The organism is Marichromatium sp. PS1 (assembly GCF_041155115.1).
In the GTDB taxonomy this organism is placed as follows: domain Bacteria; phylum Pseudomonadota; class Gammaproteobacteria; order Chromatiales; family Chromatiaceae; genus Marichromatium; species Marichromatium gracile.
In genome coordinates this window covers 56,897-114,567 of record NZ_BAAFHB010000007.1, presented here as the reverse complement: position 1 = coordinate 114,567, position 57,671 = coordinate 56,897, and the positions used below count along the sequence as shown (strand labels likewise).

Sequence of the window (57,671 nt, the reverse complement as noted above, 5' to 3'; positions counted from 1 at the left end):
GATGGCATCGCCGGCGTGCAGCACCAGCACCTCGGGGTCGGCGGCGCGGGCGCGGGCGATCAGCGCCGCGACCCGCGCGAGCCCGCCGATCTCGACCTCGACGTCGTCGAGTCCGGCGAGATCCAGCGCGCCCGGCTCGGGATCGAGATGGGAGTGGTGGTCGTTGATGTGGAGGATGCGGAGCCGGTCGTCCGCGACCGCCGCCCCGCCCCACAGGCACAGGGCCAGCACCAGCAGATGAATACGCATGTCCAGCTCCCGCCGCGTCGGCGGCTCAGTGATCGTCGAGACAACGCCAGGGGATCAGATAGGGCTCGCCATGGTGACTGCCGCCCAGCACCTCGATGCCATAGGCCGTGCGCAGGTTGGCCGCGTCGAGCACCTCTCCGGGCCGCCCCTGCGCCAGCGCCCGCCCCTGGTGGAGCAGCAGCAGGCGATCGCAGAAGCGGCTGGCCAGGGTGAGGTCGTGGAGCACCAGCACCACCCCGGCGCCGCGCGCGCAGTGTGCGCGCAACAGCTCCATGATGCGGAGCTGATGACGCGGGTCGGCGGCGGCGATCGGCTCGTCGGCGAGCAGCAGCGGGGCCTCGACGGCGAGCGCGCGCGCCAGCTTGGCGCGCGCGCGCTCGCCGCCGGAGAGGGTGTCGAGCCGTCGCGCGCGCAGCGCCTCCACCTCGGCGGCGACGAGCGCGCGCTCGACGGCCTCGCGATCGCGCGCGGCGCGCGCCGCCGAGGCGCCGCCCCAGCCGCCGGACTGCCAGGGATGGCGCCCGAGCGCGACCAGATCGGCCACCGAGATCGGCCAGCGCACGCCGTCGTCCTGACCGAGATAGGCCAGACGCCGCGCCCGCTGGCGCGCCGGCAGCCGCGCCAGCGGCTCGCCGGCGAGCCGCACCTCGCCGCGATGGGGCAGCAGTTGGGCGATCGCCTTGACCAGGGTGCTCTTGCCCGAACCGTTGGGACCGACCACCCCGAGCAGCTCGCCGGCCTCGAGGGCGAGCGCGACCTCGCGCAACAGCGTCCGCGCGCCGATCCGGACCTCCAGCCCATCGACCGTCAGCAGGCTCATCCCGGCGCCCCGCGCGAGCGCAGCACCAGCGCCAGGAAGAAGGGCGCGCCGACCAGCGCGGTGACCACCCCGAGCATCAGCTCGCGCGGGGTGTCGAGCAGACGTAGCGCGATGTCGGCGACCAGCACCAGCAGCGCGCCGCCGAGTGCGCTCGGCACCAGCAAGGCGCCGGGACGGTGGTGTACCAGCCGACGCAGCAGATGCGGCACCACCAGACCGACGAAACCGATGGTGCCGCTCACCGCCACGGTCGAGCCCACCGCCAGCGCCGCGCCGAGCACGATCAGCCCGCGCAGCCGCGCCAGATCGACCCCCAGGCTCGCCGCCTCGGCCTCGCCGAGTGCGAGCACCTCCAGCGCCGGCGCGGTGGCCAGCAGCAGCATGAGCCCCAGCACCACGAAGGGCAGTGCCAGCAGCACGTCGTCGAAGCTGCGATCGCTGATCGAGCCGAGCAGCCAGAGCACGATGTCCTGCACGCTCGCCGGATTGGGCGCGAGGTTGAGCGCCAGCGAGGTCAGCGCCCCGGCGAGCGCCGAGAGCGCCACCCCGGCGAGGATCAGCGTCAGGTTGCTGGCGCCGCGCCGGGTGAGCAGATAGAGCGCCAGGGTGGCGAGCAGCGCGAACAGCATCGCCGCCCCCGGCAACAGCCACAGGCTGATGGCGGTGAGACCGAAATGCAGGGTGAGCACGGCGCCGAGTCCGGCGCTCGCCGAGATCCCCAGCAGCCCGGGTTCGGCCAGGGGATTGCGCAGCAACCCTTGCAACGCGGCACCGCTGGCCCCCAACGCGGCGCCGACCAGCCAGGCCAGCACCACCCGCGGCAGCCGGATCTGCTGCACGATCAGCCGTTGCTCGGTGCTGCCGGTACCGAGCAACCCGGCGAGCACCTCGCCCGGCGTGAGCGGCGCGGCACCGAGACCGAGCGAGAGCAGGCTGGCGAGCGCGAGCGCCACGAGCAGCGCGAGGTTCAGCGACCAGGGCGCGAACAACCGGCGCATCACCGCCCTCCCCCGACGCTCGACGGCGGCAGCGCCTCGACCGCGGCGACGATGGCCTCGGCCGCCGCGACCAGCTCCAGCCCGCCGCAGCCCCAGGCATCGCCCGGCACCCGCACCGCGGGGATGCGCGCGAGCTGGTCGCGAAACAGCGGGTGACGGGCGTAGGTCGAGGCGCTCGGCGGCTGGCGGCGATCGAAATAGCCGAGCAGGAAGAGATCCGGCGGATCGCTCACCAGCCGCTCCAGCGGGAAGCGGCCCCAGCCGCGATGCCCGGCCTCGGCGGCGAGGTTGACCAGCCCGAGATGACGCATCAGCCCATCGACATAGGTGCCGGCCCCGGCGCTGCCGCCACTCGGGCGCAGGTAGAGCGCTCGCCGACCGGCAAGCCGCCCGGCGAGCGCGCGCATCCGCCCGCGCGCCTCGGCGGCCAGCGCGGCCCCGGCCTCGGCGCGCCCGATCGTGGCGGCCACCGTGCGCGCCGTCTCCAGGCTGTCGTCCCAGTCATGCGGATAGGGCAACTCGATCAACCGCACCCCGCGCTCGGCGAGCAGCCCGGCGTGGCGTCGCCCGCCCCAGCCGCTGTAGACCAGGGCGATATCGGGCTTGAGATGGAGCAACTCCTCGACGCGCCCCCGATTCCCGGGATAACGCTCGGCGAACGCCGAGCGCGGCGAACCGGGCCGCTGGCTCTGTCGCGAGACCGAGCGGATCTGTCGGGGATCGGCGACGGCCAGCAACAGCAGGTCGGCGCAGAGATTGGTGCTGGCCACGCTCGGCGCGGGCGCGGCGGCCAACGGCGGGTGCCAGCACAGCACGACCAGCGGCAGGCACCAGACCCAGATGTGGCGCATGCGAGAAGCGAACCTGGACATCGGCGGATCAGTCGATGGGGATACCGAGTCGGGAGAGATCGACGGCATGTCCGGCGCTGACCAGATAGCTCGCCGCGCAGCGCGGCCCCAGCCGTCGGGTCAGGGCGCCGAGCCGATCGCGAAACAGCCGACCCTGCGGGTGCGCCGGGATCACGCCCCAGCCGGTCTCCTCGGCGACCAGGATCACCGGCGCGCGGGTACGCCCGAGCTGCTCGAGCAGACGCTCGACCTCGATCGCCCATTCGGCCTCGGCGGCCTCCAGCCAGTTGGCCACCCAGGTGCCGAGCGAGTCGACCAGCAGACAGTGACCGGTGCGGTCGTGCTCGGCCAGCGCCGCGACCAGCGCGGTCGGCGCCTCGCAGGTCAGCCACTCGGGCGGGCGGCGCACGCGGTGCGCCTCGATGCGCGCGCACCACTCGGCGTCCTCGGGGTCGAGCGCGGCGGTGGCGACATAGACCACCGTCAACCCGGAGTCACGCGCCAGACGCTCGGCCCACTCGCTCTTGCCGCTGCGCGCCGGACCGGTCACCAGGATGGCGCCGGTACGCGGCTCGATGCGATGATCGGGACGCATCTCAGGCATCGTAGCCCAGCACCGGCGAGAGCCAGCGCTCGGCCTCCGCGAGCGTCATGCCCTTGCGCACGGCATAGTCCTCGACCTGATCCTTCTGCACCCGGCCGATGCCGAAATAGCGCGACTCGGGGTGCGAGAAGTACCACCCCGAGACCGCCGCCGTCGGCCACATCGCATAGTTCTCGGTGAGGCTGAGATCGATGCGTCGCTCGGGTTCGAGCAGCTGCCACAGGGTGCCCTTCTCGGTGTGATCGGGGCAGGCGGCATAGCCCGGCGCCGGGCGGATACCGCGATAGCGCTCGGCGATCAGCGCGTCGTTGTCGAGGTCCTCATCCGGGGCATAGCCCCAGAAGCGGGTGCGCACCAACTGGTGCAGCCGCTCGGCGAAGGCCTCGGCGAGGCGGTCGGCCAACGCCTTGAGCATGATCGCGCTGTAGTCGTCGTGATCGGCCTCGAAGCGTTCGAGATGTGCATCGATGCCGTGCCCGGTGGAGACTGCGAAGGCGCCGAGATAGTCGGCTCGGCCCGAGTCGTGCGGGGCCAGATAGTCGCTCAGACAGAGATTCGGCTGGGTGCCATCCTGGGCGCGCAACATCTGCTGGCGCAGGTGATGGAGCACCACCTGCGGCTCGGCGCGCGCCTCGTCGGCGTAGAGCGCGATGTCGTCCTCGCCCCAGGCGTTGGCCGGGAAGAAGCCAAAGACGCAGCGCGCGCGCAACCAACGTTCGCGCACCAGCTGATCGAGGAAGGGCAACGCCTCGGCATAGAGCTCGCTCGCCTCCTTGCCGACGATCTCGTCCTCGAGGATCGCCGGGAACTTGCCGGCCAGCTCCCAGGCCTTGAAGAAGGGCGTCCAGTCGATGCAGCCGACCAGGTCGTCGAGCGGATAGTCCTCGATCACCGCGATCACCCCGTCGCCAACGCGCTCCAGACGCAGGTCGAGCCCCTCGGGGGCGGTGAACGCGGGATCGAGCAGCGCCGGGCGCGGCGGCTGGTAGTCCGCCCAGTCGAATCCCGCCCGGTTGGCGCGCGCCGCATCGATCGGCATCGCCTTGCGCGCCGTGCGCTTACCCTCGCGATCGGCACGCACCTTGGCGTATTCCTCGCGGATGCCGGCGATATAGCCGGCGCGCTGCCCCTCGCTGAGCAGGTTGGAGGCGACACCGACGGCGCGCGAGGCATCGGGGACATAGATCACCGGGGCCTCGCGCTGGGGCGCGATCTTGATCGCGGTATGGAGCTTGGAGGTGGTCGCGCCGCCGATCAGCAGCGGCATCTCCATGCCCTGACGCTCCAGTTCCTTGGCCACGTGCACCATCTCGTCGAGCGAGGGGGTGATCAGCCCCGACAGCCCGATGATGTCGACCCGCTCCTCGCGGGCGCGCTGGAGGATGGTCTCGGCCGGGACCATGACGCCGATGTCGATCACCTCGTAATTGTTGCACTGCAGCACCACGCCGACGATGTTCTTGCCGATGTCGTGCACGTCGCCCTTGACGGTGGCCATCAGGATGCGACCGTTGTGCTGCTCCTCGGCGCCGGAGGCGGCGCGCTCGGCCTCGAGGAAGGGGAACAGATAGGCCACCGCCTTCTTCATCACCCGCGCCGACTTGACCACCTGCGGCAGGAACATCTTGCCGGCACCGAACAGGTCGCCGACATGGTTCATGCCCGCCATCAGCGGTCCCTCGATGACGTGCAGCGGACGCCCCAGGGCCTGACGCGCCGCCTCGGTGTCCTCGTCGATGTACTCGGTGATGCCCTTGACCAGGGCATGCTCCAGGCGCTTCTCCACCGGCCAGCTACGCCACTCCTGATCCTGCTGGCGCGACTCGCCGCCACCGCCGCCGGCCTGATACTCGGGGGCGATGTCGAGCAGCCGCTCGGTGCCGTCGGCGCGCCGGTTGAGGATGACATCTTCGACCGCCTCGCGCAGCGCCTCGGGCAGGTCGTCGTAGATCGCCAGCTGACCGGCGTTGACGATGCCCATGTCCATGCCGGCGCGGATGGCGTGATAGAGGAAGACGGCGTGGATCGCCTCGCGCACCGGGTTGTTGCCGCGGAAGGAGAAGGAGACGTTGGACACGCCCCCGGAGATCTTGGCGTGCGGCAGGGTGCGCTTGATCTCGGCCACCGCCTCGATGAAGTCGACGGCGTAGTTGTCGTGTTCCTCGATGCCGGTGGCGACGGCAAAGATGTTGGGGTCGAAGATGATGTCCTCGGGCGGGAAGCCGACCTGCTCGGTGAGCAGCCGATAGGCGCGGGTACAGATCTCGACCTTGCGCGCACGGGTATCGGCCTGGCCGACCTCGTCGAAGGCCATCACCACCACCGCCGCGCCGTAGCGTCGACACAGCCGCGCCTGATGGAGGAACTTCTCCTCGCCTTCCTTGAGCGAGATCGAGTTGACGATCGGCTTGCCCTGAACGCACTTCAGCCCGGTCTCGATCACCTCCCACTTGGAGGAGTCGACCATCACCGGCACCCGGGCGATCTCGGGCTCGGCGGCGACCAGGTTGAGGAAGCGACGCATCGCCGCAACCGCATCGAGCAGCCCCTCGTCCATGTTGACGTCGATCACCTGAGCGCCGTTCTCGACCTGCTCGAGCGCGACGCTGAGCGCGGTGTCGTAGTCCTCTTCCTTGATCAGCCGGCGAAAGCGCGCCGAGCCGGTGACGTTGGTGCGCTCGCCGACGTTGACGAACAGCCCATCGGCGCCGATGTTGAGCGGTTCGAGCCCGGAGAGCCGACAGGCCGGGGCGATCTCGGGACACTGTCGCGGCGAGACCTCGGCGACCGCCGCGGCGATCGCGCGGATGTGATCCGGGGTGGTGCCGCAGCAGCCGCCGACGATGTTGAGAAAGCCGCTGCGCGCCCACTCCGAGACCTGCCCGGCCATGGTCTCGGGGTCGAGGTCGTAGCCGCCGAGTTCGTTGGGCAGCCCGGCGTTGGGATGGGCCGAGACGTGGCAGTCGGCGATCCGCGACAGCTCCTCGACATAGGGACGCAGCTCGCTCGGACCGAGCGCGCAGTTGAGCCCGATCGAGAGCGGCTCGGCGTGACGCAGCGAGTTGTAGAAGGCCTCGGTGGTCTGGCCGGTGAGGGTGCGCCCGGACTGGTCGGTGATGGTGCCCGAGAGCATGATCGGGCGCTCCACCCCGTCCTCGTCGAACACCTGACGCACGGCGAACACCGCGGCCTTGGCGTTGAGGGTGTCGAAGATGGTCTCGATCAGGATCAGGTCCGCCCCGCCCTCGATCAACCCGCGGGTGGACTCGGCATAGGCCGCCACCAGGGTGTCGAAGTCGATGTTGCGCTTGCCCGGATCGTTGACGTCGGGCGAGATCGAGGCGGTGCGGTTGGTCGGGCCGAGCACGCCGGCGACGAAGCGCGGACGCTCCGGGGTCGAACAGGCATCGGCGGCGACGCGGGCCAGTCGCGCCGCCTCCACATTGATCTCGCGGGCGAGCGCCTCCATGCCGTAGTCGGCCATCGCCACCGAGGTGGCGTTGAAGGTGTTGGTCTCGATGATGTCGGCGCCGGCTTCGAGATAGTCGCGATGGATGCCGACGATGACCTCGGGCTGGGTGAGCACCAGCAGGTCGTTGTTACCCTTGAGGTCGCAGGACCAGTCGGCGAAGCGCTCGCCACGATAGTCGGCCTCGGTCAGACCATGACGCTGGATCATGGTGCCCATGGCGCCATCGAGGATCAGGATCGAGCGTTCGAGACGCTCACGGATGAGGGCATTGGAGTCAGTCATGGGTGCTCGCGGATGTTCAGTGGCAACGCGCGCCGGATCGTCGCGTGTCCCGGCGCTCACGGCAGACGCACCGAACCCGTACACGACGCCGCGCAGACGTCCGCTCTGTGGCTGTCCATCCCGGACCTGCGGACCGCTCCATCCGCATCCGGGATGAAGGCCCATTCGGTGCGGAGACCGTCGATGAGGAGACCGGCGCGCCGCACGGCACCGGGCGAGTCAGTGAAGACCCAAGGGGTCCGGGACACTCGTAGGTAAGTTTCGGACGATAACAGAAAACGGGATCGAGTTCCGCATCCAAGGGCCAAGCGCCGTCATCGCCCCGCGTTGGAATCACTCCAGCCGAAAAGACCCGCCCCTGCTCATCTGTCGTACGGTTGACGGTGAGCGTTGGGATAGCGTGCCCGCACGTTGTCGAACACATCTGCGTCGTCTTCGGCGAGCAGCGTCAGATGATGTGCATTGATGAAGGATTTCCCCATCTCGCCGCAACCGAAGGGGGCCGACTGGCCGCAATCATCGCAGACTCCAATAACCCACCGCGCTTGGCTGTTCGGGCAGCATCGGGACAGGCCGATAGCGCGCGGTCAATATCGAGACCTGCGTGTGTTCCGGCCGCGCATCATCGGCACACTGTCGATCAACCTTCATCCTGGCGCTGATCTACTCTGCCATCGAGCTGGCGCAACAACGCCTCGGCCTGCCCGCGCTCGGCGAAGTCCTCGGTCCCTCGCAGCAGCGACTGGAGCAACACCCGTGCCTTGGCGTCCTCGCCAGCGGCGTGGAGGATGCGCGCCTTGTGGAACTGCATGGTGACATTGCCCGGCGCGACGGCGAGCGCCTGGTCGATCAGGGTGCGTGCTTCCTCGATCTCACCGGCGCCGAGCAGCACCATCGCCAGGGTATCGGTGATGCTGGGCACGGACGGGGCGAGACCGTGGGCGCGCCGGGCGAGATCGATCGCACGCGCCGGATCGCGCTCACGCAGCAGCCAGGCGAGATTGTTGAGCGCGATCAGGTTCTCGGGCTGGGTCTCGAGCACCTGCTCGAACTGCTCGGTCGCCGCATCGGGCTGGTCGAGCTGATCGAGATAGAGCTGGGCGAGCGCGAAGCGGGTCTCGATATCCTCCGGGTTGCCGTCGAGCCATTGGGTCATCTCGGCTGCGGCGGTCTCGGGCTCGCCTGCGGCCAGCTGCGCCTGGGTCAGGCGTCGCAGATTGAGCCCCGAGGGCGCCTCCTCGAGCAGCGTACGAAAGCGTGACTGGGCCTCCTCGACCTCGCCCTGACGCAGCGCCAGACGACCCTCGAGGGCGAGCACATCGGGGTGCTCGGCACCGACGACCTCACGCAATGCGGCGATGCGCGCGACGGCCTCGTCGACCTCGCCCTGGACGATCGCGTACTGCGCCAGACCACTGAGCGCCGGCACCGACTCGGGGTCGAGCGCGAGCGCCGACTCGAACGCCCGCGCCATCCGTTGCGGGCGCTCCAGCCCGGCCTCGGCGAAGGCGAGCGCGACGAAGGACTTGGCCGTCGGCACCAGCTCGGTGAGACGCAGCAGGGTGTCGCGCGCGGCCTGATAGCGCTTGAGCGCAAGCTCGGCCTCGCCGCTCAGTGCGAGCAGGTTGAGGTCCTCGGGGTGATCCGCGCGCACCGGTTCGAGCACCGCGAGCACGCGGGCCGGATCACCGGCGCGCAGATGGAAGGCGGCGAGATAGAGCCGCGGCTGCAGCGCGCTCTGATTGAGCGCCACTGCGGCCTCGAGATAGGCCTCGGTGGCCACGCGATCGTCACGCTGCAGCGCCACCTGCGCCAGCCCGACCAGCGGCGCGATTGCCTCGGGGTGGGCCTGGTGCGCGGCCTCGTAGAGCCTCTGCGCCGCAGCCGGATCACCGGCCTCGAGCGCCAGCTCGGCCAGGCCGCTGCTCGCCGCGACATTGGCCGGATCGAGTTCGAGCGCGCGCCGCCAGGCGCTCGTCGCCTCGTCGTCACGCTCCATGCGTCGCAGCACCTGACCGACCAGCACATGACCTCGTGCCGCCTCGGGGCGACGCGCGCGCAGCGCTTCGGCCGCTTCCAGCGCAGCGTCGGGGTCGCCGGCGCGCAGCTGACCGAGCACCAGCTGCTCTGCGGCCCCCCACAGCGCACCGCCCGGCACGGGCGCAACATCGGCACTCTCGAGCAGGCGCTCGAAGGCCGCCGCCGCAGCGGCGCGATTGCCTTGCAGCTGCGCCAACCGGCCGGCGATCAGCAGCACCTCGGGGTGATCGTCGCCGAGACGCGACGCCAGGACCCGCAGCCAGCGCTGGGCCGTCTCCTGATCACGCTCGGCGAGCGCCAGCCGCGCCAACCCACGCAGCGCGGGGACGAAGCCCTCGTCGATCCGCTGCGCCCGCTCCAGCGCCTCGCCGGCGGCCTCGAGATCACCGAGACCGAGACGCGCCGAGGCCAGCGAGACCAGCACCCTGGGATCCTGCGGGGTCAGGCGGGCGAGTCGTGCGAGCGTCGAGGCGGCATCGCCATAGCGCTGCAACGCCAGCTCGGCATCGGCCACCAGGCCGAGCAGCAGGGCATTGTCCGGGAAGGCATCCAACGCCTCGGTGGCGGTACGCAGCGCCTGCTCGGGGGCATCGGTGCGCAGCTGATAGGCGGCGCGATAGAGCTGCGGCTCGAGTGCCTCGGGATCGGCCGCGCGGGCGCGGCGCAGATAAGCGTCGGCGCCAGCCAGGTCGTCCTGCGAGACGGCGATCCTGGCCAACGCGATCAGCAACGGCACGCTGTCGGGGTGATGTTCGAGCCCGCGTTCGAGTTCGGCGCGCGCACCATCCATGTCACCGCTACCGAGACGGATCACCGCCAATCCGCTGAGCGCGGCGAGACTGCCGGGATCGCGCTCCAACGCGGCGTTGAACACCTCGGCAGCGGCCTCGGGCTCCTGGCGGCGCAGATGCACCGCACCGAGCAGCGCCAGCGCACGCACCGAATCGGGTGCCCGGTCACGATAGGCGCGCGCGGCCTCGAGTGCACTGTCGAGGTCGCCGCTGCGCAGCTGCCCGATGATCAGTTGCTCGCTCGCGCCCTCGAAGTCCGGCGCCTGTTCGAGTGCATCCTGCAGCGCGCGCACGCCCTCCTCGGCATCGCCCTGATCGAGCAGCGCCGCACCGAGGCGTGCGCTGACGGTCGCCGACTCGGGAATCTCGGCCTTGACCCGGCGCAGATAGCCGATGCCCTCGTCGCGCTTGCCCTGACGCATCAGCGCCGAGGCCAGCAGATCCATGGTGGGCAGATCGTCGGGGGCCTGTTCGAGGATGCGCCGCGCCTGCCCCTCGGCCTCGGCGACATCGCCGGCCTGGAGCAGCGCAGTCGCCAGCAGGCGGCGTGCGGCAAGGTCATCGGGACGTTCGGAGACGGCGCGCTGGAGATGGATCAGCGCCAGCTCGGGCTCGCCCAGGGCGAGTCGGGTGGCGCCGGCGAGATAGAGCGCGGGGCCGAATTCGGGGCTGTCACCGAGGGCGGCATCGAGCGACTCGATCGCCGCGGAAAAGTCCTGCCGGCTGTAGTGCAGCATGCCCTGGGCATAGTCGACCAGGACGCTGTCCTTGATCACCCGGCGCAGGCGATCGATATCCTGCTGCGCCTCGTCGAACTTGCCGGCCTGGATGCGCACATAGGTCCGGCCGAGTTGCGCCCTGACCTGCTCGGTGGGCGACTTCATCGCCTTGCCATAAGCCGCCTCGGCGCCGGCAAGGTCGTCTTCAGTCCGCGCGATATCGGCCAGCAGCGCCCATGCGCCGCCGACAACCGCCTGATCGTCGGCCGCGACCGCCCGCTCGGCCAAGGCGCGGGCATCGGCCATCCTGGCGGAATTGAAATGGACTTTGGCCATCGCCAACTGTGCACGAAACGACGTATCATCGGCTTGCAGCGCAGCCACTGCCTCACGCTCGGCGCGCTCGCCGTCACCCTCTCGCAAGGCGGCTTCCGACTTGATGGCCAAGATTTCAGCACGCAGCGCATCGCTGGCTTGCTCAGGGACGGAAAGCGCATCGAGGCGCGCCAGCTCGCCCTGGATCAACCAGGCCCGCGCCAGCCAGGGCTGCAGCGCCAACGGCTCGGCACCGAGCCGCTGCGCGCGCTCGAACTCCTGCTCGGCGGCGACCGCGTCCCCCAGCCTCAGGAAGGCGCGCCCCAGCAACACCCGCGCCTCGGCGTTCTGCGGCTCGGCCTGCAACAGGTTCTTGAAGGCGATGACGGCGGCGCGCCACTCACCCTCGGCGAGCGCACTCTGGCCTTCGCTCATCAGCTCGCCGGGATCGCCGGTCGAGCGCCCGGCCTCGCAGCCGCTCCCCAACGGGGCCAGAACCACGGCAACCAGCCACCACTTGCGCAACACCGTCAAGCTCGTCATCGTTCTCCCCTCAACGACCGATTCAATGGATGGACAGCAGCCGTCCGCCCCGTCGTCCGTCTTTGCCGAGTGCGTGGACGGACGCAAGAACACGCGATGGATACCCCGCAAGGCCCGAGCGATCATGCCGGATCGTGGACGCAAACTCAACGCGCCCCCGTCTCCGCTGAGCAACGGCCACGACGACGGCCATCGCCGCACAGCTTCGGCCTTCCGGCAACACCCGGAAGCCAGGCGACGCGGTGAACCGTGGCGACCCCGGGTGATGGGAATGAACTCAGACGCCGCGCATTGCCAACACCGTGTGCATGTAACCTACTGCGCGCGCCCTGAGTCACCATATCCGAGATCGTCATGCCCTTACACAGATTCGACTTCGAGACCGCGTTCAGCCGCAACATCGGCTGGCTGACCCGACAGGAACAGCAGGACCTGCGCCAGCGGCGCGTAGCCATCGCCGGACTCGGCGGCGTCGGCGGCAGTCACCTGATGACCCTCACCCGGCTCGGGCTGGGCGCCTTCAGCATCTCCGACTTCGACACCTTCGGTCTGGTCAACTTCAATCGTCAGGCCGGCGCCTCGCTGCGCTCGATCGACCGCCCCAAGATCGAGGTGGTCTCGGAGATGGCGCGCGACGTCAACCCTGAACTGGAGATCCGGGCCTTCCCCGACGGGATCAAGGCCGCCAACGTCGACGCCTTTCTCGAGGACGTCGACATCTATGTCGACGGGCTCGACTACTTCGCCGTCGAGGCGCGCCGGCTGGTATTCGCCGCCTGCGCGCGCAAATCGATCCCGGCGGTCACCGCCGCGCCGCTCGGCATGGGCGCTGCGGTGCTGGTGTTCGTGCCGGGCGGGATGGGCTTCGAGGACTACTTCCAGCTCGAGGGCAGGAGCGAGGACGAGCAGCTGATCCGCTTCCTCCTCGGGCTGTCGCCGGCGATGCTCCAGCGCAGCTATCTGGTCGCACCCGAGGCGGTCGACTTCGACCAACACCTCGGCCCCTCGACGCCGATGGCCTGCGAGCTCTGCGCCGGGATCGCCGCGACCCAGGTCCTCAAGCTGCTCACCGGGCGTGGCCGGGTGATCGCCGCACCGCGGGCATTGCACTTCGACGCCTATCGCAACAAGCTCAGCGTCACCTGGCGTCCCGGCGGCAATCGCAACCCGCTGCAGCGCATCGGTCTGGCAATCGCCAGACACCAGCTCAAGCGCATGCGCGAGACGAGCTGAGCGCCGGACAATCACCCTCGACCAAGGACAAGGACCCTGGCATGACAGTCCCACGCCTCCCCGGGGCGCTCGCACTCGCGCTGCTGCTGTTGCTCGGCGCGCTCTCGGGCGCCCTGTTACCCAGACTCCATCTCGACAACGCCCCCGAGGCCTACTTCCCGGGTGACGCCCCGGCGGTACGCTTCGAGTCGGCGCTGCGCGCGGACTTCCCCCCGGATCAGGTGCTGATCGCACTGTTCGAGGGCGAGGACCTGTTCAGCGACGCCTTCCTCCAGCCCTTCTTCGGGCTGATCGAGGACATCGAGCGCAACCCCAGGGTCGAGCGGGTGCTGGCGGTGGCCGGTGTCGACCACATCAGCGGCACCGCCGAGGGCTTCGTCGTCGAGCCACTGCTCGATGCCGAGATCGCCGCCGCACTCACCCCCGCCGAGCGCCGCCAACGGGTGCTCGACGATCGCCTCGCCGCCTCCTACCTGGTCGCCGACGACGGCCGGGCCATGGCGCTGATCGTGCGCCCGCTCGAACTCAGCGACAGCCTGCAGCGTCTCGCGCTCGAACAGGACACCCGCGCGGCCATCGCCGCGGCCGGACTGGAGGGACGGCTGACGGCCATCGCCGGACAGGTGGCGCTCGACGTCGCGCAGCTGCGCGCGATGATCCACGACACCCTGATCTTCGTACCGGCAACCATGGGGTTCGGCCTGCTGATCATCTGGCTGATGTTCAGGCGGGTGCTGGCGGTGGCGGTCAGCGCCCTGGTGATCGCGGTGGTGGTCAACCTCACCGTCGCCCTGCTGGTGCTCGCCGGCAAGCCCTACACCCTGGTCTCGGCCCTCCTGCCGCCGCTGATGTCGGCGCTGACCATCGCCTCGCTGATCCATTGGCTCAACGCCCTGGCCCAGGCATCGCGTCACGGACTCTCCGGGCAGGCGCGCATCGACTGGGCGCGACGCCGGGTCGCCCGCCCCACCCTGTTCACCGCCTTGACCACCGCCGCCGGGCTGGCCTCGCTCGGTTTCAGCCCGATCCAGCCGATCGCCGCCTTCGGGCTGGTCGCAGCAGCGGGGATGCTCGCACAGTGCGCGATCGTGATCGGGTTGGTGCCGCCGATCTTCGCGCGCTGGGACCGTGGCGCGTGGCAAACCCGCCGGACACTGCGACCGCTCGACCACGCGGTCGGACGGCTGCGCCATCTCGGCATGCGTCACGCCGGTTGGGTGCTCGCCGTCACCGCCCTGGTACTGGCGTTGGGGGTACCGCAGATCTGGCGCATCCATACCGAGACCGACATGCTGCGCTTCTTCACCCCGGCGCACCCCATCACCCAGGCCAACACCCGCATCCAGGAGCGCCTGATCGGCACCACCACCCTGGAGCTGGTGTTCGACGCCGGCGCGCGCGACGCGCTCAAGCGCCCCGAGCGCCTGGCGCTGATCGACACCGTGCAGGGATGGCTCGAGGACCAGCCCGAGGTCGGCCATACCCTGTCGATGGTCGACCTGATCGAGGAGATGCACTGGGGCTTCCACGACGAACGGGCCGACTACCGCACCCTGCCCCGCGATCCCCGGCTGATCGCCCAGTATCTCTTCATCTACGACGGCACCGACCTCTACGAGCTGGTCGATCGCGAGTTCGCGCGCACCCGGCTGACGCTCAATCTCGACATCCGTGGCGCGCGCGCGATCAACGCCTTCATCGCGCGGGTCGAGACGCGGCTCGCGGAACTCGACCTGCAGGGCATGGAGGTGCAGGTGGCCGGGTTCGGCAGGCTGTTCGCCGATCAGGAGCGGCTGCTCATCGACGGCCAGATCCGCGGACTGGCCGCCGCCGTGGTGCTGATCTCGCTGTTCATGCTGGCGATGTGGCGCCGCCCCGGCGACGCCGCACTGTGCATGGTGCCGAACCTCGCGCCGATCCTGCTGATCTTCATCGCCATGGGGGTGCTCGGGATCTGGCTCGATATGGCCACCGCGATGATCGCCAGCGTTACCGCCGGCATCGCCATCGACGACACCATCCATCTCTTCCACGCCTACCGTCGCAACCTCGCCGCCCACGGCTCGCGGGTCTGGGCGCTGGCCCGCGCCTATCAGCACAGCGGTCGTGCGGTAGTCGCCACCACGCTGATCCTGTGCGGCCAGTTCCTGCTGCTCGGCAGCTCCGAGTTCGTGCCGACGCGCGAGTTCGGCCTGCTCACCGCCGTCGGTCTGCTCACCGCGCTGATCTTCGATCTGCTGCTCTTCCCGGCGTTGCTGATGGCCGTCGGACGAGCGCGCGCGCGGCGCGCGCGAGCGGACTGGACAGGTCGGTGAAATCGCACCAGACTTTGGCGCAATGTCAGTGGGGCGCGAACCGGATGCGCGAGCACCGCCAACGCGCCCCACTGACCCCCCCAAGCGCCGCGCCGGGCCTTGCGGACCGCCGCGCCACCGAGCCTGAAGCGAGGAAGCCCATGTCGAGTCCATCGCCCCGCCCCCAGCGGACATCACGACGGCTCACGCCGCCACGAACGCATCACTGGACAACGGCGCTCGCGCTGCTGCTCGCCTGCGCCCTGCTCACCCCGGTGCACGCCGATCCCAAGGGGGAGCGCCTCGCCCAGCAGGTCTACGACCGCCCCGACGGGCGCGACCTCACCACCCGCGGCACCATGGTGCTGCAGGAGCGCGGCCACGCCCCGCGCACCCGCGAGATGTTCATCTACCGTCGCGACCAGGGGGGCGGCGAGGTCTCCACCCTGATCCGCTTCACCGCGCCGGGCGACATCGCCGACACCGGGCTGCTGACCATCGACCATGCCGCCGGCGAGAGCGACCAGTGGGTCTATCTGCCCGCGCTCGGCAAGCCCAGACGCATCCCCGCCGCCCGCCAGGGCGGGCGCTTCGTCGGCTCGGACCTGTTCTACGAGGACCTGCGCGATCGCCGCGTCGCCCTCGACGAACACCGCTGGCTGCGCCAGGAGACCTACGAGGGGGTGCGCACCGAGGTGCTCGAGAGCACCCCGGTCGATCCGGGCAACTCGGTCTACGGCAAGCGGCTGAGCTGGATCCACCCCGAGGCGCTGGTGGCGCTGCGTATCGACTTCTTCCGTCCCGGCCAGAACCAGCCCTTCAAGCGCTTCACCGCCCGCCGACTCGAGCGCATCCAGGGCTACTGGACGGTGACCGACAGCCTCATGACCGATCTCGACAGCGGCCACCAGACGCGGATGACCAGCACCCTCACCCGCTATGACCGCGGACTCGACCCGGTGCTGTTCTCGCGCCGCGCGCTCGAGGACCCGGTATTCGAGTCCAGGTTCCGGCCATGAGCGCACGCGCCCTCGCACCGCTGCTGCTCGCACTCGCCGCAGCCCCCATCCAGGCGCAGGAGGTGCTGATCATCGGCACGCCCGAGACGCCGGCAGCGGTGCTGCCCGAGCCGACGGCGCCGATCGAGCGACACACGTTGGAACTCGGCATCGACCGACTGTGGACCGAGTTCGGCGCCTTCACCGAGGGCGAGGCGCGCGCGGCCACCAGCGCCCACTTCACCGGGGTGGTCGCCGCCGCGTGGCGCCCGGCGCCGGCCTGGGAGCTGCGCGCGGCACTACGCCTCGATGGCGACGCCCAGTCCGGCGCCGACCGCTTGCGCGCGCTCGCGCTCGACTACGACGAGAGCTATCTGCGCTACCGCAACCCGCAGCGACGCGTCACCCTCGGCGCCCAGACCGTGCTCTGGGGGCGGGTCGACGAGATCCCGCCGACCGACCGGCTCTCGGTGCAGGACATCAGCCGCTTTGCCATCGACGAACTCGACGACCGCCGCCGCGCCGTGCCGCTGCTGCGCTGGGAGGAGTTCGGCACCGATCACAAGCTCGACCTGGTGGTGATCCCGGCATTCCGTCCCGCCGAGCTGCCCGACGACGACAGCGTCTGGTACCCGGTCGACCGTGACCAGGGGCGGCTGCTGGGGATCCGCTCCGATCCACTGCTCGCGGCCCTGGTGCGCGGCGCCAGCACGGGCGACGATCGCCCCGGCGGCGCCGGCGCCGGTCTGCGCTTCAGCCACAGCCTCAGCGGTCTCGACTACGCACTCACCGTGCAGCACACCCGTCACTCACTGCCCTACTACGAACTCGACCCGGCGGTGCGGCGTGCGCTGCTCGACGGCGCCGATGTCGCCAGCGCGCTCGCCGCCGGCGGCGAGCGCCCGACCTTCCTCGGGCGTCACCCCTACACCACCATCCTCGGCGGAGACCTCGGGGTGGTGGTCGGCGGCGCCACGCTGCGGCTCGAGGCCGCCTGGCTCAGCGATGTCCCGGTGACCACCCGCGACCTGCGTCTCGACACCGTCGCCGGGCTCGACTGGGTGGCCGGCATCGAGTTCTATCCGGGCGACGCCGACACCCGCATCAACCTGCAGCTGGCCGGGCGGCACCTGCTCGACGCGCCGCCGGTGATCGACTGGGTCGACACCCTGAGCCTCAACGGCCAGCTCGAGAGCGAGTGGGGCCAGGGTCGCTGGCGCGGTCGGCTGCGTTTCGCCGCCGGACTCAACCGCCACGACCTCTATCTCAACCCCGAGATCGCCTATATCGCCCGCGAGCCCCACGAGTTCTATCTCGGGGCGCACTACTTCGACGGCGAGGACGGCACCTTCGGCGACTTCTATGCCGACGACACCCTCATCGCCACCGGCTGGCGGGTGCGTTACTGACCCCCGAAACGCCCTGCACAGGAGTGTCGGCAGACTTTACAACCCGCCCCTCACATGCCTGCATAAACCCAAGCAAAATTCTCAAGTAACTGAAAAATAATAACAAAAAAACCTGGCCCAACATCTGCATACAACTCCAGCGAGGGCCGCGTGACTCCGGCAAAGGAAGCTGCCGACGACGCCCCGACAGCGCGCATACAGCTCAACCTCGCAGGAGTGAAACCATGAAGACCTTGACGATCTCGCTGGCCGCAGCGACCGCACTGACCGCCAATGTCGCCAGCGCCGGCCTGATGTATCTCAATCTCCCGGACAACAGCTACGACACCACCCGCTTCATCGGCGCGCCGGACGCGAACACCATGACCGGGACCTTCGACGAGTTCGGCTACAACCAGCTGCTCGCGACCTCGATCTACGACTTCACCGACGGCTCGGTGGCCGGGTCCTTCTTCGACACCAACGACCCCGCCACGCTCGCCAGCTACGGCATCCCGACCTCCGGGACCGCGCTCGACGGCGTCTCCACCGTCGATCTGGTCATGCCGAACTGCCCGCTCGGCCAGTGCGACATCGACGCCCTGAGCCCGCTGGTACCGCCGCTCGCGACCGACAACGAAGGCTTCCTGCAGACCTGGGACCTGCAGGTCGAGTACACCTTCTACGGTGACCTCGGCGCCGGCGGTCCGACCTATACCAGCGGCACCTTCGACGTCTATTTCAACGACCTCAACGACGACACCAATGACCGTCTGGTGCTGACCGGCGAGCTCACCGGCTCGGTGCTCAGCGGTGCCAACCTCGACCTGTTCTTCGACATCACCTTCGTCGTGGATGACTTCCTGTTCATCCAGGACGACAACGGCGTCTTCGTCGATGCCTTCGACAAGCTCAGCGCTGGCGGCACCCCGACGCTGAAACTCGACACCAACGTCGATCCGCCGATCCCGGCCCCCAGCGAGCTGCTGCTCGTCGCCGGCCCCAGCGGTCCGGCCGCCGTCCGCCAGGCCAAGCTCGACGGCTCAGTCACCGGCAGCATCCCCGAGCCGGCCACCCTCGGCCTGCTCGGCGCCGGTCTGCTCGGCATCGGCTTCGCCGGCAGCCGCCGCCGCAAGCACGCCTGATCCGCTGACCTCTCGTCAGCTCGCATGATCCGACGGCGGCCTCCGGGCCGCCGTCGGCGTTTGGGGAAGGGCCGCCAGCCGCCAGCCGCCAGCCGCCAGCCGCCAGTGGGCGTCTATACTCGATGCCTGCGCCCAATGCCCCGCAACCGCAAAGCTGCCAGAGGCGCGAAGAACGCGACCCGTCTTCGGTGTCGGCCTGCCATCAGCTGCGCGACGACGAGACAAACCACCTCCCCTCACTGGTGGCTGATCGCTGGTCGCTGATGGCTGATCCCCCCTACATCCCGAGCAGCGCCAAGCCGCGCGGCAGCAACGGCAGCAGCAGCGCGGTGAGCACCGCCGAGAGTCCCATCGCCAGACCCGCCATCGCGCCCTCGCGATGACCGAGCTGGAAGGCCCGGGCGGTCCCGATGCCGTGCGCGGCGGTGCCCAGGGCCACCCCGATCACCGCCGGATCGCGGATCCCCAGACGGCGCAGCACCCCGACCCCGAACAGCGCCCCGACCAGGCCGGTGAGCACCACCAGGGCGGCGGTCAGCGCCGGGATGCCGCCGAGCTTCTCGGCGATCCCCATCGCCACCGGCGTGGTCACCGACTTGGGCGCGAGCGAGAGCAGCACCGCGCGATCCGCGCCGAGGGCCGCCGCCAGCCCCACCGCACTGACGACCGCCACCACCGCCCCGACCACCAGGGCAACCGTGATCGGCAGCGCCAGCACGTGTAGCTCGGCGCGCAGCCGATAGAGCGGGATGGCCAGCGCCACGGTCGCCGGACCGAGCAGGAAGTGGATGAACTGGGCACCGTCGAAGTACTGCGCATAAGGCGTGTCGGTGAGCACCAGCAGCCCGATCAGGGTCGCGATGCTCAGCACCACCGGATTGAGCAGCGCCAGCCCCCCGCACCAGGCCTGGAGCCTGCGCGCACCGAGCCACACCAGCAGGGTGAGGGTCAGCCAGAACAGCGGCCGCGCGGCGAGATAGACCCATAGCGTCTCGAGCGGCATCTCGGTCACGACCGCGCCCTCGCCGCCCGTACTCGGCGCACCACCCACAGCGTGCCCTGCATGGCCAGCGCCGTCGCCACCAGGGCGATCAGGGTACCGAACAACAGCGCCGCGCCCAGCGCCTGCCAGTGGGCATAGAGCAGCTCCCAGTGGACCATCACCCCGACTCCGGCGGGGATGAACAGCAGCGGCAGATGCGCGAGCAACCCGTCGGCGGTCTCGGCAACGCGCGCGGCGAGCCCGCCGCGCACCACCAGCAGCAGGAACAGCAACAGCATCCCCAGCACCGGCCCGGGAAGCGGCCACCCGAACAGCAGGACGAGACTCTCGCCCAGCAGCTGACAGGTCAGGATCAGGGTCAGGGCCTCAATCATCTCGATAAGGACTCGCGTTCATGGAAGGTTGAAAACGATCGGCATCACGCGAGTGGCGCGACGGAATGGTTGACGAAGCGGGCAAAGACAGAAAACACGGAATGTACACGTCGAGATGATTGACACCCCTATTAAAACTGACCTCACGGCAAGCAAAGCCGAGTTCGAGACAAAATTCGCACACGTAAAGGCTGAAAATGTTGAGTAAGCCGCGATTCAGCGGCGCTGAGCGCCTTGTCAATCGGCCCAAAACAGAACACTAAAAGTTTACGTCGAATTAATTTACGACGATAAAAAACAAAACCTTACGATCAATCCGTCTTGAATTCACAAATCACTGAACACCTCCTGTTCCTGAAGTCGCGATTTCGGCAGTACTGCGTTGAAGTCGGTCTCGGCGCGATAGCCGAGCGCGACCAGCACCACGGCACTCAGCCCACGCTCGCGCAGCCCCAGCTCGACATCGAGTACCTCGCGATTGAAACCCTCGATCGGGCAGGCATCGATGCCCAGGGTCGCCGCGCCGAGCAGGAGCGAACCCAGCGCCAGATAGACCTGCTTCTCGGCCCACTGATCGAGATCGCCCAGCTCATCGCGATGCAGTCCGACATAGAACCCCCGGGTGGCCCGCTGACGCGCCTCGGCCTCCTCGGTCGGGAAGCGACCATCGGCGCGCTCCTGCGCCAGCAGGTGTTCGAGATAGTCGTCATCGATCTCGGTGCGTGCGCAGAGGACGACCACGTGCGAGGCATCGACGATCTTCGGCGTGTTGTAGGTGTGGCCGGCCTCGGTGGACATGCTCACCCGCGCCTTGCCGGACTCGGTGGCGGCGATGACGAAGTGCCACGGCTGGGCGTTGACCGACGAGGGGGCATTGCGCAACAGCGCGCGCAGCGTCTCGATCTCGGCCTCGGGGATCCGACGCTCGGGATCGAAGGCCTTGGTGGCATGACGGGTCTGGGCGTAATGGGCAATGTTCATCGGCATCGAGCACGCGATCAGAGCGTGCCTCCTCGGGAAGATCAGTCACAGACACAAGGCTCCGGCGGGCGCCGAGCGCGTGTGCCACTCAAATAGGGCGTCCCCGACCTGGGGGCGGGCGGGACCGGTCCGGTCGGCAGGCTACCAGATCCAGCAAGCGCGAGGCGATAGGGCGCGGCGGCGAGCGCTGCACGTTACCTTCAGCTTCAGGCTGATGGCGCGAGGACATCGGGCGACAGGGTCGACCGGTAAAACCTTTTCGTGTACACAAAACCCCTGCAAGCCTATGCTTTCAGTCGTCAGCGTCAGCAACACAACTGCAGGTACACGAGGACCCACGCATGAAACGGCTCATCGTCTGCTGCGACGGCACCTGGCAACATCTCGAATCCGACTACCCCACCAATGTCGTCCAGCTCGCCCAGGCGACACGGACACAATGCGACGACAGCACGACCGAACAGGTCGTCTATTACGACGAGGGTGTCGGCGCCGAGGGCGGCATCGGCGCGCTCAGCCGCGAGTTCACCGCCATCATCGGCGGCGCCTTCGGGCGCGGGATCGACAAGAACATCATGGACGCCTACCGCTTCCTGGTGCTCAACCACCAGCCCGATGACGAGATCTATCTGTTCGGCTTCAGCCGCGGCGCCTATACGGTGCGCAGCCTCGCCGGACTGATCGGCGCCGCCGGCCTGCTGCAGCGTCATCAGCTGCGCTATATCCGCGAGGCCTACGAGTTCTATCGCGACCCCGACGCAGACAGCGACGAGGTCGCCCATTATCGCGCGTTTCGCGACCGTCACAACCCGCAACCTGCACCGATCCGTCTACTCGGTTGCTGGGACACGGTCGGCAGCCTCGGCTTCCCCGACATCATCCCCGGACTGACCCTCGACCGTGCGCTCAACCGCCGCTACCGCTTCCACAACAACCGCATCGGCGCGCACGTCGAACAGGTCGCCCATGCCGTCGCGATCGACGAGGCCCGCGCTCAATTCATGGTCACCCTCGCCGATGCCGATGACCCGACCCGCACCCAGGTGCGCGAGACCTGGTTTCCCGGCGACCACGGCTGCATCGGTGGCGGCAGCTTCGTCAAGCGCGGACTCTCGAGCATCCCCCTGCGCTGGATGCTCGAGCAGGCCGGCGATCTCGGTCTGGAGAGCGACACCCGGCACATCGAGGTCGATGTCAGCCGTCACTTCAAGCACCATGAACCGGTCCTCGAGGGTCTGGCCCCCGAGGATCCCTGCATCTTCGTCGACGACGACATCCCCTTCCCCTACACCGCGGGCGAACGCGACCCGGCGCGCCTGCAGCGCGAGACACGTCCCCGGCTCCATGCCCACGCCCCGCATCAGCAGGTGGAACTCCATACCAGCGTCGGCCAGCGCTGGCGCGACTGCGCCTGGTGGCGACCGCAGCCACTCGCCCCCTTCGCCGCGACCCTTGATCGCTGGGCCGAGGACCATCCCAACCCGCTCACCGAACTACCGGCCGACGGTCACCTCGCCCCAGGCCAGGAGGTCGAGATCGAGGTCGCCGCCCGCATCCGCGATCTCGCCGACCAGCCCTGGCGGCTCCATCTCGAGGCCGGCGCAACCTACACCTTCGCACTCAGTCCGACCCAGGTCTGGCAGGACGGCGAGCTGCCACCCTGCTCGGCCGACGGCTGGGACCGACAGGATCTGCGCGGCCTGCGCCGCTTGCTCCGCCCGGTGATCCATCTGTTCGAGAACCAGCGCCAGCACCCCGAGGCGAACTGGTTCGAGCTGGTCGGCGAGATCCGAGAGGACAGCGGCGCCCGCCACCACTTCCGCCTCGGCGCCCATCCGGCCGAACGCTTCCAGCCACCGGCAAGCGGTATGCTGCTGTGCTACGCCAATGATGCGCCGGATCATTACGACAACAATGCGGGGCAGATTCGGCTGAGGATCAGCCGGCTGAGCTGATCCCCTGCTCGGGAAGCCTGCGACATGACACTCGACATCTCACCGCTGCTGATCGGTCATCCCGCATCCTGGCTCGTCCTCGCCGGGTTGCTCCTGCTGCTGCTCGCCCTGACCGGCAGGATCGGGCGCTTGCTCGAACTCTCCCGCGCCCGCCAGCGAGCTGCCTTGCTGATCGGCGCCGCGCTGACCCTGAGCGGGTTGCTGCTGTATCCGCCGGTGCACCCGGAGCACCCATCCGACGGCACGCCCACTGCGACAGCAGCGCCCCATGCCGTCGAGTGTCGAGCGACGAGCGGCCCCGGAGACATGCCGCCGGCCATCGCCATCGAGGCCCTGCTGGTCGCGGTCAACCACAGTGCCAGGCTGGTCGAGGCCGATCAGCCGCTGGCTGCCGAGCCAGGCGACCTGCTCGCCGTCGAGTCGGTCACCCTCTGCGTCCCGACGACGGCGGACGCCCGAGCCGGCAGCGCCCATGTCGAGTTCGCGCCGGTCGACACCCAGGGTCGGACGATCACCTCGGCCATCGCCGCAACCCGCGGTCGAACCCTGATGCCGGGCCGTCAGACCCTGCCGGGTCCGGGCAGGCAATGGCGGATCAGCACCGACTGGCGCCACCTCTCGGTCACGCTCGTGCACTACCCGGACGGCGGCGGCACCGCCAACCCCGGCTGCGAGCAAGGCGCCTGCGAGATCGACGACCGACTGACCCTGCCCTTCGACTGAAAAACCCTCCCTGCCCGCGAGATCGACGGCGACCCGACCGGGTCGTCGCGGGTCTCGCCTCCCATCGCCCGCCACCGCGGCGCCATACCGGTCCAACGCCGCGCAGCACTCAACTCGTATCGACCTCGACCCACCGGGGCACACCGAAGCGCCAATCGTTGCGGCAAAGACGCCTCCGCACATAGTGCTGCAGCGCCACGCGCACGCCAGGAACACGCAACAGCTCGCCGTTCACGGGAAGAAAGTCCAGCCTGAGCGCTTCCTGAGCGGCCTGCGGCAAATCGGGGTTGATCTCGAAGGTCAGCTCTTGCTGACAATGCCAATCATGATCCTCTTCGCTCGACATCCTCCGCTCATCGCTTGGAGCGGCCTCCATCACTCGGCTCAGGACGAAATCGAGAAACCTGGATGAGTCGTGGCAATACGCCCGGAAGTGATAACGACCGTCGGCGAACACCAGGTGATGCGGTGAGATCAGGCGGGAACGCGTCCTGCTTTTCGACCAGTAGCCGATCTCCACGGCCCTTTCCTGTCGGAGCGCCTCGAGCACGACACGCAGCGCGCCAGGGGCATAGAGGGGACGGACCAGCATGTCGGCATCCTGAAAGGGCAGATCACTCCAGTCCCGCTCCTCATAGAAATAACCGAGGTGATTGACGGCACGCTGATAGTCGAGAAATCGCGCGACATCGTCGCGAATGTAGACCGCCTCGAAGCTCTCTGTCGCGACCTGACGACGCAGGCGTCGATCATGGCGCATCTGCCCCGGATGCTCTCGTTGATAGGCCTGGATCGTGCCTTGGGCATTCTGGCGAGCGATACCGAACTCCTGGGCAAGCTCTTTGGCGGTGAACCCGCCGCCCCATAAAAGGCGGGTCTCGATGAAAGCGAAGCGCCTAATGATGTCATGTTTCATGTCAGGCAATGCCTTGCTTATGGTTGATGGTTTTGCTTACACTCAAAGTGTAGCTTCCATCAAGGGATATCGCCATGGACATGCACAGGGTTCGCTTACAGCTTCGACCTGGAGAGCAGGCGGACTACCGTCATCAAGACCTCATCCACGACACCCTAATCAACGCCTGGATCGAGAGCGGCGCCCGGCCGGATCAGGTCATCGGCGCATCGGCCCAACCGTGGACCTTTGCCCCGCTCGGCTTCCACAACCAGCACCAAGGGCGGGCTCACACCCTGGTCGTCTCTACCCCGAGCGCGGAGCTGGCCGCGATCCTGGCTGCATTCGAGACCGGCGCACTGCGCCATGCGCGCACCACAACGGGCGAGTTGCTCGACTTCACCTCGGCAACCGTCGTGCACGAATCACCACCGATGCTGTCCGAGCAAGCCACGCTAGGTGTTCTCACCCTCTCCCCCATCGCGATCCGGGACCGCTCGGCACCCGGCAAGCGTTGGCATACACGCCTCGACGCCTTCGACCTCTCTGCGGCGGTCAACACACGCCTGAGCCGTATCGCCGGCCGTGAGGTCGCCTTGGAGGTTCATCCCGACAGCCTCTACCTGCGCGCCAACCCTCGGCACTCGGTGCTGGTGAGCACCAAACGCATGCGTAATGGACACTCGGCCTTCGTCATCGGGATGAGCGCACCTCTGGTGCTCGCCGGCAGCCGCGAGGACCTGCTCCTGGCCTGGTATGCGGGCCTCGGCGAGAAGACCCGCAACGGATTCGGCTGCATCGGTCTGGCCGAGGACGGGGTGGGACGATGAGCGATTCACTCACCCTGGCCAGCCAAGTGGCCGCAGACGTCTATCAGGCGTTGATGACCGAAGTCGTCGAGCCTTTCGTCTTGAAAGACCGCAAGGGTCACGTGCTCGATCAGAAGAAACAGAGGGATCTGAGCGCGGGAAAGATCATCGACACGCGGGTCGTGCACCTCATGTCCATCAGCGGCAAGGGAGGATATGACCCCGACCCCGTCAAGAATGCGCGCTATGCCGAAAGCGCCAACATCACCCTGCTCGATCACCTGCTCTCGGTGACGCGTGGCGCCCTGATCTTCGCCGCACTCGACATCCTGGAGCGTACCCCGGACATCGACCTGGATGGACTGCGTGTAGAGCTGCGTATCCTGGCGGCCCTCGCCTTCATGCATGACGTCGACAAGGACCTCTGTCTTCCACGTGGCACGCTGTTGTCACTGGAGGCAATCGCCGAGCGTTGGGCGCGATACGGGCTCGACCAGTTCACCGGCGATGCCCTGACAGCGGACCAGGTGCGATTTCTCATCGAGCATGTAGAAACCACCCAGGCGCATCGCAGCCCGCCGGCGGAGTATCCGCCCCGGCGTTTCTCGAGCTTGATGCGCTATGTCGCGCTGGCCGACAAGCTCGACGGACTCTGGCTCAAGGAAGGCATCGATGCGGTGCTGGAGCGTCTGCGCAAGGACGGCGCACTCGACAGCGACCTGCTGCGTCACTGGACACTGATCGACCTGTTCGATCCGCACCACCCCTTTCTCGTCGATGAACTGCAGCGTGCCCTGTCCGCCTGCTGTAAACCCGTTCCGCCACTCATCGAGGGGCATCAGGACGGGCGGCTGGTCATGCTGGTTCCCGCCGCGCAAGCAAATGAGATCCGCGACACCGCAATCCGCAAGGTGCGACGGTTTCTCGGACGCAAGCTTTTCGGACTCCGCATCAATGTCTCGAATCGCGGTCTGCCTGAAATCCTGGACTCACAGCCGGACCATGAGCAACTGACGAACTTTCTCTCGTCGAAACTGAAAGGGCGCGACCTCGCCGCACTCTTCCGGGTCAAGTCGACCCTCGCCAACGAGGTCATCACCCGAGAACTCGACGGACTCCTTGGCTGCATCGGTCTGGAACCCAACTGGCCGAAGGGTCAGGGACAGACCATCACCCCCTACCCCAACCCAGAAGCCTTGTCGGGCAATGCACAACACGCCCTGAGATCGGCCGCACACCTCGCCCTGCTCCTCAACTACAAGGCGGTGAAACAACTGCCGAGCTATGACGCACGCGAGCAGGCCGTGCTCGATGTCATCGGAGAGGAGCGACCCGCCTGGTTGAGCGCGATCGAGGACGCCGCATCACGGCGCACCTTCACCAGCCTCTGGGCGACACAGCGCGCCACCACCAACCCGGACCTGTACGCCGATATTTGGGGGACTGGTGGGTTGCTGCACCACTGGCTGGAAGGCACGGACGATCAGCCCGGCCTGCGTGACAGCATCTTGGCTCAAGGAGAAGACCGCCTCGATGCAGTGGTGTCGCATTTTGCCGAGCGACTCGACAACAAGCGCATGGCAGCCCCATCGAAGCAGGGTAAACGCTGCCTTATCACCGACATGCCGGTGCGCAAGGATGCGACGTTCAAAGACTCCGACAAGCTGTACGAGGTGAAGAAGTCCGCCTTCTCGGGACGAGACGGGCGGCTCGAGAACATCGACTCGGCCACCGGCGAAACGCACATTGCTCCAGTCTCCTATGCCGAGCATCGACTGCGCAGCGTCGTCCATGCCAATGCCGGTGGCAGGCCGGACGGCATTCCCACCCTGCTGTCCATGTCCTCGACGACCGGCCTGTTCGCCGGACTCGTGCTCGACAACGAGCGTGACTTCCAGTCGCTGTCGGTCTTCGATCTGGCGCGCGAGCAAGTGGCAAAGGGCAAGGTCTACTCGGGGCTGGGCGCCTATCGCCAGCGCTTCCGTGTCGCCCGCTTCGAACGCGTTCCAGTGAAGACAGAGGAGCAGACCGCACTGCTGCGCCTCTTGCTGCGCAGCGCGCTGCGGATCGGCCGCCCCCTGCACCTGTTTCGCGGACTGCCAACGAACGAAAAGGCCTTCTTCGCCTATGACGCCATGCCACGCCGACTGGCCGACCTGATCGGCGGTCGTCGACTGCGCATCGAGCAGGTTCCAGCAGCCATCGAACGCTTGGAGACGGCCCAGCTCATTCTGGACACCAATGGGTTGGGATTCGAGGTCTTCGACCGTTACACGCGACCCGCGACACGGTTGGGCGCAATCTGCCTGACCTGGTCGTCTCTGCACGAGGCGGCCAGGAGCGGGAAGCCGGATCGCACCCTGCGCTTCAAGCGCGAATTTGAGCAATGTATCGAGGAGAACAGCATGAGCGACACCGAAGCCCCATTGGTCAAGTTGGGACACGCGGCGGCCCGCATCCAGCAACGCCCGCACGGCAGTGCCTCCACGAACGAGGAGATGCTGACCTTCAACCTCTGCCTGAAAACGGCGATCGGTGCTTGGCGTCTGGGGCAACGCGACCCGGAATCACTCGCCATGGCAGTCGCCGGAGAACTCGAAACCAACCTGGCGCGCAAGAACAAGATCGCCAGCGCCAAGAATCGCCCCGAGGAAACGCTGGCGGATGCCTTTCTGTCCTTCGCGCAACTCTTCGTCGACGACGTCTGGTTCGGGGTCATGCAGGGGCGCCCCCCTGCCCAGAGCAGCCGCCGCATCCTCGGCAGTATCTACCGCATGTCGTTTCTGACCGCGCCACGCCCCAAGTCCGAGGCCACTGACGCACCCGCCGCAGCCAATTCATAAGCAAGGAGCCACCCCATGGAACGCTTGAACGACTATCTCGCCCCCCTGAACGGACTGCTCGAGAAAACCCAAGGTGACAACAGCGCCTATCTGCACCCGAAGCGCAAGAACCTCGGGAGCATCTCCCTGGTGCTGATCCGCGAGGCGATCGCGCCGGTGGTCTTCCGCAATGCCGAGCAAGAGATCACCGATATCGAGTTCAACGACGAGACCTACGTCCGCGCGGTGCCGAACAAGTTCAAATACCCGGAACGGGGGCGCGCACTACAGATCCTCCGCGCGATGGGCGCGGGTGGGCGCTATCCACAGAACCGTACCGTGATCCCCAAGAAGGCCAAGCCCTCCGAGTCCTTCGACCTGAACACCCTGGTGTTCGGCGACTCGGCAAACTCCGACAACAAGGTCCTGCCGGTACGGGCCGCGGTGAACTACTCCGACGGGCTCAGCCTGCGGCCCAAATATCTGTGTGTCGACGAAAGCTTCCACAACCGTGGGATGGAGGATGGCACCCTCTGGGACGCAGAGGACAACAAGAACACCGACAACCTCTTCAGCCGCCACTTCATCCGCCCCGGATCGCTGATGGTCCAGGTGCTTTCGACGCGCGGGAAGATGCTCCCCGCCATCGGACTCAAGCACCTGCTGCTGTCGGTCGGCATGGCCGGGAGCTACGGCGGTCAGACCTCGGTGACCGGCATCAACATCCGCACCCATTGCGTCGGGATCTACGCCGATAAATTCGAGAAGGCCGAGACCTCGCCCTACGAACTGATCAAGCACTTCGATCCGGCCGAGACGACCGACGTCGAGACCGCCACCGCACGACTGCACAACCTACTCGCCCCCCTGCACCAAACCGTCATCCCAGGACAGGAGGTCCAGGGATGGGTCGAGCAGCTCGTCGACGACTTCAACCAGCCTGGCGGCCGACTCGAGGCCGAATACAAGGAGGCCGCCACCGAGATCGCGCAGCTCTTCGACGGCTGGTTCGGAAAATGAGCCCGGCCATCGGACTGCGTGCCGAGACCCTGACACCGTTCGCCTATCACTCGCTGGCAGTTCAGGGTGGCACGGCCACCCTACCCGAGCTCATCAGCGACAACGCGCTGGCGTTCGGCCTGGCCGGCACACTGGGTTGGATGCGCGCGAGCGGCGCGCTCCCGGAGAAGGACTACCGTCGTGACCTGGGCGTCATGCCCTGGCGGGCGTCGCTGCTGATAGCCGACGATCCACGCTTGCTGCCGCCGCTGGCGCGCCGACTCAACCTGGAGGAGGAAGGCGGTTATCAGAAAAAGCTTCGCGATGTCACCTATAAGGGCAACCTGAAGCAATTCTGGACGACCCAAGAGGTGCCCCCGGGGGCCGTCTTCCGCGGCGCGCTCTTCGGCATCGATCCCTTCGAGGAGACAGGCCAGACATCGCTCGTCATCAGAATCGGTCTGCATCGCAACGGCATGCTGAAACTCACCCGCGACGACAGCATCGAGCAGGTCCGGCTCAACGCCGCGACAGCGGCACTGTTCGGGCGTGAGCTGGCGGTCGAGCGCTTCCTGCTCTACGGCTTGCAGCTCACGGAATGGATGCCGCTCACCCAGGCCGGAGAGGAGGTCGCCCGATGGACGTGATCATCGCCAGGCACTGCGTCGCGGCGGGAGAGGATGGACTCTCACCGCTGCAGCGCGACCTGATCGAGCACCCGGCACGGATACGCATCGCCGAGGCCCCCACGGGGGCCGGAAAGAGCTACGCCTTCCAGCGTGCGCTGCGCGATCGTGGACACCGTATCCTCTTCATCGTACCGACGCGACGACTGGCGCAGAACTTGGCCAACGGGCTGATCAACGACCTGCAGGATGCCGGTTGGAGCCGACAGAAGGCCGCACAAAGCGTGGCGATCTGGAGCAGCGACCAGACGGCGATCTTGAGAAGCCAGGGCGTGGCCAGCATCAACGGGGTTCGGCTGCTCCAGATGACGGACCTGGGCAGCTTCGATGGCGGCATGATCGTCGCTACCCCCGAGGTCGTCAGCGGCCTGCTGATCCGCCGCCGGGTGGAGGCTGGACAGGCGGGCGAAGGCGTGTTCGACATGCTGGAGCAGTTCGATCACATCGTCTTCGACGAATTCCACTCGATCGAGGCGCGTGGATTCGGTCTGGCGGCCCTGTTCGCCCGCCTTGCCACGGTTCAACTCGACAACCGGGTAGGGTTCGGGGTGTCGCGCATCAGCTTCCTCTCGGCGACACCACTGGACCTGAAACCAACCCTGGTGGATATCGGCATCCCCGAAGAGGCGATCGCCCTGCTGCGTGAGCGGATCGTCCCGGACGGCCGCCCGCTCCACGGCGACGTGCACCTCTCGCTGGTCGATTCCCCAAGCCTTTACGACCTGATCCTCGACCACCTGAACGAGGTGGTCGAGGAACTGGCAGCGGGCCGTCAGGTCGTCATCGTCTACAACCGCCTGGTCGACCTGGAGAAGGACCTCCCGGGGCTGTCACGCAAGCTGCCCGAGGCCGGAATCGACCCCGCCCGGGTGCTGGTGATCAACAGTGTGCGTGACAGCACCGCCAAGGGCCGACATCAAGGAGGGTTCGCGATCGGTCGTCAACGCGACCCGCTCGCCTATGACCTGATCCTGGCAACCGCCAGCGTCGAGATGGGCGTGACCTTCCGCAATGCCGATTTCATGCTCATGGAACCGGGCTTCGAGGCAATGAGCTTCCTGCAACGCTACGGCCGCGCAGCCAGGCGCGGCGCGAACGGTCGCGTCATTGTGCGGATCGAAGAGCAGCGAAAACCCTGGCTGCGAGCCGTCGTGGACTGGGTCCGGGAGCAGCCCGGTGAGCGAAGCACGATCGCGGCACTGACCCAAGTACTCAGCCGATCCGTGCAGGCCGAGTTCTCGCCTCACAATACCGCCAGCACCTTCGGCCAGCTATCCAGTCAGGCGAAGTGGTGTACCGCGCTTTATTGGTCAGTGCTGCTGGAGCACGCAAGCAACCGTCAGCCCCGCCGAGGCCACCTGCTCGCCCACCAACCCAAGGGCGCCGGCGCGTTCTACCGGCTGGAGCAGAGGGTACGTCAACTGGCCGACGAACCGGGTCTGACCGAGCAGGTCAACCACTGGCTGAAGCTGTTCCATGCCCAGGCATTCGATCTACGCACGATCGAGCCGAAGATCCGAGTGGTCAGCGACACCGGCGAGGCATACGACTATCCCAAAGTCTGGCTGCAACGGGAAACGGAGGTATTCGAGCGCGGCATCGAGACGGGCGACGAAATCCACATCCAGGGCGGCCTCGACGACTACTGGCGCGAGGACAAGGATCATCACGCCAAACGCGACTGGATCTGCCACTTCCCTCACACCACGCGAACCCTGAGGTTGCCCTGCGATGAGCGCCTGGTCAATCGCTGGTGTGACGAGCTGGAAGACATCGACCCTTATGAATTCGACTGGGAGGATCACCCCCAGGCACTGGAGGCCGTGAAAAAGCTTGTTCGCCTAACCGGACTGGTACCCGGACATGACCCCGAGATTTCACTGGACGCAGTCAGCGGCGTTCTCTGAGCGTGTCGACCGATTGAACCTGCAGGGACTGCACTTCCAGCACATCAACCTGTGTCGGCGGCGAGCCTGGATGTACCTGCACCGGATCAACTTCGCCCAGTGGAACAATCGCGTCGCAACCGGGCTGGCACATCAGGAAACCCGTTACAAACGCGACCGCTCGACGATCGGCCTGTTCGGTCTGGCCCCGGATCGGCTGGACTGGGAGCAGGCCATCGTGTTCGAGAACAAGGGAACCGGTGGAGCCCAAATCGCCGTCGACCGCCAGGTCGGCTACTACGCAGTCATGCTCTCCATCGCCACGGGGCGCGCCTGGACGGCACGGGTACAGGTGCTGACAAACCGACGCTGGCGTGAAGTCGCGCTCGACTCAGCCCTGCTCGATGGGCTCTGGCACGACAGCCTCGCCCTCGAACGGCTCACCCAGTCGGAGCAGGTTCCCGAAGCATCGAAAATCGGCCTGTGCGCCAGTTGTTCATTGGCACCTTTCTGCGGGTATGACTGATGGAAACGCTCTTCGTCACGCGTGATGCCACACTCAGGCAGCACGAAAACACCTTGTCGATCATGATCGACGGGCGCAAGCGCTCGCTGCCGATCGAAGCCGTCGGGCATCTGGTCCTACTCGGCGAGAGCCGCCTGAACAGTCGCCTGTTGACGCTGTGCGGCAAGCACGGTGTGCGTCTATCGGTATTCGACTACTACGGTTACTGCAAGGGCAGCTTCGAACCACTCGACCGCAACCCAGCGGGCATGGTCAAGCTCAAGCAGGCAGAGCTGTTACTGGACGAGCGAAAACGTATTGCCGTCGCTCGGGAGGTCGTTCGCGGCGCGGCTCACAACATGCTCGCCAATCTGCGCTACTACCACTACAGAGGAATTAAAGCGCTGGGTGACATCATCACCAAGATGCAACGTCTGATGGACAAGATCGGCACGGCCGACAGCAGCCCCACCTTGATGGGAATCGAGGGCAACCTGCACGAGCTTTACTACAGCGGCTGGCGACACATCGATCCGGCGCTGGATTTCACGCCGCGGGTAAGACGGCCGCCGAACAATCCGGTCAACTGCCTGATCTCCTTTCTCAATCAGCTCACTTATACCGTCACCCGGCACGAGACAAGCAAGACCCATCTCGAGGAGACCTTCAGCGTACTGCACGCCCCGGGCCACGGACGCGCGTCACTGAGCCTGGACCTTTCCGAACCCTTCAAGCCAGTGCTTGCCGACATGCTCATCTTCCGCATGGCACGCCGCAAGATGCTCGGCGACAACTGGTTCTCCATCAACCAGGGAGTCTGCCTGCTGACGGAGACTGGGCGTCGCCACGTCAGCGAACTGTTCGCACAACGCCTTGAAGAGCAATACTCCGGGCACAGCTTCAGGCAGTGGATCTATCGTGAAGCACTTGGACTCGAACGACAGGTTCTCGAGGTTTCCGAGTACGAATCATTCAAGCGGCGGGCTTAATCATGTTCATGCTCGTCACGTATGACGTCGAAGCGAAACGGACCAGAATTTTCAGAAAGATCCTGAAACGCTATCTCAACCACGAACAATATTCTGTTTTTTCTGGAGACATGACCGAAGCGGAAGCCGTGCGCTTGCGCCAAGAGCTGAGCGCGGCCATGCTCCCAGAGGACAGAATCACCGAAATCACAGCAGAAAACCGCAAGAATGTAGAGATTACCCACTTGATCAAGGCAAAATCCGGCAAAGGAGCAGTCAGTCGTAAAGCGGATACCAGACACAAGACCGATTACGGCGTCTTGTAGCCCCCAGACGTCTATCGCCTGTGAAGTCTCCAACTACAGACTCCGACGCACGGCCATCAGCCTCCACACAAAGAAAGTCAACACAAGCATCATTTAACACTAGAGGAAACACATCAAAATCGAGGGTTACGAATCCCTATAAGGGGTTATGAGGCCACAGGAACAGCCTATGGCGGCATCGGCGTAGGCGTTACGAATCCCTATAAGGGGTTATGAGGTGCGGTCGCCCTTGGCCCCGAGGCCCAGCTGCTTTGTTACGAATCCCTATAAGGGGTTATGAGATCCAGCCGTTCCCCAGCCCGGCAAGGGCCTGGTTAGTTACGAATCCCTATAAGGGGTTATGAGGCTATTGAGTACGGGATACCTGGCCGTGGCGGATGCGTTACGAATCCCTATAAGGGGTTATGAGTCAACGAGTGCAGATGGCTCAACCACGATAGCGCTCGTTACGAATCCCTATAAGGGGTTATGAGGCCTGTGTCACCGCCTGTGTCACCGCCTGTACCAACGTTACGAATCCCTATAAGGGGTTATGAGAAACAATGAGGAAACCGACGAAAAAAAAGCAGGCACGTTACGAATCCCTATAAGGGGTTATGAGAATTTCCGCGCGCTCGGCTACTCCGGGCGCGAGGCGGTTACGAATCCCTATAAGGGGTTATGAGACGCGTTCCGAATCGCCGCAGGATGCGCTGTTGCGCGTTACGAATCCCTATAAGGGGTTATGAGTCAATCGAGGTGTAGAGCTTCTGCCTTTTGCGATTGGTTACGAATCCCTATAAGGGGTTATGAGGGTGGCGAAGCGGCGCGCGCGGCGCTGCAACGCACCGTTACGAATCCCTATAAGGGGTTATGAGCTCTGGTATGTCGAGTTCCGTCTCGTTCTGCAGGCCGTTACGAATCCCTATAAGGGGTTATGAGACCTGCCGGCTCGATACCCTCGATCCCGAGGTGCTGGTTACGAATCCCTATAAGGGGTTATGAGCCGACTTCGCCGACACCGGGCGCCCCTATCTGGTCGGTTACGAATCCCTATAAGGGGTTATGAGGCGAGCGGCGCGCTGTTGCCGCATGTCGTGCTCACCGTTACGAATCCCTATAAGGGGTTATGAGTCTTTGGGATACGCGCGCCGGGTCATGCCGCTTCCCGTTACGAATCCCTATAAGGGGTTATGAGCAGCAATGACGCGGCCTCGCCGGAGATGCGGGGCAGGTTACGAATCCCTATAAGGGGTTATGAGACCATTTCCGCGTTTTTCGACGCGCTGCCCACGATCGTTACGAATCCCTATAAGGGGTTATGAGATCTCCCAGGCCCAGCGGGCCAGCTTCCGTCGGCAGGTTACGAATCCCTATAAGGGGTTATGAGACCATCCCCGCCGTGCTCGACGTCTATCGGGCCGAGGTTACGAATCCCTATAAGGGGTTATGAGAGACACCGGCATGGCGGACGCTCGACGGCACATTGAGTTACGAATCCCTATAAGGGGTTATGAGTCATCAGTGATAGCGGCATCACGCCGCTTTGGCGGTGTTACGAATCCCTATAAGGGGTTATGAGCTTGAGCGCCGATGCCTGATCTCCCTATCTGGCCCCGTTACGAATCCCTATAAGGGGTTATGAGAGCGCCTTGATGGTGCGCTGCTGCTCGGCGGTGAAGGTTACGAATCCCTATAAGGGGTTATGAGATCTCTGTGGCCCTCAGCGCGGCGCTGGCATGGCCCGTTACGAATCCCTATAGGGGTTATGAGCCTCGGGCGGGATGTCGATGGTGAGGCTGCCGACGCGTTACGAATCCCTATAAGGGGTTATGAGCACCACGTCCGGTGGCGCTACGACAGTGACGGTCGCGTTACGAATCCCTATAAGGGGTTATGAGGCCGAGAAGGCGCTCGCCGATCACGAGGCCACCGAGGTTACGAATCCCTATAAGGGGTTATGAGCCGCAGCCGAGGATCGCCACCGCCAGCCCCCACACCGTTACGAATACCTATAAGGGGTTATGAGAGGTCAGCCTCCTCCTGGCGGTTGTGCAGCTCGTGGGTTACGAATCCCTATAAGGGGTTATGAGTCGTTGTCGGGCTCGACGTCCTCCTCGGGCGGGACGGTTACGAATCCCTATAAGGGGTTATGAGCCGGACCCCGGCGCAGATACTGCGCAGCTATTGCCGGTTACGAATCCCTATAAGGGGTTATGAGACGGCCGGCAAAGACCCAGCGCGCGCGCTGGTAGGCGTTACGAATCCCTATAAGGGGTTATGAGGTCACCGTCGGCGATCGCGGGATGGTCGGCCATGATGTTACGAATCCCTATAAGGGGTTATGAGGGACAGATCCTCGCCGATACCGTCGCCGAGGCCCACGTTACGAATCCCTATAAGGGGTTATGAGATTGCGCCCGGCACTGCGCCGTTTTGGTTTCGGCATGTTACGAATCCCTATAAGGGGTTATGAGGTCGAGACCGCCGGCCCCGACGGCGAGCCCACATCGGTTACGAATCCCTATAAGGGGTTATGAGGTGATCGGCGGCGCGGTCGGCGGCCCGATCGGCGCAGTTACGAATCCCTATAAGGGGTTATGAGCGAACACCGGTGCGCGCCTAGGCTGCGCGGTCCGCGTTACGAATCCCTATAAGGGGTTATGAGCGAACACCGGTGCGCGCCTAGGCTGCGCGGTCCGCGTTACGAATCCCTATAAGGGGTTATGAGATCCGGAAGCGCGAGCGCGCCGAGCTGGATTGCCATATTACGAATCCCTATAAGGGGTTATGAGACGGCCTTCTCCACCTGCTCGCGACGCAGCAGATGGGTTACGAATCCCTATAAGGGGTTATGAGAGTGATCGCCCCAGATGATCGCGAAGCGGGCGAGGAGTTACGAATCCCTATAAGGGGTTATGAGACGCAGACGACCGATACGTTCATCACGCCAGCCATCGTTACTAATCCCTATAAGGGGTTATGAGTCTGCGCAATCTTCGTCAACGTTCCCGGCGAAGGTTGTTACGAATCCCTATAAGGGGTTATGAGAACGCCGATCTGATCCACGTCGACGAGGACGGCGAGGTTACGAATCCCTACAAGGGGTTATGAGGATCCTCGTAACGCCCGACGTAGCCGCGGATATGATGTTACGAATCCCTATAAGGGGTTATGAGCCTGGAGCCTGCAGCCGCAGACTCAGGGGCGCGAGAGTTACGAATCCCTATAAGGGGTTATGAGAAAGCCGGCGAGGCCGTACAGCGCGAACTAGAGGGGGTTACGAATCCCTATAAGGGGTTATGAGGTCTACTGGAACAAGACGAGTCGCTACAAGAAGGCGGTTACGAATCCCTATAAGGGGTTATGAGTTGCCGCCCTCGTCGTCGGCGGAGAGGCGCAGGCGCGTTACGAATCCCTATAAGGGGTTATGAGGAAAGGGCGAGTAGCAGCGCCGCCGAGTTTCTGGCTGTTACGAATCCCTATAAGGGGTTATGAGAGCGCCGCGCCCTCAAGACCGCTCACCGCCCGGGCGGTTACGAATCCCTATAAGGGGTTATGAGATGTCTGCCAGATTCTCGGGCAGCTCGGCGACGAGCGTTACGAATCCCTATAAGGGATTATGAGTTTCAGGCGGGTCAGATTGACTGCCGAGAAAAGCCGGTTACGAATCGCCATAAGCGGTTATGAGGGCGACGGTAACTGTGTCGGTACCGACTGCGGTGATGATTACGAAATCCTATAAGGAATTATGATTCCAGCACGCCTGCTATCTCCCTCATTTGCTTGAGAATTACGAATCCCGAAAAATGATTACGAGATAGGTCGCGAGTTTTTTCCATTGCGTGATAGATGCGTTACGAATCCCCTCAAGGGATAACGAGCAGCCTCTAAACAGATCTTGGGGATGTCTGGCATGGACGCCCCTTATGAGGAGGCCGACAGACCTCACCCAGCGGCGAGGCGCTGGAGACACACACTGATCAACATCCAGTGTTAGGATGAGGGTTCGAGCACCGTCCCAGGCGGTGTCCGCTCGCGTGTTGACACGGCCCGGATCGGGGTCGCACGCAATGCTGCAACATGGATGTTCAATCAGTGCCCCACGCCGCTCACCGTCTGCCGGACGGCTCGCGATGACGCTCGACGAGTCGGTCTATATCCGTCGTCTCACCACCCTCGGTGACACACAGCCGATCGCCGCCAGCGCCGATATCCGCGCGGCCAATGGCAGCAAGTTGCTGGCCCGTGGCGCGCGGATCGATCGCTCGGTGCTGGAGCGATTGCTGCGCCACAAGCTGCTCGAACCGATCGACCGCACCACTCGCCTCGCCGAGCGGGTCGATCGCACCACCTTGCTCGAGACCATCGCGCGCCTGCTCGATCGGGACCCGACCCTGGCCGCACTGATCGCCTGTCTCGGCGGACCGCACCACGACCCGCGCCGCACAGCCGCGCGGATCGATCCACCCGGCGTACTCGGCAACAAGCTCGCCGTTGCCCATCATCTCAACCCGGCGCTGTTCGAGCATGGGGTCGCCACCCTGCTTGCGGCCGATGCGTTGGCCAGCGCACGCGCCCTGGAGCCTCGCGACCAGGAGCGTCTGGCGTTGGCCGCACTCTGTCACGACATCGGCATCCTCCATCTCGAGGCCGCCTCGCTGGCTCCCTCGCAGCCCCTGCACCCCGAGCACTGGAGTCAGTTCTATGCCCACCCACGGATCGGCGCGCTGATCCTCGAGGGCGAGCCACAGACCCGCGGACGGATCGCGCGCGCGGTACTCGAACATCACGAACGCCTCGACGGCAGCGGCTACCCTCATGGCCGACGCGGCAAGGACCTCAGCCGACTCGGCATCCTGCTCGCCTTCACCGAGTTCATCGTCTCCACCAGTCAGCGGCTGGGAGCGCACGAGATGCTCACCATCGCCAAGACCCAGGATGCGGGCTTCGATCGCGCCCTGATCGGGCAGCTGATCGAGGGAATGCGCGAACGCGTGGAGTGGCTGCCGGCGCCGTCGCCGCGCCTCGAGACCGAACGACTGCTCAGCGCGCTCGATACGCTCTGGGAGGTCGTCGAGCCACCGGATGCCGGCGATCGACTGCTCAGCCCCGGACTGGCGGAGATCAGGCTGATGCTGGTGCGCGCGGGCCTCGCTCCCGGCGCCATGGGGTCGGACCCCGAACTACTCGGCGACGATCAGCAGATACGGCTCGAACAGGAGCAGTTGCTGCGCGAGGCGCTGTTCAGGCTGCGACGATTGCGGCTGGAGACACTGCGTCGCGCCGGCGAACGATCGAGCCGGCTCGAAGACTGGATCAGGCGCTCTGGGGAACTGCTCACGGCGGTGCGGCAGGCGCTGCAGGAGCAACAGCCATCGGCCACCGCGCTCGCCAACGGCTAGGAGGGATCGCGTCGACGATAGCGCTGCTGCGGCTCGCCGCACCAGGGTCGGGGGTCGTCGAGCCACTTTTGGATGAACGACCAGGCGGAGTGATAGCCCTCGTGCGGCAGGCGGCAGTCGGTGCAGTCCTTGCGCCGGTTGCCGTGACGGTCGGTGTAGATCCGGTAAGGACCGGGACAGTCGTAGGCGATCAACGGGCAGTAGCAGAACAGACAGTTGAACGTTCGCCGCACCCCGGGATGACAGGGGTAGAAGGGGCAGTCGTGGTTGGTGAAACCCTTGAAGGACGGGTTGTCGGTCAGCTCCTTGGGTTCGGTCACGACGCCCCTCCGCTTCAGCGCGCCAGTGTCAGCAGGGCGTCGAGATCGAGATTGGCCTCGCAGTGGTCGGCCAGGGCATCGAGCGCGGCCTCGATGCGTGCCTCGAAGTCGATCCGCGCCGCCTGAGCGCCGACCTGGTCGAGCCAGTGGGCGCGGAACGCGTCACCACCGAAGATGCCGTGGACATAACCGCCCATCACCCGTCCGTCGGCGCTGATCGCGCCCTCGGCACGCACCCCGTCCTGGCCGTCGTCGAGCATCAGCCAGGGGCGTTCGAGCCCGGCCCCGGCGGTCCGCCCCATGTGCATCTCGTAGCCGGTGAGGCGACAGCCGCTGCGCTGGTCGCAGCCATCGATCTCGATCAGTCGCTTGTCGCCGCCGATCTCGGTCTCGATGTCGAGCAGCCCGAGCCCGGGGGTCTCGCCCGGCTCGCCCTCGATGCCCTGGGGGTCGCGCACCACGCGCCCGAGCATCTGGTAACCGGCGCACAGCCCCACCACCCGACCGCCACGGCGCACATGGGCGATGATGTCGACGTCCCAGCCCTCGCGGCGCAGACAGTCGAGATCGGCGCGGGTGGCCTTGGAGCCGGGCAGGATCACCACGTCGGTCTCGGCGGGGATCGCCTCGCCCGGCTGGATCCAGCGCAGGTTGACGCTCGGCTCGGCGGCCAGCGGGTCCATGTCGTCGAAGTTGGCCACCCGCGACAGCCGCGGGATGGCGACGTTGAGCACGCCGCCGCTGGTCTCGGCCGGGCGTTCGAGCGCCAGCGAGTCCTCGGCGGGCAACCGCCCCGCCCCCTCGAACCAGCGCAGCACGCCCCGGAAGGGCCAGCCGGTGATCTCGGTGATGGTCTCGCAGGCAGGCTCGAACAGCGAGAAGTCGCCACGGAACTTGTTGACGATGTAGCCCACCACCCGCTCGCGGTCGGCCTCATCGAGCAGCAGCCAGGTGCCGACCAGCGAGGCCATGGTGCCGCCCTTGTCGAGGTCGCCGAGCACCACCACCGGCACCTCGGCGCGCTCGGCGAAGTGCATGTTGGTGATGTCGCAGTCGCGCAGATAGACCTCGGCGCCGCTGCCGGCGCCCTCGACCAGCACCAGATCGGCCTCGGCGCAGAGCCGCTCGAAGCTGTCGAGCACCGCCGGCATCAGCCCCTGGCGCATCTCGTGATAGACCCGCGCCGGACAGTTGCCGAGCGCGCGTCCGCGCAGCACCACCTGGGAGCCGACGTTGCTCTGCGGCTTGAGCAGCACCGGGTTCATGTGGATCGAGGGCGCCACTCCACAGGCGCGCGCCTGCAGTGCCTGGGCGCGACCGATCTCGCCGCGCGGCTGCTCGCCGTCGGGGCCGGGGGCGGCGTCGGTGTCGATGGTGACCGCCGCGTTGTTGCTCATGTTCTGCGCCTTGAACGGGCGCACCACCAGGCCGCGGCGGGCATAGGCGCGGCACAGGCCGGCGACCAGCATGCTCTTGCCGACGTCCGAGGCGGTGCCCTGGATCATCAGCGTGCGGGCACGGCGCGGGCCGCTGTCGCGCAGCGGCGGGAGGTCGATCTTGATCGTCGGTGCGGAATCGGTCATGCGATGAATCTCTGAACGACACGGCCCGCGTTCGTCGTGCGACGAAGCGGGCCGCTGATTGCCTATGCGGCGCGAGCGGACGGAACGGCCGCGACCGTCCACCCGCCCGCGTCGACCAAGTCGCGGATCAAGCGTTCTCGTACTGCTTGACCTGCTCCTCGGTCATCTGCTGATCGCCACCGCCACAGGCCTTGGGCCCGGCGCAGGCCTGGGGCGCGGCACCGGTGGCCGAGACCGCCGGACGCTTGGCCGGCGGCGCCTTCTTCCAGGCGTTGTGATCCGGCTCGACGATCTTGGCGCGGCTCTTGTCGTAGTCGAACTTGATCAGCTTCTTGAACATCGGCCCCCAGTAGTTCTGCTTGCCGAGCTGGTAGAAGCGACGCTCCATGGCGCTCTTGAGGAAGGCCTTGATGCAGCCGATCAGGTACTTGCGACGGAAGGGGTCGCGCACCCAGGGGTACTGGAAGAACATCCGCTTCATGTAGAAGCGTCGGTAGTTGGCCATGACCCCGTCGAGCAGCTCGGCGCGATCGATGTTGTCGGGCTTCATGATCGGCGAGACGAAGTTGTACTTCGAGTAGTCGAAGACCTCCACCCGATCGCTCATCTCGGTGAACATGTCGGCGAACGGCCAGGGGGTGTACATCGACCAGTTGGCCATGTCCGCGCCCCAGTCCATGACCATCTGATAGGTCTCTTCCAGGGTCTCGCGGGTCTCGTTCTCGAGACCGACGATGAACTGCGCCTCGGTGACGATGCCGTTCTCCTGGAGCAGCTGGATCGCGCGCTTGTTCTGCGCGACCGTGGTCTCCTTGACGAAGCGGTCGAGGTTGAGCTGCGCGGCCGCCTCGGTGCCGAGCGAGACGTGCACCAGACCGGCCTTGCGGTAGAAGGGCAGCAGCTCCTCGTCGCGCATGACGTCGGTCACACGGGTGTTGATGCCCCAGTGGATACCGAGATCGCGGTCGATCAGCTCCTGACAGAAGGCGACGAACTTGTTCTTGTTGATCTGCGGTTCTTCGTCGGCAAGGATGAAGAAGCCGACGCCGTGGACCTTGACCAGCTCCTCGATCTCGTCGACCACGCGCTTGGGATCGCGCACGCGGTAGTCGCGCCAGAACTTCCACTGCGAGCAGAAGCTGCAGGTGAAGGGACAGCCGCGCGCCATGTTGGGCGTGGCCACCGGCACCCCGAGCGGGATGTAGATGTACTTCTGCCAGTCGAGGATGCCCCAGTCCGGCCAGATCGAGTCGACGTCCTTGATCGAGGGCTCGGCCGGGGTGGCGACCACCTCGCCGTCGTCGCCGAGGAAGGCGATACCCTTGACCTTGTCGCGATCACCCGGCCAGCCGGTCTGATCGATGCTGCGCACCAGGTTGAGGGTGACCGCCTCGCCCTCGCCGCGCACGATGGCGTCGATCCAGGGCGCCTCTTCGAGTACCTGCTGGAACATGAAGGTGGCGTGGATGCCGCCGAGCACGGTGAGGGCCTGCGGGCGCTCTTCCTTGGCAACCTGCAGCAGGCGCTGCGCGGCGTAGATCATCGGCGTCATCGCGGTGGTGGCGATGATATCGGGCTCGATCTCCCGGATGGCGGCACGCAGCTGATCGTCGTCGAGCTTGTCCACCATGGCGTCGATGAAGTGGTAGTCCTCGTAGCCACCGGACTTCAGATAGCCAGCCACATAGGCAACCCACGCCGGCGACCAGTTGCCGGCGATATCGGCGGCACCGGCGCTATAGTTGGGGTGGACAAAAAGGATTCGCATTGTCAGCTCCGGGTTATCTCGATCGTCGGACTCAGCTGGGCTCTGCTGAGTGTAGTGAAGCCCCGCCAGACTGCGACAGTTGGCACAGACACCGTCGACCGGCGCAGCGCGACGGGGCCGGGGCGAACGGCTCGCTCGACGGCGTGCGATGACGAACGATCATGACGGGAGTCCTGTGACGGGCGAGCGCTTGGCCAAATTCGAAACAGTCGGTGTAGTAGTAGATGACGCAAGGGCAAGCATCGACCACGATCCGCGAGCATGCGTCAGCCCCTTCGGCGCTGGCAACCACAAAACCCTTGTGGGAAAAATTCTCGCCCGCATCATGTCTGCAAAAAGCCGGTTCTACGTCGGGCAGGCATCTTACCAACGGATCCCAGAATGCGCCACGACCGATACGGCTGACTGTCCGGCGAGGATACTGCTACCATCGGCCACCGCCGACGCGGTTGGCTGGCACCACACCAGATCATGGGGCCAGACAGTCCGTCACTCCGGCCGCGAGGCCAGGTTGGTCGCTGGTTATACACATGAAGACGCTCTATCTCATCGGCATGGGTCCGGGGGACCCGAAATATCTCACCCTGCAGGCGATCGAGACCATGCGGAAGACCGATGTCTTCTTCATGCTCGACAAGGCCGGGCGCGGCAAGGAGGATCTGCTCGCACTGCGCCACCAGATCCTCGACGCGCACTGCGAGCCCGGCAGCTACCGGGTGGTCATCGCCGAGAGCCCCCAGCGCACCATCGAGAACGGCGACTACAAGGAAGGCGTGCGCCGCTGGCACCAGCGCAAGCGCGAGATCTTCGCCGAGCTGATCGAGCGCGAGTTGGCCGACGGCCAGTCCGGCGCCTTCCTGCTGTGGGGCGACCCCGCGCTCTACGACCAGACCATCACCAACATCACCGAGCTGGTCGCCGAGCAGCCAGAGCAGCTGCGCTTCGAGGTCATCCCCGGGATCACCTCGGTCCAGGTGCTCACCGCCCGGCACAAGATCCCGCTCAACCGCGTCGGCGAGGCGATCACCATCACCACCGGACGCCATGCCGAGCACTGCGACCCGGCCACGCTCGACAACGCCGTGGTGATGCTCGACTACAACGCCTCCTACCAGCGCTTCACCGGCCAGGACATGGATCTCTACTGGGGCGGGCTGGTCGGCACCGCTGACGAGCGCCTGGTCGCCGGACCGCTCGACGAGGTGGTCGACGAGGCGCTGCGCGCCCGCGCCGAACTCAAGGCCGAGAAGGGCTGGCAGATGGACATCTACCTGCTGCGCCGACGGCGCGACGAGCAGCAGGACGAGGACTGACAGGGCCGGCGCGCCCACAGGGGCGCGCCGCTGCAGGATCCCAACCACGACAGGAGGTCGAACCATGTCCGCTCGCACCACGCGCCTCGGCGCGCTGCTCATCGCACTGCTGCTCAGCATCCCCGCCAGCGCCCTCGCCGCCCCCGATCGTCACGTCTTCTACAACCTCACCAGCGACGAGGCCTGGCGCGCCGGCATGGCGCTCGGCCACGCCACCCGGGCGCTCGAGGCCGGCTACGCCGTCACCGTCTTCCTCAACGTACGCGGCGTCTATCTCGCCCAGCAGGGCTTCGCCACCGACCGTGCCGGCGGCGCCCCCGACGACCTGCGCGGCCAGCTCGTCGCGCTGATCGACGCCGGGGCCGAGGTGATGCTCTGCGGCATGTGTCTGCGCAAGGCCGGACTGGAGATGGCCGACATGCTCCCCGGTACCGTCAAGGTCGACTGCGCACGCAGCCTCGCGGCGATGAGCGCCGAGGACACCGTGGTGATCAGCTACTGACCCGACCGGCAGCGGCACCACGCCGCCGCGGGCCGCCACGATCCCGTCGTGCACCAGCTGCGCGCTCGCCCGCGCCTCGCGGGTCACCGCCGAGACACTGTGTGCGCGGCACCGGCGTGTAGCCTGAGGACGCGACCCGGGTCTCACCCCGGACGGCTAAGGGTTTTTGCCCCCTTGAACCGGGCCGCGAAAAGCCCGATTCTCGACAACGAGGGTCGGGCGCGCTGGTCGCCCGGCAACATGACCCACGACCACGCGAGGACAGCCCAATGAGCGAGGCACTCCTGACGACACTCCAGCTGGCGCTCTTCACCGGCGCCCTGGGCGCCATGGCCTGGCAGCTCCAGCATGCCCGGCGCCGTGCCCGCCAGACCGTCCCGGTCAGACGCACCCGCACGCGCATCCGCTGACCCGCGCCCCTCACCACCACCTCAACCACAACGGCCAACCGCGACGCGGTTGGCCGTTTTTCGTCCAGCCGCCAGCCGCCAGCCGCCAGCCGCCAGCCGCCAGCCGCCAGCCGCCAGCCGCCAAGAGATTGAACCGCAAAGCCGCGAAGGGCGCGAAGGCAGGAGAGATTCCAGCCTTCAGCCGCCAAGGGATTGAACCGCAAGATACCGTCTTTCCCGTCAACGGCCGACCGCACACCAGCTGCCTCGACTGGAGGCTGGAGGCTGAGCGCTGGAAGCTGATTTGAACCGCAAGATGCCGTCTTTCCCGTCAACTGCCGACCATGCACACCAGCTGCCTCGACTGGAGGCTGGAGGCTGGAGGCTGAGCGCTGGAAGCTGATTCGAACCGCAAAGCCGCGAAGGGCGCGAAGGCGGGAGGGATTCCAGCCTTCAGCCGTCAGCGGCCAGCCGCACGCCTCGCCTGCTCTGCGCCCGACACGCTGCCTTTGTCCAAAGGGGGTTGGGGATTCGACTGCGATGACAGCTAACGCACCTCGACCGCTCGCGATCACCGACCGGTGACAGGGAGACCCGCTCCGACTGGAGGCTGGCCGCTGGCCGCTGGCCGCTGGCCGCTGACGGCTAGCTGCCCCGGCAGTCCACGCCCACACCAGAGACCTCAACCCCTTCGCCGGGCACGCTGCGCTTTGCCCGGCTTACGGAAAGGTGCTCTCTCCTACTGGAGGCTGGCCGCTGGCGACTGGTCGCCGTCCCGGCAGCATTCGTCCGGCTTCGCACCACTGGCCTCCTGACGGCCCGAGGCCCCTGCCGCCGTCGGCTCGACGACCCGCGCCCGCAGCAGTCGCAGCGAGTTGGCGGTCACCAGCACGGTGGCGCCGGTATCGGCGAGCACCGCCGGCCACAGCCCGGTCACGCCGAGCAGGGTGGTGACCATCAGCCCGAGCTTGAGCCCGATGGCGAGGGCGACGTTCTGGCGGATCACCCGCAGGGTGCGGCGCGACAGGCGCACCATCGCCGCGACATCACCGACCCGAGCATGCAGGCTGGCGGCGTCGGCCGTTTCCAGCGCCACCTCGGTGCCGCCGCCCATGGCGATGCCGATCTCGGCGGCGGCCAGCGCCGGGGCGTCGTTGATGCCGTCGCCGACCTTGGCGACCCGCTCGCCGGTCTGTTGCAGCTCGCTCACCAGCCGTTGCTTGTCCTCGGGCAACAACCCGGCGTGGGCCTCGATGCCCAGCGGCCCGGCCAGGGCCGCGACCGCCGGGCGCTGATCGCCACTGAGCACCAGGGCGCCGATCCCCAGCCGGTCGAGCGCCGCGATGCCGGCGGCGGCATCCTCACGCGGCGCATCGTGCATCGCGATCAGCCCGAGCGCACGCCCGTCCTCGACCACCACCGAGAGGCTTCGCCCCAGCGCCTGCTGCGACTCGGCGGCGACGACCAGCCCGGAAGCATCGCCGCCGATCAGCTCGCGCGCCGCCGTCAGCGAGCCGAGGAAGCACTCACGCCCACCGATCTCGCCACGTACCCCGCGACCGGGGAGCGCGCGCACGCGCTCGGGCGCGACGGCGGCGAGTCCCGCCGCCTCGGCGTGGGCGAGGATTGCTCGCGACAACGGGTGCGACGAGCCCTGACTGAGTGCGGCGGCACACTCGAGCAGGCGCGCGCGCTCACCCTCCAGGACGACCACCTCGGTCACCCGGGGCTGGCCCAGGGTCAGGGTGCCGGTCTTGTCGAAGGCCACCCGGGTGATCCGCGCCAGCCCCTCGAGCACCGCCCCGCCCTTCATCAGCAACCCCTGACGCGCCCCGGCGGCCAGCCCGGCGGCGATCGCAGCCGGGGTCGAGATCACCAAGGCACAGGGGCAACCGATCAACAGGATCGCCGCGCCGCGATAGATCCACTCCGACCAGAGCGCGCCCAGGAACAGCGGCGGCACCACCGCCACCAGGGAGGCGAAGAGCACCACCAGCGGGGTGTAGACGCGGGCGAAACGCTCGATGAAACGCGCGCTCGGCGCCTTGCGCGCCTGCGCCTCGCGCACCAACCGGGTGATCCGCGCGATGGTGTTGTCGGCGGCATCGGCGGTGACGCGCAACCGCAACCGGCTCTCCAGGTTGACGCTGCCGGCGAACACCGCATCGCCCGAGCGCCTGAGCTGGGGCAGGCTCTCGCCGCTGAGCGGCGACTCGTCGACGCCGCCGACACCCTCCAGCACCTCGCCGTCGGCGGGGATGCGCTCGCCGGGGTGGACCTCGATGCGATCATCGACTCGCAACCGCTCGGCGGCGACCGTCTCCAGCGTACCGTCGGCGCGCAGCCGGCGCGCGTTGCGCGGCAACAGCTCGATCAGGGCACCGATCCCGGCGCGCGAGCGCCGCGCCGCCAGCCCCTCGAGCGACTCACCGACCTGGAACAGGAACAGCACCGCCGCCGCCTCGGCCTCGGCGCCGACGGCCACCGCGGCGAGCGCCGCCAGACTCATCAGCGTCTCGATCGACAGCGGCGAGCCGAGCCGAGCCGCCGCCCAGGCGCGCCGCGCCACCGGGACCAGGCCGAGCAGCACCGCGGCGAGGAAGATCGGGCGCTCGAAGGCCGGGAACAGGCTCGCCGCGCCATAGGCGGTGAGCATCAGCGCCCCGGTGCCGAGGGTAAGCAGCCCCTGACGACTGCGCCACCAGGGCGTCGGCCGATCGGCGCCCCTCGGCGGCGCCTCCGGGGCGGCACAGGCCGCCGCGCCGCAGCCGCAGGCCGTGGCCTCGGTCGATGCGGTCTCGCGTGGCGTGAAGCCGAGGCGCGACAGGGTCTCGGCGAGCTGTGCGCGGTCGATCCCGGGCAGATGCTCGACCCGCACCTCGGCGGTGGCGAGCGAGACCGTCACCGCGCGCACCTCGGGCAACCGACCGAGCGCCGTCTCCACCCGGCTCGCGCAGGCCCCGCAATCCATCCCATCGACCCGCAACCGGGTCTCCACGGGCACCGTCAGCGGCGCCCCGACAGCTTGGCTAGACATCTTCAGATTCACCTCATCGATACAATCCTGTCGTCATCGATGAGGCTACAATCTCTAGTGACTAGAGCATCAAGTGAGAATCAGAATCATGCTTGGAATCGGTGAGCTCTCCCGCGCGACCGAGGTCAAGGTGCCGACCATCCGTTACTACGAGGAGATCGGGCTGCTGCCCGCCCCGGCGCGCACCGCGAGCAACCGCCGTCGCTACCCGCAAGAGGCGGTGCAACGGCTGCGCTTCATCCGTCACGCCCGCGAACTCGGCTTCGACATCCCCGCGATCCGCGCGCTGCTCGCGCTCGAGGGCGACGGCGAGCCGCCCTGTCATCGCGCCGACGCCATCGCCCGCGCCCATCTCGACCAGATCGACCAGCGCATCGCGCGTCTCACCGCGCTACGCGACGAGATCAGCCAGATGCTCGCGGACTGCGACCGCGCCTGCGACGACCACTGCCGGGTGCTCGAGGTGCTCGCCGATCACAGCCACTGCCGTCACCAGGAACACTGACCCCATGCCGCCACGCGTCCCACTGACCCCACCGGTCGCAACCGACCGGCTGCTGCTCCACACCTGCTGCGCGCCCTGCTCGACGGCGATCGTCGAGTGTCTGCTCGACAACGGCATCACCCCGGTGCTCTATTACTTCAACCCCAACATCCACCCCGAGCGCGAGTACCGGCTGCGCAAGGCCGAGACCATCACCCATGCCGAGCGGTTGGGGCTGCGCTTCATCGACGCCGACTACGACCCCGCCGACTGGGTCGCGCGGATGCGCGGGCTCGAACAGGAACCCGAGCGCGGCGCGCGCTGCGCGCGCTGCTTCGACCAGCGGCTACGCGCCACCGCCGCCGAGGCCGCGGCCCAGGGACTGACCCTCTTCGCCACCACCCTGTCGACCTCGCGCTGGAAGGATCTGGCCCAGATCGACGCCGCCGGCGCGGCGGCCGCCGCCGCCAACCCGGGCGTCCACTACTGGGCGCGCAACTGGCGCAAGCAGGGGCTCACCGAGCGGCGCAACCAGCTGGTGCGCGAACTCGATTTCTATCAGCAGACCTATTGCGGCTGTCTCTACAGCCTGCGCGACGCACGGGCGCGCGAGCGCGGACAGCCGCGGACGGCGACCAGGGCCGACGCTGACACCTGAGCGCACGACAGCGATCACCGACGGCGCCGCGTCAACTCCGGTAGAGACCGATCACGCCGCGGAAGGGTCGGTCATCGCCCGGCCGCCTGGTCGAACGGCAACACGATCACCGTCGCGGTGCGTCCCACCACCAGTCCGTCCTCGGGCAGGGCGTCGAGGCGGATGCGCACCGGCACGCGCTGGGCCAGACGCACCCAGCTGAAGGTGGGATTGACGTCGGGCAGCAGGCTGTCGCCGGCACCGCGATCGCGATCCTCGATGCCCATGGCGATGCTCTGGACATGACCGCTCAGGGTGCGCTGCTCGCCCATCAGCCGCACCAGCGCGGGCTGTCCGACCTCGATCCGGCTCAGCTTGGTCTCCTCGAAATAGCCCTCGACCCGGTAGGAGCGGGCATCGATCAACGCCAGCACCGGCGTGCCTGCGGTGACATAGTCGCCGACGCGCAGCGCGAAGTCCGACAGCACCCCATCGGTCGGGGCGCGCACCGTGGTGCGGGCGAGATCGAGCGAGGCCAGATCGCGCGCCACCTCGGCACGGGTCAACGCCGCCTCGGCGAGGATCTGGCGCGACAGGCTGTCCTCGCGGTCCTCCGTCGAGATGACGTCGCCGAGCGCCAGCGCGCGCTCGGCATCGCGCCGCGCCTGCTCCATATCGGTCCGCCGCGCCAGCATCTCGGCGGCGGTCTCGCGCAGCGCCAGCACATAGCGTCGACGATCGATCTGGAACAACGGGTCGCCCTCCTCCACCCGCTGGTCGTTGGTGACGAAGACCTCGGTGACCAACCCGGAGACGTCCGGGGTGATACGCACGATATCCGCGCGCACCCGCCCGTCGGGGGTCCAGGGCTCGACCTGATAGTGGATCCACAGCCGTTGGCCGGCGAGAAGCGCGAGCGCGACGGCGGCGAGGGTCAGACCGACCCGGCGGATGCGTTGCCAGGTGGCGGACGGGAACAGAAAGGCTTGAGTCATAGCAACCAGGATGAGGAGAGTTTCACCACCAGGGCCCAGAGGATCACGAACACGGCGACCTCGAACAGGGCCTGGTGCCAGAGATGACGATAGAGACCGAGGTGGATCAGCACCCGGTTGAGGACCAGGGTCAGCGCCAGCGCGATGGCGCTGGTCACCAGCTCCGCGTGCAGATAGACGCCGAACAGGTTGAGTTCACCGCTCATGCCGCGCCCTCCACCACCGGCGCCGGCGGCGCGGCCTCGGGGAAGAGATTGCGCCGCAGCCCGACCAGGGCGCAGAGCCCGCGCGCCCCGGTCGCGGCCAGATCGCCCCGCGCCAACCGCCCGAGCAACCGGTCGAGACGCTCGCGCAACGGCGGCCCGGGCGGCTCCGGTGCGCCGAGGGCGCGAGCCTGATAGCAGGCCCCGACCCCGTCGAGCAGGCCGTCGAGCTCGACGACCATCGGCTGCGGCAGGCGCCGGCGCAACGCGCGCAGGGTCGCCAGATCGATGCCGACGCGCAGCTCGCGGAGGATGTCGAGTCCCTCGAGATCGCCGGCGCGGGCGGCGGCGAGCTTGGGACTGAGCAGCCCCACCCGGTCGACCAGCCGCGAGGCGAGATCGACCGCCGAGTCGTCGTCACGCCCCCCGGCGACCCGGGCGAGATCGCCCCAGGTGTGGCGCAGCAGTCGCCGGGCGCTGACCTCGGCGCTCATCGAGCGCAGGGTGCGGGTGACCAGCACCGCGGCGAAGACGCCGAAGAACTGCGAGAGATTGATGTTGACGAAGCGCGCAAAATCGGCGGAGAAGTGGTCCTGGATCACGAGTGTATTGACGAGATTGACGATGAGTGACAGCGCCGGGAAGGCCAGACGCGGATCGGGGATCATCGCGCCCACCGCGAGCAGGGTCGGCGCGAGCACCAGCACCAGCATCGGGAAGCCGCCGATCGCCGGCATCAGCACGAACAGATAGAGCGCGCCGAGCACCATCGCCACCAGCAGATAGACGCCGAACTTGCGGATCGCCGGCACCGGGTCGTCCATCGCGGCGAACAGACAGCAGGTGATCGCGGCGGTGATCGCCGCCGACTCCCCTTCCTGCCAGCCGCTCCAGATCCACACCACGCAGCACAGCAGCACCGCGCCGAACGCCGCCGCGCCGGAGAGCGCCGCCAGCCCGAGGTCACGATGCAACGGGCGGCGCTCGCTCGCCTGCCCGGCGCCGAGCAGCCGCGGCGGCGGTCCCTCGGGGTCCTGCAGATAGGCATGCAGGGCATGGGCGTCGGCCTGCGCGCGCACCAGCTCGATGGCGCGCGTGAGCAGGCTCGAACGGTTGAAGCCGTACCAGTCGCGCACCGACATCGACGTCCGCGCCGCCTCGAGTTCGGCGATCAGCGCCTCGCCGCGGGCACGGGGTGCGCCGGACTCGACCCACTCGGCCAGCGCCGCGAGCAGGCCGCGCAGCTCGGGGTCGAGTTCGGGCGCGATCGCGCGCAGCGCCGCGAGCCGGTCCGACAGGCTCGCCAGCACCGGCACCAGTACCAGCACCCGGTCGCGCAGCTGACGCACCACGACGGTGGTCTCGCGCAGGAAGGAGGTGTCGAACGGCAGGTGCCTGGCCATCAGCTGGATCTCGCTGACGGCGCCGGCGAGCCGACCACGGTCGCGTTCGAGCTGATCGAGGTCGCCGCGCAACAGCGCCAGCGCCCAGCGATCGGCCTCGCCGAGCCAGTGACCGATGCGCCCACGCAACGCCGTGCCCACCGGACGCGGGAACACCAGACTATGGACCAGGGCGGCGCAGGCGATGCCGATGAGGATCTCCTCGACCCGTGCCGCGGCGATGTCGAAGATCGCCGTCGGCTGATTCACCGCCGGGAAGCCGATCATCGCGCAGGTATAGCCGGCGAGCATCAGAATGTAGCTCGGCGGCGAGCGGTCGAGCACCGAGAGCGCCAGACAGCCGCCAACCCACAGCGACATCGCCAACGACAGCAGCAGCGGCGCGTGCACCAGCAACGGCACCAGCAGCACCGCGCCGGCGGCGCCGACGAAGGTGCCGAGAAAGCGATAGAGCGCCTTCGAGCGCACCGCCGCGGCCAGCGGACCGCTGACGATATAGACGGTCATGATCGACCAATAGGGACGCTCCAGACCGATGCTCATGGCCAGATAGAGCGCCAGCATCGCCGCGACGAAGGTATTGGCCGAGAACAGCAGCGCACTGCGCGAGAGCTTGGGCATGGGGCTCAGCGCTGGCCCTCGCCACGCGCCGCCAGCCCTTGCTCCAGTGCCTCGAACACCCGCAACGCCGCGGCCAGGTCGTCATCGGCGACCGGCCCGAGCAGCGACTCGCGCAAGCATCCGAGTGCGGCCTCGACGCGCTCGGCCAGGGCCTCACCGGCGGCGGTGAGGTGCAGCGTCTTGGCGCGGCGGTCGCTGCCGTCGTCGCGCCGCTCCACCAGCCCGCTCGCGCACAGCTGATCGAGCAGTCGCACCAGCGACGAGCCGCGGATGCCGATCTCCTCGGCGAGCGCGTGCTGGCGCATGCCGCCGCCGTCGCGGGCGATGTGCAGCACCGGCACCGCCTGGGCGTCGGAGATCCCGTAGCGGGCCAGCTCGCGGTTGACCTCCTGACGATAAAGCCGCGACAGCCGCACCAACCGTGTCGTCAGCGCACGCTCCCGTTCCTGTCTGTGCTCGGTCACGACAGCTTCCACAAAATCAATAGATGCCTAAATATTAGTTAGCATGCTAACTATCTGTCAATGGACGCGGTGCATCATCCTGATCGCGCCATCCGCCCAGCCACTGACCCCAGGCGCCCTCTTCCTCTTGCCGTCTGCAGGCACCCCAGCGCGGCGCCACGCTTCGGGTCGACTCCCGGTCCCGGGGCAGCAAACCAGTCGCCCGTGGCGTGGCGGGAAGGCCCCGGCCCCGGGCCGGTGATTCGGGTTGTTGCAAAATGATTTAGGAGCTATACAATTAATCCCATGGACACCCCGGCACACGACTCGATCGACGCACTGATCCGCCACCTGCTGCGACTGCTCAACAAGCTCGACCGTATCGAGAAGCAGCCGATCCAGGTGGAGGACGGGCTCGATCTCAGCACCAAGGAGATCCACACCGTCGAGGCGATCGGCGAGCGCGGGACGATGAACGTCACCGAGGTCGGCACCCATTTCGGCATCACCAAGGGCGCGGCCTCGCAGCGGATCAGCCGGCTGGTCGAGCGCGGGCTGGTCGCCAAGCGGGCGGCCGCGCACAGCAACAAGGAATTCGAGCTGAGTCTGACGGACCTCGGCTGGCGCGCCTTCCGCGCCCACGAGCACTACCACGGCAGGGCCAAGACCGAGCTGATCGAACGGCTCGCCGCCCTCCCCCGCGAGCAGCTCGACGATGTGACGGTGGTACTCGACATCATGGAAGGCGTGATGAACGAACGGCTGCGCGAGCAGTGATCTTTTTTTTCGCGCAAAAGGTTTAGCTCCTAAACATTTTGCGCCGGAGGACCCCACCATGACGATCATGCGTAAACGGACCGCGGCGGGACTGACCGGGCTCGCGGCGCTGACCGCGCTCGCCCTGCCGCTGTACGGGGACTGGTCGAGCGAGGCGACGGCATCGCAACCGACCGCAACCGAGGTGACGCGTCCGGTGCCGACCGCCGTCGTCACCCGCGACACGCCCTGGGTGACACGAGACTTCCCCGGCAGCGTGCGCGCCAACCGGCGCGTGGAGCTCGCCTTCGACCTCGACGGCCTGCTCGTCGAGCTGGACGCGCGCGAAGGCCAGGCAGTCGCCGCCGGCACGGTGCTGGCCCGGCTCGACGACCGTGACGCACGCAATGCGCTGAGCGCCGCCCAGGCGCGCTTCGACGACGCCCGCCGAACCCTCGATCGCGCCCGCGAGCTGCGCGGCCAGCGGATGGTCTCCGAGTCCGAGTACGACAAGGCGCGCGCGGCCCTGGACATCGCCCGCGCCGAGCTGCAGGCGCGCGAGAAGGCGGTCACCGACACCGTGCTGCGCGCGCCCTTCGACGGCGTGGTGGCGGCGCGCCACCTGGAGAATCACGAGCGCGTGACCGCCGGCCAGACGGTGCTCTCGCTGCAGGACGGCTCGCGCATCGAGGTGGTGATCCAGGTCCCCGAGCGGCTGATCGCCCAGGGCGGACTGGAGGCGCTGCGCAACCCCCGGGTGCGCTTCGATGTCGAGGGACAGCGCTGGTTCGCCGCGCGCACCCACGAGTACCGGCTGCAGCCGGACCAGGCCACCCGCACCTACGACCTGACCATCGCCCTGGCCCCGCCCCCGGGGATCAACATTCTGCCGGGGATGAACGCGACCGTGCGCACCGACATCGATCAGCCGCCGGTCGCCACCGGGGCGCCCACCGAGGTGATCACCCGGGTCCCGAGCGAGGCGGTGTGGCGCGACGCCGACGGGGCCTGCCATGTCTGGGTCGTCCCCGAGGCCGGCGGCACGCCGCGCCGCGTCCGCGTCGAGCCCGGGCCGCTGCGTGACGGTCAGATGCTGATCCTCTCCGGGCTGCGCCCCGGTCAGCGGGTCGCCGTGGCCGGGTTGCGCGCGCTGCGCGAGGACCTGCCCGTGCGCCCCCGACTGGCCGGCAAGCGAGGGCTGGAAGGATGAACCCCGCCGGTATCGCGATCAGGAACGGGGCGGTCACCCAACTGCTCTGCATCCTGCTGTTGATCGGCGGGTTGCTCTCCTACGCCAGCATCGGCCGGCTGGAGGACCCGGAGTTCTCGATCAAGGAGGCGCTGATCGTCACCCACTACCCCGGCGCCACCGCCGAGGAGGTCGAGCAGGAGGTCACCGATCCGCTGGAGACGGCGATCCAGCAGCTCAAGCAGCTCGATGAGGTGCGCTCGATCTCGCGCGCCGGGCTGTCGATCATCTTCGCCGAGATCCAGGAGACCCACGACAAGCACAGCCTGCCCCAGGTCTGGGACGAGCTGCGGCGCAAGGTGCGCGACGCCGCCGGCACGCTGCCGCCGGACAGCGGCACGCCGGTGGTCAACGACGACTTCGGTGACGTCTACGGCGTCTTCCTCGCGCTCACCGGCGAGGGCTATTCAAAGTCCGAGCTCAAGGAGGTGGCCGAGGACCTGCGCAAGTCACTGCTGACCTGTACCGACGTCGGTCGCATCGACTTCTGGGGGATGCCGGACGAGGCGGTCTATATCGAGATCGACCGCGCCCGACTGACCCAGCTCGGGCTGCACCCGCGCACGATCCTCGACGCCATCGCCCAGCAAAACCGCGTGACCAGCGCCGGCGAGGTCAGGGTCGGGAGCAGACAGGTGCGGCTGCGGGTCGACGGCGACTATCGCGACATCGACGAACTCGGCGAGCAACTCGTCGAGGGCGGCAACGGGCGGCTGTTGCGCATCGGCGACATCGCCACCATCAGCCGCGGCGACATCACCCCAGCCAGCCAGCTGCTGCGGCGCAACGGCGAGGACGGCATCGGGCTCGGCATCTCCACCGTCTCCGGCGGCAACGTCATCGCCATGGGCGAGGCGATCGACCAGCGCATCGCCGAGCTGCGCGCGCGCATCCCCGCGGGCATCGAGATCCACGCCATCGCCCACCAGGGCGACACCGTGCGCGACAAGGTGCAGGGCTTCGTCCACGGGCTGATCTCGGCGGTGGTCATCGTCATCCTGCTGCTGGTGGTCTTCATGGGGCCGCGCGAGGGGTTGATCGTCGGCGCGGTGCTGCTGCTGACGATCATGGCGACGCTGCTGTGCATGCGCGCGCTCGACATCACCCTGCAGCGCATCTCGCTCGGCGCGCTGATCATCGCGCTGGGCATGCTGGTCGACAACGCCATCGTCGTCACCGAGGACATCCTCGAGAAGATGCGCGCGGGCATGGAGCGCACCCGCGCCGCCGAGACCACGGTCAGCGAGCACCAGTGGCCGCTGCTCGGCGCGACCGGGATCGCGATCCTCGCCTTCGCCGCCATCTCGCTGTCCGACGACATGACCGGCGAGTGGCTGGAGAGCCTCTTCCAGGTGATCTGTCTGTCGCTGGGACTGAGCTGGCTGCTGGCGATCACCGTCACGCCCTATCTCTGCGCGCGCTTCCTGCGGGTCGGGCAGGACGGTCGGACGGGCAGCGTCACCGACACCGCCTTCTATCGCCGCTATCGACGTCTGGTCGCCTGGTGTCTGGGGCATCGGCCGATCGCGCTCGGCGTCACCCTCGCGGTCCTGGTCGCGGCCATGGCCGGCTTCTCCAAGGTCCAGCAGGACTTCATGCCCGACATGAACCGCGATCAGTTCATGGTGCAGCTGTGGCTGCCCGAGGGCACCCACATCGACCGCACCGCCGCCACCCTCGCCACCATCGAGCGGCACGTCGCCGGGCTCGAGGGCGTCACCGCCACCACCGGGTTCATCGGCGCCGGCTCGCTGCGCTTCCTGCTGACCTACGAGCCGGAGATGACCAACAGCGCCTACGCCATGCTGCTCGTCGATGTCGAGGACTTCCACGCCATCCCCACGCTCGCGCGCACGGTGATGACGCACATCGAGCACCACCACCCCGAGATCACCGTCACCGCCGACGCCTTCAAGCTCGGTCCCGGCGGCGGCGCCGTCGAGGCGCGTCTGATCGGCCCCGAGATCGCGGTGCTGCGCCACCTCGCGCAACAGGTCGAGACCATCATGCGCCGCGACGACAACGCCCGCACCGTGCGCACCGACTGGGGCGAGCCGGTGCCGGTGCAGGTGATGACCATGGCCCGCTCCCAGGCCCAGCGCATCGGCGTCACCCGCCCGGAGATCGCCGAGGCGGTGGCGATGAACTTCTCCGGCGTGCGCGTCGGCACCTATCGTCACGGCGACGACCTGCTGCCGATCCTGGTGCGCGCTCCGGCCGAGGAGCGCACCCGGATCGACACCCTCGGCAACGTCCGGGTGTGGAGCGAGACCAACGACCACTGGGTGCCGCTCGAACAGGTCACCACCACCGCCACCACCGACTGGGAGGACCCGGTGATCCGCCGCCGCGACCGCGAGCGCACCCTCTCGGTGTTGAGCAAGCCGGTCTCGGGCACCACCGAGGCGCTGTTCCAGCGGTTGCGCCCCCAGATCGAGCAGCTCGACATCCCCGACGGCTACCGACTCGAATGGGGCGGCGAGCACGAGGCGGCGACCGAGGCCAACGCCAAGCTGATGTCCAACTTCCCCATCGCCTTCCTCGCGATGTTCGTGATCTCGGTGATGCTGTTCAACTCGCTCCGCCACGCGACCGTGATCTTCCTCGGCCTGCCGCTGGTGATCGTCGGGGTGGCCCCGGCGATGCTGCTCGCCGGCAAGGCGTTCGGCTTCATGGCGATGCTCGGCTTCCTCAGCCTGTTCGGCATGCTGATGAAGAACGAGATCGTGCTGCTCAACCAGATCGATCTCGAACGCGCCGCCGGCAAGCCGCCCTATCGCGCCGTCCTCGACGCGGCGGTCAGCCGCGTGCGCCCGGTCACCATGGCCGCCTTCACCACCGTGCTCGGCATGGCACCGCTGCTGTGGGACGCCTTCTTCTCGCCGATGGCGGTCACCATCATGGGCGGGC

43 protein-coding genes and 1 CRISPR repeat array (2 of these 44 running past the window's edge) are annotated in these 57,671 nt (G+C 67.2%); of the genes, 24 read left to right on the top strand and 19 right to left on the bottom strand.

Annotated elements, in window-relative coordinates:
• The 7 genes from ACAM26_RS16700 to prsT form a co-directional block, all read right to left on the bottom strand.
• Positions 1-249, bottom strand: partial view of a bifunctional UDP-sugar hydrolase/5'-nucleotidase gene (locus ACAM26_RS16700; RefSeq protein ID WP_369614164.1) — the 5' end (the start) only. Its footprint begins 1,623 nt before the window's first position; the window shows 249 of its 1,872 coding nt (coding positions 1-249); it begins with the start codon at positions 247-249; the stop codon falls past the left edge of the window.
• A 25-nt stretch (positions 250-274) separates the two neighbouring features.
• Positions 275-1,069 carry an ABC transporter ATP-binding protein gene (locus ACAM26_RS16695; protein ID WP_369614163.1) on the bottom strand — a complete coding sequence of 265 codons (795 nt, stop codon included), beginning with the start codon at positions 1,067-1,069 and terminating at the stop codon, positions 275-277.
• Positions 1,066-2,067 carry an iron ABC transporter permease gene (locus tag ACAM26_RS16690; RefSeq protein WP_123143246.1) on the bottom strand — a complete coding sequence of 334 codons (1,002 nt, stop codon included), beginning with the start codon at positions 2,065-2,067 and terminating at the stop codon, positions 1,066-1,068. Before ACAM26_RS16690 ends, ACAM26_RS16695 begins: the two co-directional genes overlap by 4 nt.
• Positions 2,067-2,918: an ABC transporter substrate-binding protein gene (locus ACAM26_RS16685; RefSeq protein WP_369614162.1), complete on the bottom strand. Its 852-nt coding sequence runs from the start codon at positions 2,916-2,918 to the stop codon at positions 2,067-2,069. Before ACAM26_RS16685 ends, ACAM26_RS16690 begins: the two co-directional genes overlap by 1 nt.
• A gap of 28 nt (positions 2,919-2,946) precedes the next feature.
• The gene (gene cobU, locus ACAM26_RS16680) at positions 2,947-3,522 is read right to left on the bottom strand and encodes a bifunctional adenosylcobinamide kinase/adenosylcobinamide-phosphate guanylyltransferase (protein WP_132229970.1); all 576 of its coding nucleotides are present in this window, start codon (positions 3,520-3,522) and stop codon (positions 2,947-2,949) included.
• A complete protein-coding gene (metH, locus tag ACAM26_RS16675) occupies positions 3,515-7,276 on the bottom strand; it encodes a methionine synthase (RefSeq protein ID WP_369614161.1) in 3,762 nt (1,253 codons plus the stop codon). Before metH ends, cobU begins: the two co-directional genes overlap by 8 nt.
• A 640-nt stretch (positions 7,277-7,916) precedes the next feature.
• The gene (gene prsT, locus ACAM26_RS16670) at positions 7,917-11,684 is read right to left on the bottom strand and encodes an XrtA/PEP-CTERM system TPR-repeat protein PrsT (protein WP_369614160.1); all 3,768 of its coding nucleotides are present in this window, start codon (positions 11,682-11,684) and stop codon (positions 7,917-7,919) included.
• Between the two features lie 354 nt (positions 11,685-12,038).
• Here prsT and ACAM26_RS16665 point away from each other — a divergent pair, with 354 nt between their 5' ends.
• The 5 genes from ACAM26_RS16665 (at position 12,039) to ACAM26_RS16645 (ending at position 18,742) form a co-directional block, all read left to right on the top strand.
• On the top strand, positions 12,039-12,917 hold the full coding sequence (locus tag ACAM26_RS16665) for a ThiF family adenylyltransferase (protein WP_123141232.1): 879 nt from the start codon (positions 12,039-12,041) through the stop codon (positions 12,915-12,917).
• A 41-nt stretch (positions 12,918-12,958) separates the two neighbouring features.
• Positions 12,959-15,232, top strand: coding sequence for an RND family transporter (locus tag ACAM26_RS16660; RefSeq protein ID WP_369614159.1), 2,274 nt, complete (start codon positions 12,959-12,961; stop codon positions 15,230-15,232).
• Positions 15,233-15,372: 140 nt separating this feature from the next.
• The gene (locus tag ACAM26_RS16655; protein WP_369614158.1) at positions 15,373-16,230 is read left to right on the top strand and encodes an outer membrane lipoprotein-sorting protein; all 858 of its coding nucleotides are present in this window, start codon (positions 15,373-15,375) and stop codon (positions 16,228-16,230) included.
• On the top strand, positions 16,227-17,618 hold the full coding sequence (locus tag ACAM26_RS16650; RefSeq protein WP_369614157.1) for a hypothetical protein: 1,392 nt from the start codon (positions 16,227-16,229) through the stop codon (positions 17,616-17,618). The genes ACAM26_RS16655 and ACAM26_RS16650 overlap by 4 nt, the downstream gene beginning before the upstream one ends.
• Before the next feature lie 224 nt (positions 17,619-17,842).
• Positions 17,843-18,742 (top strand): PEP-CTERM sorting domain-containing protein, encoded by a 900-nt coding sequence (locus ACAM26_RS16645; protein WP_123141236.1) that lies wholly within the window; start codon positions 17,843-17,845, stop codon positions 18,740-18,742.
• A 277-nt stretch (positions 18,743-19,019) separates the two neighbouring features.
• Here the strand turns inward: ACAM26_RS16645 and ACAM26_RS16640 are convergent, their stop codons facing one another.
• The 3 genes from ACAM26_RS16640 to nfsB form a co-directional block, all read right to left on the bottom strand.
• A complete protein-coding gene (locus ACAM26_RS16640) occupies positions 19,020-19,754 on the bottom strand; it encodes an LrgB family protein (protein WP_200189222.1) in 735 nt (244 codons plus the stop codon).
• Entirely contained in the window at positions 19,751-20,119 is a 369-nt protein-coding gene (locus tag ACAM26_RS16635; protein WP_123141237.1) for a CidA/LrgA family protein, read from the bottom strand. The genes ACAM26_RS16640 and ACAM26_RS16635 overlap by 4 nt, the downstream gene beginning before the upstream one ends.
• Before the next feature lie 327 nt (positions 20,120-20,446).
• Complete coding sequence (nfsB, locus tag ACAM26_RS16630; RefSeq protein ID WP_369614156.1) at positions 20,447-21,106, bottom strand: oxygen-insensitive NAD(P)H nitroreductase; 660 nt, start codon at positions 21,104-21,106, stop codon at positions 20,447-20,449.
• A 335-nt stretch (positions 21,107-21,441) separates the two neighbouring features.
• Between nfsB and ACAM26_RS16625 the strand changes: the two genes are divergently transcribed.
• Both ACAM26_RS16625 and ACAM26_RS16620 read left to right on the top strand, forming a co-directional pair.
• On the top strand, positions 21,442-23,055 hold the full coding sequence (locus tag ACAM26_RS16625) for a DUF2235 domain-containing protein (protein WP_369614155.1): 1,614 nt from the start codon (positions 21,442-21,444) through the stop codon (positions 23,053-23,055).
• Between the two features lie 24 nt (positions 23,056-23,079).
• Positions 23,080-23,778, top strand: a complete 699-nt coding sequence (locus tag ACAM26_RS16620) for a hypothetical protein (RefSeq protein ID WP_369614154.1) — start codon at positions 23,080-23,082, stop codon at positions 23,776-23,778.
• A 109-nt stretch (positions 23,779-23,887) separates the two neighbouring features.
• Here the strand turns inward: ACAM26_RS16620 and ACAM26_RS16615 are convergent, their stop codons facing one another.
• Positions 23,888-24,694, bottom strand: a complete 807-nt coding sequence (locus ACAM26_RS16615; protein WP_369614153.1) for a WYL domain-containing protein — start codon at positions 24,692-24,694, stop codon at positions 23,888-23,890.
• 74 nt (positions 24,695-24,768) lie between these two features.
• Between ACAM26_RS16615 and ACAM26_RS16610 the strand changes: the two genes are divergently transcribed.
• The 9 genes from ACAM26_RS16610 (at position 24,769) to ACAM26_RS16570 (ending at position 39,058) form a co-directional block, all read left to right on the top strand.
• The gene (locus ACAM26_RS16610) at positions 24,769-25,503 is read left to right on the top strand and encodes a CRISPR-associated endoribonuclease Cas6 (protein WP_123141242.1); all 735 of its coding nucleotides are present in this window, start codon (positions 24,769-24,771) and stop codon (positions 25,501-25,503) included.
• Positions 25,500-28,325, top strand: coding sequence for a hypothetical protein (locus ACAM26_RS16605; RefSeq protein WP_369614152.1), 2,826 nt, complete (start codon positions 25,500-25,502; stop codon positions 28,323-28,325). Before ACAM26_RS16610 ends, ACAM26_RS16605 begins: the two co-directional genes overlap by 4 nt.
• 15 nt (positions 28,326-28,340) lie before the next feature.
• On the top strand, positions 28,341-29,324 hold the full coding sequence (locus ACAM26_RS16600) for a type I-D CRISPR-associated protein Csc2 (RefSeq protein WP_123141244.1): 984 nt from the start codon (positions 28,341-28,343) through the stop codon (positions 29,322-29,324).
• Positions 29,321-29,950 (top strand): hypothetical protein, encoded by a 630-nt coding sequence (locus tag ACAM26_RS16595; protein ID WP_369614151.1) that lies wholly within the window; start codon positions 29,321-29,323, stop codon positions 29,948-29,950. The genes ACAM26_RS16600 and ACAM26_RS16595 overlap by 4 nt, the downstream gene beginning before the upstream one ends.
• Positions 29,941-31,896: a DEAD/DEAH box helicase gene (locus ACAM26_RS16590; protein WP_369614150.1), complete on the top strand. Its 1,956-nt coding sequence runs from the start codon at positions 29,941-29,943 to the stop codon at positions 31,894-31,896. Before ACAM26_RS16595 ends, ACAM26_RS16590 begins: the two co-directional genes overlap by 10 nt.
• Before the next feature lie 13 nt (positions 31,897-31,909).
• Positions 31,910-32,401: a Dna2/Cas4 domain-containing protein gene (locus ACAM26_RS16585; RefSeq protein WP_369614149.1), complete on the top strand. Its 492-nt coding sequence runs from the start codon at positions 31,910-31,912 to the stop codon at positions 32,399-32,401.
• Complete coding sequence (cas1, locus tag ACAM26_RS16580; protein WP_005220807.1) at positions 32,401-33,369, top strand: CRISPR-associated endonuclease Cas1; 969 nt, start codon at positions 32,401-32,403, stop codon at positions 33,367-33,369. The genes ACAM26_RS16585 and cas1 overlap by 1 nt, the downstream gene beginning before the upstream one ends.
• A 2-nt stretch (positions 33,370-33,371) precedes the next feature.
• Positions 33,372-33,674, top strand: a complete 303-nt coding sequence (gene cas2 / locus ACAM26_RS16575; RefSeq protein WP_369614148.1) for a CRISPR-associated endonuclease Cas2 — start codon at positions 33,372-33,374, stop codon at positions 33,672-33,674.
• A gap of 125 nt (positions 33,675-33,799) precedes the next feature.
• Positions 33,800-37,409: direct repeats of the CRISPR family, unit length 28 nt; unit sequence GTTACGAATCCCTATAAGGGGTTATGAG.
• Between the two features lie 380 nt (positions 37,410-37,789).
• Positions 37,790-39,058: an HD-GYP domain-containing protein gene (locus tag ACAM26_RS16570; RefSeq protein WP_369614147.1), complete on the top strand. Its 1,269-nt coding sequence runs from the start codon at positions 37,790-37,792 to the stop codon at positions 39,056-39,058.
• Here ACAM26_RS16570 and ACAM26_RS16565 read toward each other — a convergent pair.
• The 3 genes from ACAM26_RS16565 to bchE form a co-directional block, all read right to left on the bottom strand.
• Complete coding sequence (locus ACAM26_RS16565) at positions 39,055-39,378, bottom strand: cysteine-rich small domain-containing protein (protein ID WP_123142954.1); 324 nt, start codon at positions 39,376-39,378, stop codon at positions 39,055-39,057. The genes ACAM26_RS16570 and ACAM26_RS16565 overlap by 4 nt on opposite strands.
• Positions 39,379-39,392: 14 nt before the next feature.
• On the bottom strand, positions 39,393-40,961 hold the full coding sequence (locus ACAM26_RS16560) for a cobyric acid synthase (RefSeq protein WP_369614146.1): 1,569 nt from the start codon (positions 40,959-40,961) through the stop codon (positions 39,393-39,395).
• A 127-nt stretch (positions 40,962-41,088) separates the two neighbouring features.
• Complete coding sequence (gene bchE, locus ACAM26_RS16555) at positions 41,089-42,729, bottom strand: magnesium-protoporphyrin IX monomethyl ester anaerobic oxidative cyclase (RefSeq protein WP_123141253.1); 1,641 nt, start codon at positions 42,727-42,729, stop codon at positions 41,089-41,091.
• Positions 42,730-43,259: 530 nt separating this feature from the next.
• Between bchE and cobF the strand changes: the two genes are divergently transcribed.
• From cobF to ACAM26_RS16540, 3 genes are all read left to right on the top strand, one after another.
• Positions 43,260-44,042: a precorrin-6A synthase (deacetylating) gene (gene cobF, locus ACAM26_RS16550; RefSeq protein ID WP_005220790.1), complete on the top strand. Its 783-nt coding sequence runs from the start codon at positions 43,260-43,262 to the stop codon at positions 44,040-44,042.
• A gap of 64 nt (positions 44,043-44,106) precedes the next feature.
• The gene (locus tag ACAM26_RS16545) at positions 44,107-44,544 is read left to right on the top strand and encodes a DsrE family protein (RefSeq protein ID WP_123141255.1); all 438 of its coding nucleotides are present in this window, start codon (positions 44,107-44,109) and stop codon (positions 44,542-44,544) included.
• Between the two features lie 269 nt (positions 44,545-44,813).
• Entirely contained in the window at positions 44,814-44,954 is a 141-nt protein-coding gene (locus tag ACAM26_RS16540; protein ID WP_160330969.1) for a hypothetical protein, read from the top strand.
• 718 nt (positions 44,955-45,672) lie between these two features.
• On the opposite strand, the gene ACAM26_RS16535 is transcribed toward ACAM26_RS16540, so the two are convergent.
• On the bottom strand, positions 45,673-47,970 hold the full coding sequence (locus ACAM26_RS16535; protein ID WP_369614145.1) for a heavy metal translocating P-type ATPase: 2,298 nt from the start codon (positions 47,968-47,970) through the stop codon (positions 45,673-45,675).
• A gap of 88 nt (positions 47,971-48,058) precedes the next feature.
• Here ACAM26_RS16535 and ACAM26_RS16530 point away from each other — a divergent pair, with 88 nt between their 5' ends.
• Together ACAM26_RS16530 and ACAM26_RS16525 are read left to right on the top strand one after the other, a co-directional pair.
• Positions 48,059-48,475: a helix-turn-helix domain-containing protein gene (locus ACAM26_RS16530; RefSeq protein WP_123141257.1), complete on the top strand. Its 417-nt coding sequence runs from the start codon at positions 48,059-48,061 to the stop codon at positions 48,473-48,475.
• A gap of 4 nt (positions 48,476-48,479) precedes the next feature.
• Positions 48,480-49,112 carry an epoxyqueuosine reductase QueH gene (locus ACAM26_RS16525; RefSeq protein ID WP_369614144.1) on the top strand — a complete coding sequence of 211 codons (633 nt, stop codon included), beginning with the start codon at positions 48,480-48,482 and terminating at the stop codon, positions 49,110-49,112.
• 71 nt (positions 49,113-49,183) lie between these two features.
• On the opposite strand, the gene ACAM26_RS16520 is transcribed toward ACAM26_RS16525, so the two are convergent.
• Genes ACAM26_RS16520 through ACAM26_RS16505 form a run of 4 tightly spaced genes read right to left on the bottom strand, consistent with a single transcriptional unit; the run spans position 49,184 to position 52,777 of the window.
• Positions 49,184-50,086, bottom strand: a complete 903-nt coding sequence (locus ACAM26_RS16520) for an efflux RND transporter periplasmic adaptor subunit (RefSeq protein WP_369614143.1) — start codon at positions 50,084-50,086, stop codon at positions 49,184-49,186.
• Positions 50,083-50,292 (bottom strand): DUF1656 domain-containing protein, encoded by a 210-nt coding sequence (locus ACAM26_RS16515; protein ID WP_005220775.1) that lies wholly within the window; start codon positions 50,290-50,292, stop codon positions 50,083-50,085. The genes ACAM26_RS16520 and ACAM26_RS16515 overlap by 4 nt, the downstream gene beginning before the upstream one ends.
• Positions 50,289-52,313 (bottom strand): FUSC family protein, encoded by a 2,025-nt coding sequence (locus ACAM26_RS16510; RefSeq protein WP_369614142.1) that lies wholly within the window; start codon positions 52,311-52,313, stop codon positions 50,289-50,291. Before ACAM26_RS16510 ends, ACAM26_RS16515 begins: the two co-directional genes overlap by 4 nt.
• 5 nt (positions 52,314-52,318) lie before the next feature.
• Complete coding sequence (locus tag ACAM26_RS16505; RefSeq protein ID WP_123141261.1) at positions 52,319-52,777, bottom strand: MarR family winged helix-turn-helix transcriptional regulator; 459 nt, start codon at positions 52,775-52,777, stop codon at positions 52,319-52,321.
• Positions 52,778-53,062: 285 nt separating this feature from the next.
• On the opposite strand from ACAM26_RS16505, the gene ACAM26_RS16500 reads away from it, so the two are divergent.
• The 3 genes in view from ACAM26_RS16500 to ACAM26_RS16490 are tightly spaced (at most 58 nt apart) and all read left to right on the top strand, a layout consistent with a single transcriptional unit that may run on beyond the window.
• Entirely contained in the window at positions 53,063-53,533 is a 471-nt protein-coding gene (locus tag ACAM26_RS16500; RefSeq protein ID WP_123141262.1) for a MarR family winged helix-turn-helix transcriptional regulator, read from the top strand.
• Between the two features lie 58 nt (positions 53,534-53,591).
• Positions 53,592-54,722 (top strand): efflux RND transporter periplasmic adaptor subunit, encoded by a 1,131-nt coding sequence (locus ACAM26_RS16495; protein WP_234523724.1) that lies wholly within the window; start codon positions 53,592-53,594, stop codon positions 54,720-54,722.
• Positions 54,719-57,671, top strand: the 5' portion of a protein-coding gene (locus tag ACAM26_RS16490; RefSeq protein WP_369614141.1) for an efflux RND transporter permease subunit. It continues 176 nt past the right edge of the window; the window shows 2,953 of its 3,129 coding nt (coding positions 1-2,953); it begins with the start codon at positions 54,719-54,721; its stop codon lies off the right edge, out of view. The genes ACAM26_RS16495 and ACAM26_RS16490 overlap by 4 nt, the downstream gene beginning before the upstream one ends.

What these genes read in the sequence shown, in the direction of transcription:
- ACAM26_RS16695 (WP_369614163.1), bottom strand. Translation starts at nt 1,069, where the DNA reads ATGAGCCTGCTGACGGTCGATGGGCTGGAGGTCCGGATCGGCGCGCGG.
- ACAM26_RS16690 (WP_123143246.1), bottom strand. Translation starts at nt 2,067, where the DNA reads ATGCGCCGGTTGTTCGCGCCCTGGTCGCTGAACCTCGCGCTGCTCGTG.
- ACAM26_RS16685 (WP_369614162.1), bottom strand. Translation starts at nt 2,918, where the DNA reads ATGCGCCACATCTGGGTCTGGTGCCTGCCGCTGGTCGTGCTGTGCTGG.
- cobU (WP_132229970.1), bottom strand. Translation starts at nt 3,522, where the DNA reads ATGCCTGAGATGCGTCCCGATCATCGCATCGAGCCGCGTACCGGCGCC.
- metH (WP_369614161.1), bottom strand. Translation starts at nt 7,276, where the DNA reads ATGACTGACTCCAATGCCCTCATCCGTGAGCGTCTCGAACGCTCGATC.
- prsT (WP_369614160.1), bottom strand. Translation starts at nt 11,684, where the DNA reads ATGACGAGCTTGACGGTGTTGCGCAAGTGGTGGCTGGTTGCCGTGGTT.
- ACAM26_RS16665 (WP_123141232.1), top strand. Translation starts at nt 12,039, where the DNA reads ATGCCCTTACACAGATTCGACTTCGAGACCGCGTTCAGCCGCAACATC.
- ACAM26_RS16660 (WP_369614159.1), top strand. Translation starts at nt 12,959, where the DNA reads ATGACAGTCCCACGCCTCCCCGGGGCGCTCGCACTCGCGCTGCTGCTG.
- ACAM26_RS16655 (WP_369614158.1), top strand. Translation starts at nt 15,373, where the DNA reads ATGTCGAGTCCATCGCCCCGCCCCCAGCGGACATCACGACGGCTCACG.
- ACAM26_RS16650 (WP_369614157.1), top strand. Translation starts at nt 16,227, where the DNA reads ATGAGCGCACGCGCCCTCGCACCGCTGCTGCTCGCACTCGCCGCAGCC.
- ACAM26_RS16645 (WP_123141236.1), top strand. Translation starts at nt 17,843, where the DNA reads ATGAAGACCTTGACGATCTCGCTGGCCGCAGCGACCGCACTGACCGCC.
- ACAM26_RS16635 (WP_123141237.1), bottom strand. Translation starts at nt 20,119, where the DNA reads ATGATTGAGGCCCTGACCCTGATCCTGACCTGTCAGCTGCTGGGCGAG.
- nfsB (WP_369614156.1), bottom strand. Translation starts at nt 21,106, where the DNA reads ATGCCGATGAACATTGCCCATTACGCCCAGACCCGTCATGCCACCAAG.
- ACAM26_RS16625 (WP_369614155.1), top strand. Translation starts at nt 21,442, where the DNA reads ATGAAACGGCTCATCGTCTGCTGCGACGGCACCTGGCAACATCTCGAA.
- ACAM26_RS16620 (WP_369614154.1), top strand. Translation starts at nt 23,080, where the DNA reads ATGACACTCGACATCTCACCGCTGCTGATCGGTCATCCCGCATCCTGG.
- ACAM26_RS16615 (WP_369614153.1), bottom strand. Translation starts at nt 24,694, where the DNA reads ATGAAACATGACATCATTAGGCGCTTCGCTTTCATCGAGACCCGCCTT.
- ACAM26_RS16610 (WP_123141242.1), top strand. Translation starts at nt 24,769, where the DNA reads ATGGACATGCACAGGGTTCGCTTACAGCTTCGACCTGGAGAGCAGGCG.
- ACAM26_RS16605 (WP_369614152.1), top strand. Translation starts at nt 25,500, where the DNA reads ATGAGCGATTCACTCACCCTGGCCAGCCAAGTGGCCGCAGACGTCTAT.
- ACAM26_RS16600 (WP_123141244.1), top strand. Translation starts at nt 28,341, where the DNA reads ATGGAACGCTTGAACGACTATCTCGCCCCCCTGAACGGACTGCTCGAG.
- ACAM26_RS16595 (WP_369614151.1), top strand. Translation starts at nt 29,321, where the DNA reads ATGAGCCCGGCCATCGGACTGCGTGCCGAGACCCTGACACCGTTCGCC.
- ACAM26_RS16590 (WP_369614150.1), top strand. Translation starts at nt 29,941, where the DNA reads ATGGACGTGATCATCGCCAGGCACTGCGTCGCGGCGGGAGAGGATGGA.
- cas1 (WP_005220807.1), top strand. Translation starts at nt 32,401, where the DNA reads ATGGAAACGCTCTTCGTCACGCGTGATGCCACACTCAGGCAGCACGAA.
- cas2 (WP_369614148.1), top strand. Translation starts at nt 33,372, where the DNA reads ATGTTCATGCTCGTCACGTATGACGTCGAAGCGAAACGGACCAGAATT.
- ACAM26_RS16570 (WP_369614147.1), top strand. Translation starts at nt 37,790, where the DNA reads ATGACGCTCGACGAGTCGGTCTATATCCGTCGTCTCACCACCCTCGGT.
- ACAM26_RS16560 (WP_369614146.1), bottom strand. Translation starts at nt 40,961, where the DNA reads ATGACCGATTCCGCACCGACGATCAAGATCGACCTCCCGCCGCTGCGC.
- bchE (WP_123141253.1), bottom strand. Translation starts at nt 42,729, where the DNA reads ATGCGAATCCTTTTTGTCCACCCCAACTATAGCGCCGGTGCCGCCGAT.
- cobF (WP_005220790.1), top strand. Translation starts at nt 43,260, where the DNA reads ATGAAGACGCTCTATCTCATCGGCATGGGTCCGGGGGACCCGAAATAT.
- ACAM26_RS16545 (WP_123141255.1), top strand. Translation starts at nt 44,107, where the DNA reads ATGTCCGCTCGCACCACGCGCCTCGGCGCGCTGCTCATCGCACTGCTG.
- ACAM26_RS16540 (WP_160330969.1), top strand. Translation starts at nt 44,814, where the DNA reads ATGAGCGAGGCACTCCTGACGACACTCCAGCTGGCGCTCTTCACCGGC.
- ACAM26_RS16535 (WP_369614145.1), bottom strand. Translation starts at nt 47,970, where the DNA reads ATGTCTAGCCAAGCTGTCGGGGCGCCGCTGACGGTGCCCGTGGAGACC.
- ACAM26_RS16530 (WP_123141257.1), top strand. Translation starts at nt 48,059, where the DNA reads ATGCTTGGAATCGGTGAGCTCTCCCGCGCGACCGAGGTCAAGGTGCCG.
- ACAM26_RS16525 (WP_369614144.1), top strand. Translation starts at nt 48,480, where the DNA reads ATGCCGCCACGCGTCCCACTGACCCCACCGGTCGCAACCGACCGGCTG.
- ACAM26_RS16520 (WP_369614143.1), bottom strand. Translation starts at nt 50,086, where the DNA reads ATGACTCAAGCCTTTCTGTTCCCGTCCGCCACCTGGCAACGCATCCGC.
- ACAM26_RS16515 (WP_005220775.1), bottom strand. Translation starts at nt 50,292, where the DNA reads ATGAGCGGTGAACTCAACCTGTTCGGCGTCTATCTGCACGCGGAGCTG.
- ACAM26_RS16510 (WP_369614142.1), bottom strand. Translation starts at nt 52,313, where the DNA reads ATGCCCAAGCTCTCGCGCAGTGCGCTGCTGTTCTCGGCCAATACCTTC.
- ACAM26_RS16500 (WP_123141262.1), top strand. Translation starts at nt 53,063, where the DNA reads ATGGACACCCCGGCACACGACTCGATCGACGCACTGATCCGCCACCTG.
- ACAM26_RS16495 (WP_234523724.1), top strand. Translation starts at nt 53,592, where the DNA reads ATGACGATCATGCGTAAACGGACCGCGGCGGGACTGACCGGGCTCGCG.